Below are 57,671 nucleotides of genomic sequence, written 5' to 3'. Positions count from 1 at the left end.
ACCAGCAATGGTACGTACACGTGCGTCTAAATCAGCACCAGTTAAATCTGGTTCTTTAGTAGTCGCAATTTCTTCTAACTGAGCGCGAGTCAACTTACCAACTTTAGTTTTGTTTGGTACAGCAGAACCCTTTTGGATACCAGCAGCTTTCTTAAGAAGAATCGCAGCAGGTGGAGTTTTCATGATAAATGTGAACGACTTATCGTTGTACACAGTGATCACTACAGGAATTGGAAGACCTTGTTCAACTTTTTGTGTCGCAGCATTGAATTCTTTACAGAATGCCATGATGTTAACACCACGTTGACCTAGTGCAGGACCAATCGGTGGAGATGGATTCGCTTTACCAGCTGGAACTTGCAGCTTGATATAGCCGTCAATCTTCTTAGCCATTTCAAATTACCTCTGGGTACAAACGCCTTTTAGAGCTCCCCAACATTTCAAGTAACGATACCGTTACAACAACAATGCCCGATCCATAACAAATCGGGCGCTTTCAAACAGTGCAAATTAAATTGTTTTTTCGACTTGGCGAAATTCCAATTCAACTTGAGTTGGTCGATTAAATACATTAATCGTCAACGTTAAACGTGATTTTTCGTACTGAACTTCTTCCACCACACCTTTAAAGTCTGTGAATGGACCGTCAGTAACAAGTAATTCTTCACCCGGCTCAAACATCGTCTTAGGACGAGGTGCTTCGCCTTTGTTGTGTACACGTGCAAGAATCGCATCAGCTTCTTTTTGCGTAATTGGTGCTGGCTTTTCAGCTGTACCACCGATGAAACCTAATACTTTTGGACATTCTTTAACAATGTGCCAAGTTTCATCATTCATTTCCATTTCGACTAACACATAGCCAGGAAAGAATTTACGCTCTGATTTACGTTTCTTACCATCCTTCATCTCTACCACTTCTTCGGTAGGAACAAGGACTTCACCAAAACTATCAGCAACAGCGCTACGCTGGATTCGATCATTAAGTGAACGCATCACTTGTTTTTCATAACCTGAATAGGCATGAATAATGTACCAACGTTTCATAGCTCTCTTACCCGATAATAAACTTCATAAACCAACCGATGATATAGTCAAAACACCACAAAATAATTGCGGCAACTACAACAACGAGGAGAACTTGCCATGAAGTGGTTACTGTTTCATGTTTCGTAGGCCATGTAACTCGACGCAATTCGATACGAGAGTCTTTAAGCAAACGAACAAAGCCTTTGCCTTGATGGGTGGCGTATAATAAACCTAAAGCTACGATGATACAAGCTAAAATTACCCCAATACGCACCCAGACACTATTTGCAGGTGCCCAATACGCTGGAAGATATTGATTTGTCATCAACGCACCGCCAAATAAAGCCAATGCAATGATCCACAAAATAAAATCAAATGGAGAACTTGTCTTCACCATTTCAGCAGAATTGTTGCTTTGAGGAATTGCCGCGCCGCCCATTGCGTCACGTGATTTATCATTCGACATTTTTGTACTCGTCGTAGGTTTCGCGACTTATTATATGACCAGTTTAGCCGACATCAAGTTTTTTATTTAAAAAATGGCAGGTCAGGAGGGACTCGAACCCCCAACATTCGGTTTTGGAGACCGACGCTCTACCAATTGAACTACTGACCTATAAACAAACCGAGAGCCTAAACTCTCGGTTAGAATAAACATATTAGCGGTTATGCAGTTACTTTAGCAACTACACCAGCACCAACTGTACGACCACCTTCACGGATCGCAAAACGTAGACCTGGGTCCATTGCGATTGGGTGGATAAGTTCTACTGACATTTCAACGTTGTCACCTGGCATAACCATTTCAACGCCGTCTTGTAATTGGATTGCACCAGTTACATCAGTTGTACGGAAGTAGAACTGTGGACGGTAACCGTTAAGGAACGGAGTATGACGACCACCTTCTTCTTTAGAAAGTACATATACTTCTGCGTCGAATTTAGTGTGCGGCTTGATTGTACCTGGTTTAGCAAGTACTTGACCACGTTGTACGTCTTCACGCTTAGTACCACGTAAAAGAACACCACAGTTCTCGCCCGCACGACCTTCGTCAAGAAGTTTACGGAACATTTCTACGCCAGTTACAGTTGTTTTAACTGTATCTTTAATACCAACGATTTCAACTTCTTCACCGACTTTAACGATACCAGACTCTACACGACCTGTTACCACTGTACCACGACCAGAAATAGAGAATACATCTTCGATTGGCATCAAGAATGCTTTATCGATAGCACGTTCTGGTTCTGGGATATAAGAGTCAAGCGCTTCAACAAGTGAAAGTACAGCTGATTCGCCATATTGACCAGCATCACCATTAAGTGCAGCAAGTGCTGAACCACGGATGATAGGCGTGTCATCACCTGGGAAGTCATAAGTAGATAGAAGTTCACGAACTTCCATTTCTACTAATTCAAGTAATTCTTCATCATCAACAAGGTCACACTTGTTAAGGAATACAAGAATATAAGGTACGCCTACTTGGCGAGAAAGAAGGATGTGTTCACGTGTTTGTGGCATTGGACCATCAGTCGCAGCACATACAAGGATCGCACCATCCATCTGAGCAGCACCAGTGATCATGTTTTTAACATAATCGGCGTGACCTGGGCAGTCTACGTGAGCGTAGTGACGAATTGGAGAATCGTATTCTACATGTGAAGTATTAATTGTAATACCACGTGCTTTTTCTTCTGGTGCAGAATCGATTGCTGCGTAGTCTTTAGCTTCACCGCCGTAAGTTTTTGCACAAATTGTTGCAATTGCAGCAGTTAAAGTTGTTTTACCATGGTCGACGTGACCAATTGTACCCACGTTTACGTGTGGCTTATTACGTTCAAACTTAGCCTTAGCCATTTGCTCTTCCTCGTTTATGTCGAACACGAGTTAAACAACTCAGCATCGACAATCGTCTAAAAAACTAGACACCTAATACTTGAAAAGCAGACTAATAAGCCTGCTTTTGAGAAACTGGTGTAGAATAATCTACCAAATTGTATCTGGAGCTCTTATCGAGATTTGAACTCGAGACCTCTCCCTTACCAAGGGAGTGCTCTACCACTGAGCTATAAGAGCATCATCTTCGATGGAGCGGGAGACGAGGGTCGAACTCGCGACATGTAGCTTGGAAGGCTACCGCTCTACCAACTGAGCTACTCCCGCTTAATGTTGGTAATTAACCACTTATCGAAGTAATGGTGGTGAGAGAAGGATTCGAACCTTCGAAACTTTCGTGGCAGAGTTACAGTCTGCTCCCTTTGACCGCTCGGGAATCTCACCTTTACACTTACTTTCAGTGTCGTTCTTCAACATTATAACACAAAACCTTAAGATGGTGCCGGCACACGGATTCGAACTGTGGACCTACTGATTACAAGTCAGTTGCTCTACCAACTGAGCTATGCCGGCGTTTCTTAGTGTTTCGTACGTTTCGTATCGGAACGGTGTGCAGTTTAGCAAAACTCAGAATCCTTGCAAGTGTTTTTTGCAAAAAAAACCTCAAAAACTCATAAAATCAATCCGTTTGACGATAATTCAACCGCTTTGATCACTGCGCGAGCTTTTATTTGGGTTTCATTCCACTCTGATTCAGGATTTGAATCGACAACCAAGCCTGCGCCAGCCTGTACATAGACCTTATTTTCACGAATAACACAGGTTCTGATCGCAATCGACATGTCCATTTCACCATGCCAACCCAAATAACCCACTGCACCACCAAAAATTCCACGTTTTACTGGCTCAACTTCGTCAATAATTTCCATTGCACGAATTTTTGGCGCACCTGAAAGCGTCCCTGCTGGAAAAGTTGCCTTAAAAACATCCAAAGCATCGACATCATCCAACACTTCACCTTGCACATTGGAAACAATATGCATGACATGTGAATAACGTTCGATCACCATTTGATCAGTCACTTGCACTTTACCGATTTTCGAGACACGCCCCACATCATTACGACCTAAATCAATCAGCATTAAATGTTCCGCAATCTCTTTTTCATCGGAAAGTAAATCTTTTTCAAGTGCCAAATCTTCTTCTTTGGTTTTTCCTCGTGGACGTGTACCTGCAAGCGGACGTACAGTCGCGATCCCATTTTCCAGTCGAGAAAGAATTTCCGGTGAAGATCCGACGATATGGAACGGCTTTTGATCTAAAAGGGTCTGCCCTTGTACCAAAAATAAATACGGTGATGGATTGAGATGTCGTAATGCACGATAAACCTGTAAGGGCTCACCATCAAAATCCGACACCATACGATGCCCAGGGACAACCTGCATTACATCACCAGCACGAATGTATTCTTTAACTTTCTCAATCGATTCAAGGAATTTGTCGTGTCCAGTCAGTGACTCAAAATGCGGAGCGCTATGTTTTTTGGCAACCAAGCTAATTGGCATAGCCAATAATGCCTCAATCTCATCCAGCTGTTGCTGAGCCTTGGCATAAGCCTCTTTATCATTAACATCTGCATGCACAATTAAAAACAAAGTATCTTTTAAGTTATCAAATACAATGACGGTTTTAGATAACATCATCCATAAATCAGGTAGTCCAACTGGATCTGCCTCAGGCACATTCTTTAACCGTGGCTCAATATAGCGTACTGCGTCATAACCAAAATAACCCACCAAGCCGCCGGTAAAATTAGGCAGTGCAGGTAAATCTTGTTGTGTGGGTACTTTAAACTGCGCTTGAAAATCGCGGATATATTGAAATGGATCTGCGCATGGCTGGGTATCTATCGAGCCATCTACCGATTTTATCGTGAGCTGTCCTGCATTACAGGAAAATACGATTGACTCACCCAGTCCAATAATTGAATATCTTGCCCAGTTTTCGCCACCTTCAACAGATTCAAAAAGATAAGCTTGTTGATGCTGTTTTAAACGTGCAAATACAGATAATGGCGTATCCGTATCGGCTAAGCGTTGGCGATATACGGGGATAAGGTTATAACCCGCTGATTTTAATTGTTCAAACTGCGCTAAGGTTGTCATCAGGAATTCTCTCTATTTTCGATAATACTAAGTATGGATGTCTCTGCATTTCACTTAGTGACGCCATCGAAAAGTGCGTTTGCTATTCATTCCTCTTCCCTTTTTTTCGCAACAATTTAAATATACAGGTATTAAGCCAAAAGCTCTGTTAAATCATCCACTACTTGTTGTGGCTGACAGAGTTGAATATCTTCACCGTGATTATAACCATAGCTGACCACAATACAATCAACCTCTGCACGGCGTGCAGCCTCCACATCATTACTTGAATCGCCGATCATCAAGGTTTTGTCAGTTGATGACTGATAAGTTTCAACACAATACAATAATGGTTTTGGATGTGGTTTACGCACTTCAAAACGATCACCACCTATTACATCGACAAAATAGTGATCCATTTGCAAGTCTTCTAGAATTTTTCGTGCGGGTTGTTCTGGTTTATTGGTCACACAAATCAATTTCTTATTGTTTTTAATTCCCCATTCTAAAAATTCTAAAATTCCAGAGAATGGCTTGGTATCGACACAAGGCTCTGCATTGTAAATTTCCAAGAATGTATCCAAAAGCTGTTGATGCAGTACAGGATCCACTTCACCTTTTAAATACTTCAATGTACTTTCACAAAATAATGAAGTGCCTTTACCAATCCAAACCCGAACCTGTTGTTCAGTGACGTGGGGTAAGTTCAAACGCGCTAGACTTAAATTCATGGCACGATATAAATCAAATGCTGAATCAACCAAGGTCCCATCCAAATCAAATAAAATCAGTTCGCGTTGGTCTAGCTTTGCCACATTCATGATTTACACCTAAATCGAGTTTTAAATTTAAAAACGAAAATACAAAAAACAAAGGCATGCGATTGCATGCCTTGAGTGTAGCGCATTTGCAAATTATTTGAACAATAGCCATGCAATAATTGCCAAAATGATCAAAATCACCAGTGTTGCCAAACCTAACTTTGCATTTTTCTGGGTTTCAACATGTTCGTCTGCCACAAATTCAGGTGCTTTAACCTGCTCTACTTTGAGCTGTGTAGCCGCATGAATATCCACACCTTCTGGAATTGGGGCAGGTTTAGGGATTGCTACACCAGAGGGCATACCTTCACGGTTGATTTGAACACTGCTATCTCGTTCTGAAAGCTCAGGCATACCCTGTTCATTCATCTGATCTGCCACTGTACGTTCTACGGGGGTAGCTGGTTTGATTTCAGCAGTCGCCACAGCCTCTGCTGGTTGTTGAACTGGCGTTTCTAGTGAAGCTACAACGGGTTGAACTTCATCCTCAGACGCTGTATGTTCAGTTTGCAGAACAACAGGTTTTACTGGCGCAAGTACATTAAATTTAACACTGGCAAATTGAACAATATCACCGTCCATCAACAATTTATCTTGATCGATACGGATATCATTCACAAATGTACCATTAGATGACTTTAGATCTTGAACCCAAAGCGCATCTTCTTTTAATAAGAATGCAGCATGGCGACGTGAAATTTCCGCAGCTTGTAATAACAGGTCTGCATCTTGATGGCGACCAACCAGCATATCACGATCGATCGTGACTTCCTGCCCTTCTAACTCACCTGTAATTGCTTGTAATTTCCAAGTCATGATTATCTTCCCATTCTAATTCAAGTCTATCTTAGCATGACATTTCTACAGTACTAAATCAGCGCAAAACCAAGCTTTATTTTGTTCATGCCACAACAGAACACACCACAATACTTTAACAAACTATTTTAAATATCAAATAAAGCATGTGATTAGAAGCACTTGTTACGCGAAGCCCACAATGTGCTACTGCTTACGGATATCATTTGGTTCTTCTGCAACGGGTGTAGTCACAGCATTACCTTGTACTGCACTTGTCTTGGCTCCTGTAGGCACCTTTTGATACTGACTTGAAGGTTGTGCTGTCGGTTGCGGTTGTACCAGCTTAGGTTGCGAACTTGGTGTCGAGCTAAACGGCAATCGTTGCTGAAAAACATCATCAACATTGGCAGGGAGCTTAGCAAAATTACCATCTTTATCCATCGCCAATTGCAGGCTATACAGCTGATCATAACGTTGTTGAGATATACGGCGTATATCGGCACCCCCACCCACGATGGTTGGATGGATAAACACAAGTAAATTCCGCTTTATGTTCGACTTTGCATCCGATCTAAATAACCGGCCTAAGCCTGGGATATCACCTAACAATGGCACAGACTGACGACCAAGAACAGTATCATCAGAAATCAAGCCACCTAACACCACGGTTTGCCCATGATCTGCGGTTACAGTAGTTTTGATTGAACGCTTGCTGGTCACTAAATCTTGAGCTTGCCCTTTACTTGACTTAACGCCTGAGACTTCTTGTTCAACTTCTAAACGAATCGAACCGCCCTCTCCAATATGCGGAATTACCTTTAACGTCACCCCCACATCCTTACGCTCAATTGAGGTATATGGATTGACGGTGCCACCTGTCCCAGTACTGACTGAGCCAGTAACAAATGGAACATTTTCACCGACGACAATATATGCTTCTTCATTGTCCATGGTAAGAATAGATGGTGTAGACAAGAGGTTGGATTTTGTACGCTCTTTTAAAGCCTGAATCATCGCACCATATAATCTGCGTGAACCGTCTGCACCTTCTTTATAATCCCCAACAATAAGTGAAGTTCCTGCACCGAGTGCACCTAAACTAGAAGCACCACCTGTTAAATAACCTGCAGCCAATTTTGATAAACTCGTACCCAAATTATCAAAATTAATTAAACCCACACCACTACTTAAATCACCCATTGCCCATTGCACACCAAGCTGATCTGCATCATTGCCTTGTATTTCAATAATCGTCGCTTCAATCAAAACTTGTTGACGACGTACATCAAGCTGTTGGATGGCAGCCTCTATTTCGCGCATCAGTTGTGGCTCAGCTTTAACCACCAGCGCATTTTGAGCGCCATCTGCAATAATGCTCACACCATTGGCATTAAAACTGGTGATGTTATTTTGATTATTGTTATTTGAGTTGCTGTTTAAATTAATTGCTGGTGTTGAAATACTACTTCCAGTGCTTGAGCTGGTATTCGATGATGAATTGTTATTATTGTTAAAACTGTTGCTATTGCTGTTGTTAGAACTACTATTAGAAGAATTATTTGAACTAGAATTGACTGCCTGACCAGTCACCAAACCTTGCAAAATCTCAGATAAATTCTTTGCACTAGCATATTTTAATTTAAAGACTTTAAGCCCACCTAAACGATCAGCAGACGGGACATCCAACATTTCAATCATGTTGCGGATACGTTTACGTGTACCTGTATCCCCTTTAATCAAAATACGGTTGGTTCGCGCATCAGCGATAATACGAACCCGAGCCCCAGCAAAATCTTTGGATGCACCTGTCGAACTCATTGCATCCAATTGCTTAATAATTTCTTCAGCTTGACTCTGTTGTAAAGGAACAGCTTCAATATCATTTTGCCCAGTACCATCCAAGTTCCGAACAATGGTTTCAAGTTGATAAATATTTGCTGCACGATCTGACACAATTAACGCATTGGTGCCCTGTATTGCTGCCAAATGCGCAAATTGTGGCATTAATGGACGTAATGCTGGGATCAAATCATTGGGGTTGGTATTTTCCAACCAAATCACACGTGTCACAACCTGATCTCCACGTGCATTATTCCGTGGATCATAAGGTACACCAGAATTTTTGACATTACTGTCTGGTACCAAACGAATGGTATTCCCCGATGGAATAGCCACTACACCATTGACATTCAGCACCCCTAAAAATAGGTCATAAACTTCATTTTTATTTAGAGGTTTATTTGAAATAACCGTGACATTGCCACGTACACGGGGATCGACCGCAAAATTTTTGCCCGTAATATCTGCAACTTCATTGATAAAAGCAGTGAGATCAGCATCGCGTAAGTTAATTTTCCACGTCTGTGCATGTGTTGCTGTACTAACTGCAACCAGCATTGGTGCCGCTGCAACTAAAGCCCAAAGTGGTCGATTGTGATTCAAAAAAGCCATAACTTATTATCTATCCTAATTTTATTTGTAGTCCTAGCCACTTACAAACTTTGCTGAATGGTCATCACCTGATCACCACGCTTAATTTCAATTTTTACTTTGCCATCCCGCTTTGCTTGTTCTAGCAGCTGAACATCACTCTGTCCTTGACCAACTGATTGTCCATTGAGCGAAAGAATGCGATCTCCAGATCTTAATCCCAGTTTATTTCGGAGCGCTGCGGGGGTTTGATCTGTTACTTCATAGCCTTGACCGCCACTTGCGTTAACCCCCATGTTCTTTAGGTATTCGTCCCGATTTTCATTCATCCTATCAATCGCTTGCCCCAAAGCATTTTGGCTTGAGTTTTGTGGTTGCGATGGTGCAGGAGTACTTGCTGGCGGACTAGTATTTTGATCTGTAGATTGCCCTGGCATAGGCTGATACAAACTATCCAGCCCTGTAAAACGCAACTCTTTACTGTTATTTCCACTTTGACTTAAAACAATATGATCCCAATATACTTCGGATAACTGGTAACTAGTACCCTCGATTGTGTCACCGACCGCATAACGATCTGCTGTTTCTTTAACTTTAATTACTGCGGATGAAAAACGTGCTGGATAACTGACGACTACACCTTGTAAGACCATCGGAATACTGTCATCCGCTGTCGTACTAGATCCAACTTCCTCAAATAATGAAAAGCTTGAAATATTTGGAACTTGAACTTGTTGTGAGCCTAGATTCACTTGCTCGGGTTGCATGACTTGTGGTGGCGCAACCACCCACCAAAAAATCGAGGCCAGTTTCCAACACAATGCTAAAATTAAAAGAAATAAAACAACAGGTGCAAGATGCTCTGTTTTTTTCCAAGAAATATTTTCAAACTGTTCTTTTATATTCATCAGAAACCACCTTGAATGAGCGGTTGTCTTGAACTAATTACAAAACTATCCAAACCTGCCTTTCCATCGTAGGAAGGCACATTGAGCAACATCCGTTGTGTTAACTGCACATCTAACATCATGGTTGGATCTAAACTGATATTGGCCATTTTCTGACTACGTTGATCTTGTATATCAAAAATCAGTTTACCCGCCTCATCTTTAACTTGCGCTTTTAAAGATGGGATATTCAATTGATCTTGACGTTGTCCAAAAGTATACCGAAGCTCACCCCCTCCCCAATGCATTTGTCCGTCAACATCACTAAATCCAGTATCTTTTTTAAAACGCAAGCTTGTATCTGAAATTTGAATTGCATTTGCAGGCCACTGCCAATTTGCAATATTCTTTAAAGTTTCTGGTGCAATCTGACCTTGCATCTGATTAATTATTATTTTTTTACCAATACCATAGCCCACTACCCCATTCAGTTGGGTCTGCCCACTGTGTACTTCAATATTTGCACCCACACGTAATAATATCAGATCCCACGGGCGTGTCCTCCACGAAACGGAGCCCCGTAAATTACCTTTATGCCAATCTGCTTGTCCTTGCCAAATATTTCCACTCACATTTTGTAAGGTTTGATTGTTCTTATAAAATTTAGAAATCAGCCATGTTGCAGGGACTTGTAAAAGTACAAAAATTAAAAAAGCGACCACTCCAGTAATCCACCACGTGATCTGTTTTGATTTTTTATTCATTCATCTTTACCATCATTCATTTATTCTTCCATGCAAGATGATGCCCTCTTGTTTGTACATTATGCATAATTTTTGCATAACGCCAATTCACTCGTATAAAAAAACCAAGCAGATTTGCTTGGTTCTTTAAGTTTAAGGCCTTTGAATGACACTTAGATGAAGATTAGATCAAGAAATCTTCTAATTTTGCACCTTTTTCAATTTCTGCAACCAACCAGCGTGGCTGTTTACCACGTCCAGTCCAAGTTTCAGAAGTGTCTTTTTTATTGCGATAACGCGGCTCAACCGCTTTACGCGTTGTCTTTTTGCGCTTTTGTGCGCCGTATTCAATAAACTGCTCTAAAGTTAAACCAGCAGATTGCGCAATTTCAATAATTTTATTATAAGCGTCTTCAACGGCTTGATCTTTTTTAGTTTCAATTAAAGCTTCTGCTTCAGCTGTTAGCTTTCTTAACTCTTCTACCGATAAATTACTAATATCAGGCATCATTAACTCTCCACGTAAATTTCTTAATACTTATTTAAAATAACTTCATGGCAATAGTATTTTCATTTATTCCAATAAGCAATACATATATTCCTCAATAAACACATAAAACAACAAAAACATTATTATAATTACACCAAAAGGCTTATTTCTAACAGTAAAATAAACCTGATAAGTAAGAATATGTTTTCTTATGTTTTAAATATAATGATGATAATTGAGACATTTTTATGTGTTTGCAAAATCATTATGCACAGTCGCTTCTAAATCAATTATAACTTTTCGCAACTGTTGAGGAATTAGTGCTTTTTTCATTTCTACTTTATCGACAAAAACAATAACTGCCTCTCCGTCAGCAACAATCTGCTGTTGTTGCTCACTGAATAATACATAATGCATGCGTATTGCACTATTTCTCATTTCTTCTACCCGCGCACCAATATGTAGCACATCGGGATAAAATACTGGTTTTAAATATTTACATTGACTTGAAGCAACAACAGTTAAAACATCTTGGTCAAATACATTCAAACGATCGAAATATTCGATACGTGCACTTTCAATATAGCGATAATACAGCACATTATTTACATGACCAAAAGCATCCATATCCCCCCATGCAACCTTTTGTTCATAAACGATAGGGAATTTTATCAGTGGATTCATTGTAGATTCTCAAATTTTAAATTGAATATAATTGCTGTCTTTTTCAAAAATTGAATTCAATTGCTGAATTAATTCATCATTTCCATTTAAAGTAGATTTGATTCGTAAATAATTCATTAGAATTTCATTTGGATATAATAACAAAAGCTGATCAGCTTCGTATTCACGATGCGTCGCAATATATATATGCCATTTAGCAAAGCAAAAAACAGGAATGTTCATATACTTAGATTCAAGATTTATAATCTGTTGCTCTAAATACTCATAATCTGGATTTTGTCTCAACAACTGTTGTTGAAACCATAAATGAAAGACATCTTGGTCAAATTTTTCATTAAGTATTTGAATCACTAACTGCTGTTGTTGCTGAGCAAGTTCAGGTAATCGAGTAATAATTTTCAACCAAAGCACTTTTGTGTCATAAGGCATTTGATCAAGTTGTGACTCTATCTCTAAAAACTTTTGTTGTAATAGTTCAATATCTTCAAAACTTGCTTGGTCATAACAACCTAAAAGCTGTATTAACCATTGCTGTTTAGTTGCAGTTTCTAATTGCCCAAATTGAGTCGAATGTAAATATTGCCAAGGATATTGTATGGCAAACTGTCCCCATAATTTTTGCACACATAATTTATAACTTTCTGAAAGCTGATTTAGCCATGGCGAAAGTTCATGTCGATTTAAAAACTCTAGATGTGTTAAAGCTTGTTGACTGTCTTCTTGCGCTAAATAAATTTCGATACGTAAAATTTCTGCCAACTCAAAAGCGGACGGAGAACTATTTTCTAAAGCTTTCAGGGCTTCACTATAGTGAAGTTGTTTGAATAATAGTCGAGATTGAACAATGGGCTTTAATAAACCAGATTGATCAAAAATAGTTTGTATAACTTGCTCTTGCTCATCCTCACCATCCAACAACCACAATACACCAAACTGTTCAAATGGATGCAATGTAGTAAAATTTAGTACTTGTTCTAATTTTCTCTTTTCTCTACGGATATAACGGTTGAGGAAATACCACACCACATGCATCAAAAAACTGATACCAACACCAACAAATGTCAAGAACCATAAATTGGTTTGTATTTGAATATTGTGCCATAACACATAAACATAACCCGCCCCTGCGGTATAACTCAACACACTTAAAACAGCTAGAATAATGAGACTAATAAAGGCATAGATCAGGAAAATATGTTTCATCCATCTACCCCAAGACAGCCAAGCTATTGAGTTTAGGGATCGGGGGTTGCGAGGTCTGCTTAATTTTTAATATTTTTTGCTTAAGCTTCTGACTAGCAGCGTCAGGTAAAATATCCAATTGTTGAATCATTTGATTCAGCATCTCTTGGTATTCAGCAATTTGCCCTTTCACTAACAACTGCTGAGCAAGCAATAATCTCAATTGAACTTCTTTTAAAATAAATTTACGGTTTGCCAATACTGGAGAATTTGTTTCAACAATATCAATTTGAAACCATTTTTCCCAAAAATATTGCGACTGATCTTGCTCTGGTTTCAATTGATTATTTCTTAGCTCGGATATTAATGCTTGATCAACTTGTTTAAGTAAAGTCTCTAGTTGATCTCGCTGGGCATTTCGTTCAATCACAAAATGTTGAATGCTTTGTATATCTTGCACAATGGTTTGATGTAAGCTTTGTTTTACCGCATCCGCCAACGCATACTGATCTAAGGACTGATTTAATTGAGTAAGATGCTCAAGCGCGTAAACAAACTGTTGTTGTTGCATCGCAAATTGCACCAAGTCTAACTGTTGTTTAACCACCACACTTGGATGAATACCAGAAATTGAAGTTTTTACAGAGGTGGTTTTATTTGCTACCTCTTGAGTGGGTTCATCTGTTTGTCGTTTTACCGCCACCAGTTGATCATTCAAACTGGCATTCTTTTGTTCACTTTTATGTAGCGTTTGTTGAATATCATTGAGCTGTTGTGAAACATGATAGAAGTTATAACTCAATTTAATGAGCCATCCTAAAGCGATCAACAATAAGACATAAATAAACTTCTTCATAACTTCCTTTGCAACTGCACTATGGTTTGTAGAATGGTTTCTGGCTCTAAATTTAAAATTTTAGTGCTGTTCAAACACGTCTGGGTTGCATTTTTATCATGTCTTAATAATTGATACAAACGCTCACCCAGAACCAAATAATGACAAGCACTCACGATCTCTTGATGATCACGGGTTAAAACAAGCCAATTGTTCCAACTGGCTTCACTGCTAATACAACTCCAATAGGGTGGTTCAAACTGGTCAACCCTACCCACAAAATCTAAAAATCGCTGATGTGTTTCTGGAGGACATGCTCGGTCATATAAGACAAAGTTTAAAACATCAATATGACGGTCTTGACATTGTTGCATCATAAACTGCCGACCGCCTTCACCACGCCAAAAAGCTATTTTCTTTAGATCTTTTAAGGTATTGAATAGGGGCAAGCTCAACATTCCTTCAGATGTTTCCACCATAGGGACATGACTTTCTACACCGTAGTCTGAAAGTCGTTGCGCAGTTTTTTTACCCACAGCAATCCACTGAATATGTTTGATCTGTAAAAGAGATAGGCCCGATTGCTGAAGATATTGCATACCCACTTGAACAGCAGTTGGACTGACTACAACAATAATTTGAGTTGATAAAAGTTGTAAATAAAGTTGTTGTAATATGTTGTTATAGGGACGTGGGGTCAATTCCAATAATGGAAGATCAACCACGTCAAAACCTGATTGGCGCAGACATTCAGTTAATGGCTGAGCACGATCAATCGGGCGAGTATTAATAAACAACATTAAAGCCTAGAAACTAAGCTTGATAAAGTGCTTTGAGTATTTCCCCAGCACCTTGTTCAAGTAGGTTTTGTGCAAGTTGCACACCTAACTGCTCTGCTTGATCTGGTGTGCCACTGACTTGACTACATAACAATGTTTTGCCGTCCGCACTACCAACCCGACCTTCTAAGGACAACAATTGATCACTTAACGTAGCAAAGCCTGCGATAGGCACTTGGCAACCGCCTTCGAGATAAGCATTAAAAGCTCGTTCAGCACGTACACATGCATTGGTTTCACCATGCATTAAAGGCATGATTAAATCCAAAATTTCTTGATCATCTGAGCGACACTCTAAGCCCAGTGCACCTTGACCCACAGCAGGTAAACTAATCTCTGGTGCAAGTGTGTGACGAATACGATCTGAGAGCGCTAATCGTTTCAAACCAGCACTGGCAAGGATAATTGCATCATATTGACCCGCATCCAGCTTGGATAAGCGTGTTCCAACATTGCCGCGTAAATCAATCACATTTAAATCAGGACGCTGTTTTAAAAGCTGACATTTACGGCGTAAGCTCGATGTGCCAAGTGTTGCGCCTTGTGGTAAATCTTCAAACTTTTCATAATGATTGGAAACAAAAGCATCAAAAGGATCTTCACGCTCACAAATTACTGCAAGCACTAAACCTTCAGGTAATTGCATGGGTACATCTTTCATTGAATGAACGGCTAAATCTGCACGACCATCCATTAAAGCTGCTTCTAATTCTTTGACAAATAACCCTTTCCCCCCTATTTTGGCTAAAGGTGTATCCAAAATTTTGTCACCTTGGGTTACAAACGTCACCAACTCTACTTTTACATGTGCGTGTAATTGTTCTAAACGATCACGAATATGCTCAGCCTGCCACATTGCAAGTGGGCTCTGGCGCGTTGCTATTTTCAAGGTTTTCATCATTTCAGCTTTGCCAAACTTTTAAACACTCTAAACTTACCCTGCAATCTCAAAAATGCAAGCGAATTATCAAAATGATTTAATGTTCGTATCCAACTATAAATTCTGCATTCGTTCTCGTAGCAAAGGTAAGTGTCGACGGCTGACGGCCAAACGTTCTTCTAATTCACGGCATCGTGCTTGGTACTGGCCAGAGGACACCATCTCCAACCCGTCTAAATAATCTAGTGAAATTAGAGCATTACGATGAATACGAATAAATCGGTCTGCAAACTCTGTTTCTAAATCTTTAAGCGTTTCATCAATAAGTACACTGCCATTTTTGTGACGTACAGTGACATATTTTTGATCTGCTAAAAAATAGTAAATATTTTCAACAGGAATGAGCTCCAAACCCCGATAGGTTTTTGCAGCAATTTGCTGCCTTTGCACTTTTTCGTCCATGAGTTCTTTTTTTTCTAAGTTAGTTAATTGAGCTTGGGTCAGTTTAGTAACACCCTCCAAAACCGTTTCCAATTCGTCCTTGGCAATGGGTTTTAATAAATATCCTTGGGCTTGAGATTGAATGGCTTGCAAAGCATGTTCATCAAATGCCGTACAAAATACAATTGCGGGCATAGGATTAAAGTGTGCTAAATGCTGCGCACAGCTTAAACCATCCATTTCTGGCATCTGAATATCGAGCAACACAACATCTGGCTCAAACTGCTGAACCATTTCTAATGCCTGTTTACCATGTTGCGCTGTTGCAATAACTTGATGCCCAAGTTGCGACACCAATCGTGATAAGCGGTCCACTGCAAGCGGTTCATCATCACAAATCAGGATGTCCATTGCTCCTCCTTACCAAAATACATCATATTTATTTTAATGAATTTCCCAATCATCTATTTTTATACTGATATTGAATTACCATTGTAAATAATCCATTCCCTGCATAATTTCGAAAATAAACAGAATCGCCAAAATGTGCTTTTAAACGCTGTTTTACATTTTCTAAAGCAATTCCATGCCCTTCTCGCACTTTTATTCTATCTTGTAAAAATGGGTTGGTAATGACTATGTTGACTTGATTTTGCAATATTTCAACCAGTATCCCGATCTTGGCATCGATAATCTTTTTCTCTACCCCGTGAAAAATACTATTTTCAATTAAAGGCTGTAAGGTTAATAAGGGAATTTTGACCTGATCTAATAACAAAGGTTGTTGGATATTCCATTCCACATTTAAACGATCACCTAAACGAATCTGCTCTATTGCAATGTATTGTTGAGATAATTGTATTTCTTCTTTTAGGCTGACCAACTTTAACTCTTGAAAACTTGCTCTAAACAATTTAGATAAATCTATCAGCATTTGTTCAGCTTTATCAGGATCAATTGCAATTAAACTCACCACACTATTTAAACTATTGAATAAAAAATGGGGATGAATTCGGGCTTGCATGGCCTGAATACGCGCATTGAGTTCACTATTTTGCTGTAATACAGCTTGTTCGCGTATATACAGGTAACGTAAACAAAATGCGCCCAGCAATACCCCATAACTGACATGCAAAATAAGATTATGTGAAATGTCAGTTATGGAAATATTTTGTAAAGAAAAATGCGTTCCCCAATAATGAATAATATTTAAAACCAGCGTTGTGCACAGCACGATCACCTGTAAAAGTATAAAACTGAATATTGAAATAGATAAATAGGTATACTGCGATAGCCTTTTTTCAAATACATCCTGAAAAGCCGCAAAAGCCAATAATACCCAATTAATATATAAAATATATTCTAAAACATGCCAAAGGTTTAAATTGCCCCATGATTGTGCTTCTGCCAGGGCTAATAAAAAAGCCAACACATTACTAGAGATAAACAATTCGAATAAATACTTACGATGGCCCATTTTGCTAAAAAAATAAGACTGATAAAAACCACGCCCAGATTTTATTGACGAATGATTGCGCTTTACTTCGGCAAGTGAGGCTGAATTTGTTATACTGCGTTTAGTTCTACTGCTTTTTTTCCTACTGAGCCGATATGACCACATCTTCTAATTCCTCTAATCCGTCACAAGCCCAAACTTCAGGCATGTGGGGCGGTCGTTTCTCTGAAGCTACTGATGCTTTTGTTGCTGAATTTACTGCATCGGTTCAATTTGACCAACGTTTTTATAAACAAGATATTGCTGGATCTATCGCACATGCGACTATGTTAGCAAAAGTTGGTGTCCTTACAGAACAAGAACGTGATGACATTATCAATGGTTTAAACACAATTAAAACTGAAATTGAAGCAGGTCAATTTGAATGGCGCATTGATTTAGAAGATGTGCACATGAATATCGAATCTCGTTTAACTCAACGTATCGGGATTGCAGGTAAAAAATTGCATACTGGTCGTAGCCGTAATGACCAAGTTGCCACAGACATCCGTTTATATGTTCGTGACGAAATTGATGCGATTTTAACTTTACTGGAAAAATTACAAAAAGGCATCTTGGGCTTAGCAGCGAAGAATACTGACACCATCATGCCTGGCTTTACCCATTTACAGACTGCACAACCTGTGACTTTTGGTCATCATTTGATGGCGTGGTTTGAAATGTTGGTGCGTGACTCTGAGCGTTTAATTGACTGCCGTAAACGTGTCAACCGTATGCCTTTAGGTTCAGCTGCGCTTGCTGGAACAACGTATCCTATTGATCGTGCTTATACTGCGGAATTGTTAAACTTTGAAGCCGTTGCTGAAAATTCTTTAGATGCGGTATCTGATCGTGACTTTGCGATTGAATTCAATGCTGCTGCATCTTTAATCATGATGCATTTATCACGTATGTCAGAAGAAATGATTCTTTGGACTTCTGCACAATTTAAGTTTGTGAATATTCCTGACCGCTTCTGTACTGGCTCATCTATCATGCCACAAAAGAAAAACCCAGATGTTCCTGAACTGATTCGTGGTAAAACTGGCCGTGTCTATGGCGACTTAATGAGCCTGCTCACCCTCATGAAAGGTCAACCTTTGGCCTATAACAAAGACAACCAAGAAGACAAAGAGCCTTTGTTTGATGCCATTGATACAGTGCGTGGTTCATTGATGGCTTTTGCAGATATGATTCCTGCACTTGTACCGAATATTGAAATCATGCGTGAAGCGGCTTTACGTGGTTTCTCTACTGCAACAGACTTGGCTGATTACCTTGTAAAAAATGGCGTTGCTTTCCGTGATGCACATGAAATCGTAGGTAAAGCCGTGGCGTTAGGTGTGCAAGAATCGAAAGATCTTTCTGAGTTAAGCCTTGAGCAATTACAACAATTCTCAGATTTAATTCAAGCAGATGTGTTTGAAAAAGCATTAACCCTTGAAGCATCTGTCAATGCGCGTAATCATATTGGTGGTACTGCGCCGGCACAGGTTGCTACTGCAATTGAACGCGCTTATATCCGTTTAGAAAAACTTTATGCATAAGGAGTTTTGATATGAGTCGACAAGTATTTTGCCGTAAATATCAAAAAGAGTTAGAAGGTTTAGACTTTGCACCCTTTCCAGGTCCAAAGGGTCAAGTGATATTTGACACAGTTTCTAAACAAGCTTGGCAAGAATGGTTAAAACACCAAACCACGTTAATCAATGAAAAACGTTTAAACGTGTTTGAACCAGATGCAAAAAAGTTTTTAGAAGAACAGCGTGAAAAATTTTTGGATAATGATCAATCACTGGAAATGGCGGAAGGCTTAAAGCCTGAGTAATAACCAAAGCCTCACAAGGCAAAAATCCTAAAGTGATGTGCTTCTTATGCCCATCTAAAAAATCCCCGTCAGGGGATTTTTTTATTGCTTCATCGTACAAGATGACGCGATCACATGAGCTTATAAATTTAATCGTATGTAACGTGGGCTCGACCTTATTACACCTTTAACTTATTGAAAAAAATAATCTTGGCGGAGTCTTGCTGAGCTTTCATCCAATTTCTGGATCAGCCTGCGGCTCGCCCTACTTTTGTTTCGATATGAGGAGTTAAGCTCCGCAAGGGTAACCATCTTGCGCAGCTACATCGCTGCTCACCGCAAAACTCGTCGACCACCAGCAACTCATTCAATGAATCGCAGAAACAACTCTTTATCAATGAAGTCCTGCCTCAGACAGTTGCGAATGACGTTTCCGAGTATCATATTTCATCAAGAGTTTTATATCGAACTCAGGTTATGTATTGTTGGTATATCTCCATGCATAAAAAAAGGAGTCTTGGAGACTCCTATAAACTTTAAATACTTCAGTGGGTACATGCTGTGCAATCAATATACAGAGATGTTATTGCGTAATATTGACCAAAGATACCGAAAATACTGACCAATCACGACAAATTATAATTTTTACAGCACACATCCCGTTCGTTTAACTCAATTTTCAAACTGATCAGAAAACACAATGTCGCTCACCAAACAACATCCAAACTAAGCTACAGAATCGTTCAGCTTATCTGTATTTTCTTCAACCAATAGTGGTTTTTTCTCTACCCATTTGGCTGGAAAATATTTTTCTATGCTGGATGATAACCAGTTTGCGATTGGCTGAGGCAATTTCACACCTAAAGGATTCTGTTCTTGCAAATCCGCAGAAGAAATCACCCGTGTCCCCATCAGGTAATCAAACCAAGGCTTGGTGACACACCAGTTCGCATCTTGATTCGAGTTCATGTGGTGATCATAATGCCAAGGAATTTTCTTCATCGCCCACTCAGGCTCTAAATGTGCACGGCGATGGATATAATAATAATTACATGCACTATAAATAGATGCCGCAACCATTCCTTTCGAAATTGGGTAGAAAATCAAACTTGCCGCACCAGCGACGACCGCCAAAGAAACGATTTCATTCTTGGTTCGCCAATTTGAAATCCCTTCTACATAGCCATCATCATGAAAATCCTGTTTACGAACTTCACGATGGTGTTCCCAATGTGATTTCATACTGCGTGGCACTGGACTAAAACGTGGTTTTCCTGGGCGATGTTGACCATGTAAAATATAGTTATGCGCAACCCATTCAAAACCATTTGCGACGACCAATCCAACTAAAAAACCTTTTAACATATTTAATCCCTCTTGCTTATTGTGAATATAAAACATGCTGGGAAATAGGTATTGACATCAAAAAGTGTTTTCATTGACAAATTACGACAAATTAAAATAGTATCGACAAATCCACTTGAATCCACTCAGCGGCGCTTGTTTGTCTTATTTAAACTCGTTTAAAATAGTAGGATGCTTAAACTACAGCTGACGTAGATCACACAATAACAAGATGTGTAAATGATGCAATTAAAGGACTATGCTGGCTCCGTATATGGGGGGCTTGGACAATTACTCTATACTTTTAGTGAAGCTAAAGGTCTAAAGATTTCATCCAAATTACAACAGGTTCAAAATGTTGAACGCTTTGAATATACCGTTTGGCGTGAGATTTTGGATGACATACAAGCGCAAGTACAAAGCCCAGCTTTGGGTCTAGACATCTCTAAACATGTACAACCTAAACATATTGGCATCATTGCCTATATTGCACAATCTTGTGACACGCTCGGGGAGGCACTTACCCGTTATCATGATTTTCATCGATTGATTTATGATGGAAGCCCACTCAAGGTTGAATATTATGATGAACAGCACATCTCAGTCCGCTGGGAAAATCTACCTACGCATTTAACCACTCAAATTACTGATGAAATTGCGATGGCTGTATTGATTCAGTTTTTAAGACAATTTATATCAGATGACATCAGTCTCTATCAGGTTAATTTTATTCATCATCAACCTAAAAATGGAATGGTGTATCAAGCGTTCTTTAAGTGTCCTGTGCTCTTTCAACAAGAAAAGGTCGAACTGATTTTTCCCATTAGCGCACTCGCGATTTCCTTTAAACGCAGTGATCAAACTCTGCAAAAACTACTGATGCAGCAAGCGCAAGCTTTACTTGCAAGCTTGCCCAATGCCACCCAACTAGATGAGCGCTTACAACAAAGTATTTTATTGGGATTACAAAAAAATAATTATCAGATTGAAACCATTGCTAAACAACTGAATATGTCGATACGTCAGTTACAGCGTCATCTACAAAGTCAAAATACCACCTACCAACAACGTGTTCAGGATGTCCGTCAATTATTAGCCTTTCAGTATTTACAAGATCCACATTTAGGTCTACATGAAATCGCCCTGCTTCTCAGCTACTCAGAACAAAGTGCTTTCCAACGTGCTTTTAAACAATGGACAGGCTTAACACCACAACAATGGCGGATTCAGCACCGAGAATTTAAGTAATTGTGTATTAAATTTATAGCTAAAAACAGCATATTCCTCCATTCTCACGATTAGCCTCTTAAAGTTAAGATTCTGTAAAATATAATTTTTTAAAATAAAAATCAGAACATTCACCGATATTGATATGAATATTTTTTATTTGTGATTTTATTTTCATATTTTTAGACTATTATCTTTATAGAGAAAATAAAAGTTGTACCCACTCCAAGGTTATCAACTATTTAAAAATAGCCACATAACCCATTCCGTTCAAAAAAATAATTTAGGAATCAATATGAATAAATATCTCGCAGAATTTATCGGAACCTTTTGGCTGGTGTTTGGAGGATGTGGTAGCGCAATATTTGCCGCTGCTTTTCCAGAACTGGGCATCGGTTTTGCTGGTGTCGCACTGGCATTCGGTTTAACCGTACTCACAGGCGCTTTTGCTTTAGGGCATATCTCAGGCGGGCATTTTAACCCTGCGGTAAGTGTGGGCTTATGGGTAGGTGGTCGTTTTAATGCCAAAGACTTAGCGCCTTATATTATTGCTCAAGTCATCGGTGGTATTTTGGCCGCATTTGTTTTGTATTTAATCCTACAAGGTCAGGCGGGATTCACGGGAACTGGCGGATTCGCCAGCAATGGTTTTGGTGATTTATCCCCTGGAAAATATTCTTTAGTCTCTGCTTTATTGATTGAAATCGTATTAACCGCCTTTTTCTTAATTGTTATTCTCGGTTCAACAGACAAACGTGCACCTGCTGGCTTTGCTCCGATTGCCATCGGTTTAGCACTTACTTTGATTCACTTAATTAGTATCCCTGTCACCAATACTTCAGTTAATCCAGCCCGTAGTACCGCTGTGGCTTTATTTGCTGAAACAGCAGCACTGAGTCAATTATGGTTATTCTGGGTAGCACCAATTGTCGGTGCAATCATTGGGGCACTGATTTATAAGGTTGTGGGTAATGAGCCTCAATCCTAAATAGATTTTCAATGTAAAAAAATCCTGCTTCGGCAGGTTTTTTACTTATAAGCGAATGACTTAGAAAGCAATTGATTAGAAAATCATTTAAAAATAAGGATAGTCTTTAAAGAAATGGATTTTCTATTTCGCCTTCACTTTGACGCGCGAGCTGTTCTGGTAGATCACTTTGCTTCTCTAAACTTGCCACCACATCATTGAGATAGCTTTGTAAAAGCTTAGCCGCTTTTAAGCCTGCTTGATCTTTGGTGATCTGTAAGTTGCCATAAATACTGACACAGTCAGTTTGATTTTCTAAGGTTAAATCATGAATTGAATGTGATTCGGTGCCATTCTCAAACGGTTTAAACATTTTTAATTTTCTCAATTTTTTTCGATCTTATTCACAGTATAAATAGATTCTCAAAAGATACTGCACCATCTGCGCTGAATTATTTCAAAATTTGTAAAATATATTGCAACAACGCTTCAACCAATTGTTTCACCAAGGCATCTTTGGTTTCAGGATCGACTTTCGGCAATTGCATATCCGATGTAGCTGTTGAACCACTTTTGGGTTGGAAGTGCTTTTGCAGTGCAGTGATTTTATCCTGACTGACCTCTTCTGCACATTGGCTTTCCGCATCCCAATGTGAATATTCAATTTCTTTATTGACCTTGACCTGCTTTGCGTTCAAAGGCAATTTATACGTATTGCGCTTTTGTTCTTCGGTCAGTTGTGGAAATAAATTCATTCCCAACTGCTCTTCTAAATAGCATACGCTGACCACTTTAACCTGAAGTGAATCATTATTTGGCGCATAGTACGCACCAATGATCCCATGTTTAGGCAAGTAAATCGCTTTGTAGATTGCGGTTGGAACAATCACCCCCTTTCCAATGGTTTTTAGTTTTTTTCCTGAAAAGACTGGGCCAGTAACCACATACACATCTTTCTTTTGCTTGGTCACAATTGCACGAGTTGCTTCTTCTAACTCACGCCAAACTTGTTGGTTATTTTTAGCAGCTTGCGGGACCATATTGGCTAAAGAAAAGCTGTCGAACTGTGATTCTTTATTGGGCATATCGGCATTGGGTGACATATGACCACGGTCATAGCCTGAACCACGATAATCCGATAATAATGCACGATGTGTAACGTTTACACGTGGCTCTTCGTGGAAATTATCTTCACGTTTAATCTTTTGGCTTAAGCGCTGTGGAGATAAATATTCTGCTGTCCATAACGGCGTTTTTGAAATCCCCGAATACATCACATTAAACCCATTAAAACATAAGGGATAACTGTTTTTCTTTAAACTTTCTTTGATTAGAACAGGTGGTTGCTCTCGATAGAACTGATTTAAACACACAGAGTTATTGGTACTACTTTGGGTAAACGGCAGTAACTGAAAAATTTTCTCTTGGCCAAACGCAATCGCAAAACTTCCAGTAGCAACAACACCCAAAACCATTTTAACTACTGAATTTTTCAACAAAGGCTTCCTAAACAAGGTTAAATAAACAATCCACTCAAAACCCTTACAGATTAAGTTTTTGAATTTAAATAGCTTAACAAGTCAATAAACTGAAAGATATTGTGTCGACCTTCAACCGAGTAAAGCTTCTACGATTTATGCTTAACTAAACAACATTCCATGTAACAATTTATTGTTTATTTCATAAAAAATGCTAGAAAATCAAATATCTTACAGATGCTTTATCGCACTTGTGATCATGATTATGTCATGTTGCGCAGTGTTGTTCGACAGCCTTGCGACACAATTTGTCGTATAGGATCGTTTTATGCGGATGTCTCATGATTTGCTGGGGAGAATTGAATGATAAAAGCATTCAAACTGAGCATTCTAAAGGATTTGATACTGTGTCAGTGTAATATCAGCCCATAAAACCCATGGGCAAAAAAAAGCCAGAATGACTTCTGGCTTTTGATTGATATGAATTTAGATTTCGATCTGGCTGCCCATTTCCACCACACGGTTTGGCGGGATTTGATAGAAATCACTCACCGGACTGGTATTACGTTGCATTGAAATAAAAAGTTTTTCACGCCATGGCGCCATTCCATCACCCACGGTATGAATCAAACGATCACGTGAGATGAAGAAGCTGATATGCATCATGTCAAATTCAACTTCAAGCTGCTTATAAGCCAACTCTAGCGCGTTTGGAATATCAGGTTGATCCTTAAAGCCATAGTAAACAAAAACCCGTTGGAAGCGCTTATCTAAGACTTCAACACGGATTCTTTCTTGGTCTGGCACATACGGAACATCACGGGTAATCACTGTCACCATGATATTGCGTTCATGCAGGACTTTATTGTGCTTGATATTGTGCAACATCGCATGTGGGACAATATTTGGGTTACCAGTTAAGAATACCGCTTGACCGGGTACAAACTGAGTTTCATCACTCAAGCTGACACTTTTAATAAAGAGATCCAACGGCAAGGCATCTTTTTCCAAACGGTTAAAGACAATTTCTCGCCCTGTTTTCCACGTCATCAGAATAGTAAATACGATTGCACCGATCAGGATCGGAACCCATCCACCTGAAATGATTTTTAATGAAGTTGACCCAATAAAAATACTATCAATCACTAAAAATGGGATCGCGAATAATGCCACTTTCCACTTTGGCCAACGCCAAAAACCATAGGCCAAGATTGAAATCAAAATCGTATCGCATAGCATGGTCATGGTAACCGCTACACCATAAGCATTGGCAAGATTGGCACTGTTTTGGAAAATCACAATCAACAAAAGAATCGAGACATAGAGTATCCAGTTGATAAAGGGCAAATAAATCTGACCTTGTTCCACATCAGAAGTGTGATGCACAGTTAATCTTGGCAAATAGCGTAGCTGAATGGCTTGGTTTGCCATTGAAAACACACCAGTAATCACCGCTTGTGAGGCAATCACCGCTGCCGCTGTAGCTAAGGCAATCATGGGGTATAAGCCCCACTCAGGTACAAGCAAATAGAATGGGTTTTCAATCGCACTTGGATTACGCAGTAATAACGCACCTTGCCCTGCATAATTTAATAGCAGACAAGGCAGCACAATGATAAACCAGCCTAAACGAATCGGCAGTCGTCCAAAATGCCCCATATCTGCATAGAGTGCTTCACCACCCGTCACCGTCAAAATCACCGCACCCATGGTTAAAAAAGCCACAAAGGGTTGGTGAAAAATAAAGTTCAGTGCCCAATGTGGACTGAGCATGCTTAAAACATAAGGAGTTTGGCTAATACTATGAATACCGATTAGACCGATAGAGGCAAACCAAGTTAGAGTGATTGGACCAAAAAACTTACCCATGGTTCCCGTACCATGTCTTTGCACCAGAAACAGTGCGGTAAGAATGCCGATTGCTAAAGGCATCAGCCATTTATTAAACATAGGTGTTGCAATACTCAGCCCTTCAATGGCTGAAAGTACTGAAATTGCCGGGGTAATAATGCCATCACCGAAAAACAGCGATGCGCCAATAAATCCCAAGGCAATTAAGTAGATTTTGCGATTATCTGCGATACGATTAGATCGTAAGTTCAGCGCCAGCAAGGACATGATACCACCTTCACCATTGTTATCTGCTCGCATGATAATGGTGACATATTTAAAGCTGATGGTGAGCATCATGCACCAGAAAATCAGTGACAAGATCCCAAGCACGGTCGCTTCGGTGATGGCAATGTGTGCAGTCAGAAAACATTGGCGTAGGGCGTACAAGGGACTGGTTCCGATGTCTCCAAATACCACCCCTAATGCTGCGAGTGTGATCGCAGGTAACGCGGCTTTTTTTGCAGTACTTTGCATAGATTCGTCTTCAAAAATTTAGACACTATTTTTGCGCAATCATATCACTGTGAAATTTTTTTTGCTCTAAATCAATTGTTGCTTGGCAGAAATCTTTTTTTTGGTTATTATCCCACGCCTTGGTGAAGTGTCCGAGTGGCTTAAGGAGCACGCCTGGAAAGTGTGTATACGTTTATAGCGTATCGAGGGTTCGAATCCCTCTTTCACCGCCAAATTCAATTCTTATGGAATCTCGTAAGGTCTAAAAAAGCTTAAATCTAAAGGATTCAGGCTTTTTTTACATCTCATACAATCTACTTGATCTATTGAAAGCTTGATATAGTTGGGGGTATAACTGGGGGGTATAATCTTTCACCCTTAAAATTATACCCCCAATTCTGCGGAATCATTACCATGCTTACAGATGCTCAAGTCAGAAAAATAAAGCCCTCAGAAAAGAAAACCAAATACGCTGATGAAAAAGGCATGATGATGCTTTGCCCTTTTTCATTCTGTGCCATGTAACTGACATCGGAGGATTCAATCCGCCAATCCATGCCTGCTTGTTGTGCCCAGACGTCAATCGGTTGGTTTTGTGTCAGTTGATTGCCGAGTCCATGCCAAGGGGTTTCACCGACATACGCCATTTGTTCAAGTTGATGTGCCATGGTTTTATTCCTTTTAATTTGAAAATGAAATTTGAATCTGTATTGATACCGATCAATCTTTAATGCAGTAGATGACTTGGAAACTTCTGGTAGCAGTTGAGGCAGAAGCACAAATTTTGTTGTGGTGATGTGCTTTGTTCAGTAAATGAATTCAACACACTGCCCAACATACCTCCCAAAAACGTTCCTGCGATTCCACCAATAATCGGCGGTAGATTGAATGTCTTTGCGACTGTAGTTCCTAATGCAGCTAATGTGGTCGGTGTGACCAAATTGGATAGGGCTGTACTTGTTTGTTGCGTACTTACTTCAACCAACATCACATTCGTTGAATGACAAAAGGGACAGCTTAAGCTCATGGCTCGACTCCTTAAATTTGGGGCATAAAAAAGCCTGCACGATGGCAGGCTTGTGTCATATTTTTCATGTGATCTCAAAAGAGCTTCATGATTCTCATTAGGATGTTATGTATTTGAAATTATTTGGAATAGGATTAAGTAGAGTGTCATTATTCTATTGATTCATTTAATGAAATTTGTACGATAAGAAAAAATACAACAGTGACTTTAAAATTATGGCTCAAATTCAAATCAAGGACTTTCGTGAAAAATATGGATTCACCGAATATCAAATCAGACATGCAACTCGCTCAGGTAAATTAGAAAGAGTTTCTAAGGGGATCTTGGACGAACAACTTGCACTTCAAATAATGTTGTCTTACACAAAGCCCTTAAAAACTCTCAAGCAACAGAAAAATCCAACAACTGCACAATCAACTCAAATTCAAGATAAGCCAGAATTTTTATCTCAGGCATGGGTGAAATCTATGGTTGCACCTGCGAGTAACAGTGGAAAAGTTTACCCTCCTGATGAGTAATCTTACAAAAATTGATTGAATGAGAAGGAGTTGGGATTTTCTCCTCCTCATACATATTGTACGTACGCATTGTATTTAAAGCTGATAGAGATCAAGGAGTGTTGTATCAACATCGTTTGTAAAAATAATAATTTCAAAATTGACACGACTTGTCAGACAAATTTATTTAAATACAACCAATCCCACTATTTCATACACATTATGGCACGAGTAATTTCTCAAAAATTGAAAAGGTGCAAGAACTGTGGTCACAGTACATTACACCAGAAAAACACTAAACAAATGAGCTGGGTGATGCATATATTTTTATTTTGTATCACTTTAACATTTTGGTTTTGGGTTTGGCTTTTACTCTTTATTTGGCATTTATTCTCCAAACCAACTACAGCTTTATTCAACAATTGGCATTGCTCTCAATGTGGAAAGTAATTTTATTTTTGTAAGGAACCGATATGAAACAATTTCTTATTTTACCATTACTCATGGTTTCTTTTGCGACACATGCTTTATGTGAAAATGAAAGAAATCATGGCAATACCATTTCAATCAATAATTGCTATGACAAAGAAGTTAAAAAGTCTGACCCAAAAATCATGCAAGTTTATAGCAGTTATAAAAATACGTTAAACGTAAATGAGCAAAAACAATTGCTTGATCTTCAACGTACTTGGATTAGCTATAAAACAAAACAATGTAAATTTGAAGTTTCAAGCAGTGGAACAATTGCATGTCAATTGTCTTCGCAATGCATGATTAATTTAAATAACCGCAGAATCATGGAGCTTAAATACATGCAAGATTGTGGTTTAGAAAGCTCTTCTAGTTTTTGTGCAAATTACCGACCTGTTTAAACGGACAAAGTTATGAATCGTATACTTTCAATCACATTATTATTGTTTGCATCAAATACATTTGCAGAATCAACATCGCAAGACCTAGCAAAAATCAATTTCATCAAAAAAATATATGCTATGAAAATTAGCGAACAATATTTAAACATTGATATTGTTAAACAAAATTCTGCAAATGAACTAAAACAACTGATTTCACGAAGAGATGCTTTGGAACTGAAGTATTCTGGGGAAATGTGTGATTGGGTACGTAATCTACTCATTCCTGGCAATGACTCTGATGTAAAGTTAAACAAAATGAAATTTACAGTATTAGACAATGGGTTAGTCCGAGCTCAGGGCGTTAATTTTGGTGAAAAATTCCATATTGATTACCAAGTTCAATGTCATGGTCAAGCTTGTAAAATCGAGGATATTTATGATCCATATAGCTATAAAAAAGAACTCATCTCTGTCGTAACAAAAAATAAGTGTTATTAGGCAAATAAAGTAATAAGACAGTAAAAGCGATGTTTAACACCTTTACTGTCCTATCATAAAATCAAATAAATACTAAAAAACTCAAGCGACGAGTCCAGAGATATTTAAGTCACCAATTTCTAATTTGTCCGACAGCAAATCAAAAGGGACAATCCAAATTTTAGGCTGTAGCTCATCCCCTAAAGAGGTATGAATATTAAATAAAAATGGTTGCAGTGCCTGATCAAAATGAGCATGTTTAGGATAAATTAAAACGATATCTGACTGATGCCCTTGATACATATGGTTATAAGCAAACATTTGATATAAGTCACTTTGTTTTAACCCAAAGTTTTCATCGGCAACGGTATTAATTAACTTCCATTTCGTATCTAAGATGAGGTACTTTTTTCGACTTTCCTGCTGGCAAAGATATTCAATCATTAAGTCAGGTTTCAGATTAAATATTTTCTTCGTCGTTTGTCCAACGTCGTATTTCGCTAAATAATGACTTGACTTTTGTGATTCCAATTTTGCACCTTTTTCAAGCTGATTGAGTAAGCGGAATTCCACATATTTTTCAAATAACTTTTCCATCGGAAACAAAATACTTTTACCACGTTTGTTTCCTTTCACAGAAAAAGGTATTTGTTGACCTAAGATAATCTCACACCAATACTTAATTTCAGTATAGTGCGACATTAAGCGATCATTTTTCCATTGCTTAAAATCTTGCCGTACATCCTGAGCAGGCGAAACTTCGGCAAATAACAAATGGAATTTATGTGCTTTACGCCAAATGTCTGAATTTTGAGTTCGCTTACAAATACAATCAATACAAGAACGAATTAGTCTATTTTCAGCTCGATTTGCCGTAAAAATATCATGCCGAATACTAAATTCGTTCTGTTTCGTAACTGGCTTTTGTATTTGCCTGACCGTATCTAACTGCCCTCTCAGAAACAAAGTCTCTTCCTCAGTTTTTTGATAATCAAATCGAATACCAATTTGATACAGTTTTTGCAATGCCTGTAAAAACTGTAAATAAAACCATTCTGTAACTGGAACTTTAAATTGGTCAATAGAAGCCAAACCAGAATCTTTTTGAGGTAGGTTTAGGACTTGGCTCAACATTTTAATCAAAAGACGACGCGACTGTGCTCTATTGGTTAAAACGCTATCATTTTTAGGCAGTATTTCAATTTCTGTCCCGCAGGGTGTTTCAATCACTCCAACAAAATTTTGGATTTTAAGCTCAGATGTATTTTTACCCAAACTTAAAAATTGCTGACCTTGTTCTGCGAGCTCTTGATTCAATTCATATAAATATTCAAATGCGCTTGGTGTAATTTCAGCAAAATCCATTGACAGATTTTGCTGTTCTGGTTGATCTGTTTTTTTGAGCCGAGCATATTCACGTACAGTGATGTTATACATTGTATTTACTCTACTTCTAGATCAATACCTGCATAAATCGCTTTATACGCATTCAGATTATCGAATGCTTGAGTATTCACTTCCCAAATATCACGATTTGATTTCTGATTTTTAAATAACTTACTCACTTTTGAAGCATCGTATTTTTTCTTAAGCATTCCATTTTCATTTAAAACCGCATGAATGTGCTCCCAGTCATCAAAGAAATACTCTTGCAGTAATGGAATAATTTTCTGTAAGAATATTTCTCTTAAAACACTTAATTCTGGCTTATCTTTCAATGGCATGAAATAGGCATGACCTATACAGTGGTCGCGATCAAGTAAAATTTCTATACGCCGATTTAAGATATCTAGTAGGTGACCAATTTGAATACCTTTTTCTTCAGTATCAATCTGTACTTCGACACCTGATAACAGTGAAGGATTAGGTGACATTTCAATAAAAGTAAAACGACGACGTAAAGCAAGATCTAAACTTGTTAATGATCGGTCTGAACTATTCATTGTTCCAATAATATAAAGATTATTTGGTACGCTAAACTGTTCTTTTGAATACGGTAAAATTGTACTCAGCTCCTCAGTATTCCCTTGACGCTTAGAGTCCTCAATAAGAGTGATAAGCTCACCAAAAATACGTGAGATATTACCGCGGTTAATTTCGTCGATAATAAGAACAACTGGTTCAGAATTTTGACTTGGTAGTTGAATCAAAAAATCGACTAATGATGCTAATAAGCTATTATACCCATTAACAATAAATGGTTCTAAAATTGCATGTTCGCCCAAAATATTTATGACATTTTTAGAGCTTATATCTTCAATTGTAATTTTTTGATCTTTAACATTACTGAGTAAAAATTCAACTAATTTAGCTGATAATGTCACGATGTTTCCATTTGGTTTTTTTACATCAATGCAACTTCCATTTGCGCACAATATATAATGATCTTTCTTAAACTCAGCTCCGACAATATTTGCGGATTTGGCTAATGCTTTAAAAACACCAGATTGGATTTTATAAGTTAAGCTTCCATCTACTGTTTCAGCACGAATACCTTCAACAAAATCTTCATAACTGAAACTTTGATGAAAAGTCACAAATTGGATTTGACCATTATCTACATATTTTTGGAATTCTTGTTTCAGAATGTCTCGTTGCTCTGGTGCTTTGTGCGTTTCATAAAAATTAGGATCAATGATCTGTAATGCGTGATTAACAGTATGATACGTTTTACCTGTACCAGCAGGGCCAAATAAAATTTGGTTTAAAGGGCGATTATTTTGACTATGTTGCATATGTTTTTCTTCATTTTTAGCTAAATTTGAATGAGTTGATATATTTTCAGACTCATACCAGTCACAAAACTTTTCAAATTCTTCAAGTGTATCTATCTGAATATGATAAGTTTTAAAACCAACTTTCAAATATTCACTCAACGAGTTTAAACTGGAATGTCTTGAATCATTTTCGCTATATTTAGCAACTGAACCATCCTGTTTTCTAGAAAACTCAAATTGAAATACACCATTATTTTCAGGATCGACTTGGATAAAAAAACTTGCTTTTTTTCCATCAAGTACCAATCCAATTTCTCGATCATTATCATTTGTCACCAGAGTCATTTTTTGGCGACTCTTATATTTGTCAGGATATTTTACACTCAGAATTCCATCAACTTCACTTGGTGTGAGATGGCTTTGTTTGGGATGGGCCTCTACATATTTCTCTACCAAATCAAAGCTATATTCTAATAGTGATTGGGTTCCTATTTGTTGAATTAGCTGATTATATATTTCAGAATATCTAAGCTTATAATTTCCTGTCAGAAAATCGAGCATAGCTCTAGAAAAAATTGAAATTATGTTTGGTTGTTCTTGGTTTTGATATAAAAATGCAATTTTCCATTTTACAACAGGAGAAAAATCAATCTCATCTATCGCTGTTAAATTCCCAGACTGAACATACTCAATTGTCTGAATAATTCGCTTTTTAACTTCATTAAAAACACTTTCTTTACTATCACCATATTTTTCTAACCATGCATAATCATCTTGATAAATTTTACCTTTATTATTTTCAATATCGTCCGTTGCACTCCTATGATAAATACCAAATTTAAATGCCGAACCACCAAGAATATTCGCAATTGGTTTAGTTTTTCTCTCAATCCAATATGTAAAATTGTTCTGATCACCAGACTTTGAGTATTCTTCTAATGTCATTGAGCGAACTTTTTCAAGAGGCCAATTTACTAAAAATTCATCCCACAAGTTTTGTACATCGTTGAAAGCCATATTTCAATTCACTATCACTATTATTTCATTACTGACAAAATTATAAAAAACTCAGCAGACAGGTTTTGTCAAAATTACCTTTAAAACATATATTTTCAATAAAAATGTGTCATCTCTACAGTTTCAAATATCGTTTTAAGTCTTGCTCAATCTCATGTTGTAACTCAATCGGATCTTGTACCTTTACATGTGGTAGCCAAAAACGAATTGAAGATTTAATTTGATCATTGTGTGCTATTATACTTGAGACTAGTAAGTCGCCATTTTCAAATATTTGCTCAATTTTCTGTTCAGGAAATATTTGCCTTTGATTAAAATGCTCTGCAATTTCAGCATTTACTTTGAGTAATATCTGATTTTTATCATTTCCAAACCAAATACTCTCTTCATTTTCAAGCTGTTTTATAATGATCGGATCAAGAATAAATTCATCCAAGTCTAAGACTTTCTTGTAGTCATTAATTCGACTCAGTTTAAATGCACGTAATTGATATTCCTGCACTGCGGCCAAATACCAACTTCCATGATGATGTACCAATTTATAGGGCGCCACTCGTCGTTGTTTATCGTTATAGATAAACTGAAATATGCGCCTTTTTTTGATTGCGTCGCTGATTATCTTAAATAAATCTTCATATTGAGAGGCTTCTTCAAAAGAGTACCCCTTTGCGGTATAGACTTCTGATGCATGCTTATCCAACAATTCCCGAATAAATGAAATATCCAAGTTTGGATATAAACTTGCGATCCCTGAAAGTTGTGCAAAATTTTTAACATCATTTGGCGTTATTTTTCCAACATAGTGGGTCTGCAAAAAAAACTTATGTGTTTTTTCATCTTTTAAGATAGGTAAATTTGCTGCTGATAAACGATCTATGTCACGTCGAATCGTACGCTCATCAACATCAAACTCATCTTTCAGCATTTTATAGTCCAGATACTGCCCTTGATTTAACTTAGTTAGAATACTCGCTAAACGGTCAGCTAACCGAACATGATTTTTTTGCTTTTCAGACATAATAATTTGTTTCAGAAGTTCATACTGTAATTTTATCTTGAATCATTCAACATTTGGAATACATGATAAATATAACAAATTATTATTTATATCTTTTTTGAATTTAGTTTCTAATTTCGATTATGGAATATTCACTACAGCTTGATTGACTAAACCCACCCTAAAACTTATCATTCAACTGCTGGCCTACATTGCCAGTCGGTTTTAGCAGACCGTAGATCCAGCACGATATATGGAATGATTCTTGTATGTCGTGAACCCTCGTGTTCCCCCTTTGCGGTAGAACGGGAGGGGGACGCCTTGTGCGTGCTGGTTCCTTGGATCCCGGTCTGCTAACCCCCTTTCGTTCTGCCTCCATTATTTAGCAGTAATTTGGTAGAACTTCTTATAATTCCAAGGAGTCAGCCATGACTAAGCATTTTTTACTTTTATTCTTTTCTCTAAAGCCATATTGGGAACCTCCCTGTTTTTGGCAAAAATCATAGATTTCATTTCAGCTTAAATTGATCTAAAGACTTATAGGTACTTTGGACTGCCTACACGTGTCTTTAATTTGATCACTTTGCTGAATTCAGCTATTTCAAAATAATCAAAACAATAAATGGGAGAGAATCATGAAAACTCTAACTTCAATTTTAATCATCAGTTGCTCACTACTGACACTGAGTTGCGCCAGCAAGTCAGAGCGAGAATTTATCAGCGGTTGCCAATCCACAGGTATGGAACGTAGTGCATGCAAATGTGCCTACAAAAAACTCGAAAGCAAATATGGAGAAGAAGGTTTAAAGAACAACCTATACACACTAAGCCAGACTGAATCATTTCAATACGACTTGATGCAAAGTGGCCTGCAATGCATGAGGGAGTAAGCCATGAGAGCTATTGCAGGAATAATTTGTGTGATTGTGATCATCTGTTTTCTCGGCCTACCGTTTATTGGCTTGATGATCTTTTTTGGACTGTTCTACCTACTTCTTAAATTTGCGCTTGGGGGAAAATAAATGAATACATCAATTAAGTCTTGGCTAATCAGAGCTTACTTTATTATCGGGTTGCTGTTTGCCATCTATCAAAACTTTTGGGGCCAACAAAGCTATAAATCATTTGCCTATCACTTAGGGCAAGGTGTTATTTGGCCAGCGGTCATGTTCCCATCCGTGGGTAAATTCATTGGTGGAGTACTTATTCTTTTAATCATCGGTGGCTTAGTCCTTCGGTCTAAATAAATTCCAATCTAAAAATATTTATAGGATTTTCTCATGAAAAAATTCACATTAATGGCATTCATACTATGCATGTATTCCACATCTCAAGCGGCGCCCAATATCTGGCAAGATAATTTTGCACAAGGCTTTAGTTTGTATTCCCTCCAAAATAGTCAAAATCAAAAATTGACCATTTCATGCAACAGTGGCGGTGTTTTAAACGTTGATCACTCAGTGGAACTCTCAACTGGAAGTAAAGCGTATGCAAGCTTTAACAAGCAATCATCTTTCAGCTTTATCATTGATGGAAAAGCACTTGAAGTACCCAATGAAACACGATCCAGACTGAATGGAAATGATTGGGATAAACTTATCGCTCATCTAGGAAAAGCCAAAAAAATTGATGTTTTTATTAACAATAAAAAAATGGCTTCGTTCATATCTACAAAAGCCAATAAAGCTTTTGCTAAAGAACTAGTTGAGACTTGTGCTTCGCTATAATTCTCAAATTTTTAATCGTTGCGCTCATTCTATTATTGCTTATATCCATGATCAAAAAAGAAATAGGCATACCTAGGCTTAAAAACCTAGGTAGCTCCACCTTAGAACGATACTGAGTCATCCATGGCAAAAACCTCAACATTATGAGTCATTACAACTGCTTATTTATTTCTGTATATGAATGGGTTGCTTATTTTCTTCATGATGTGTGAAACATTTTGTTCGTTCTAAATGAGTTTCAACGTGATCTAACTTTATAGAATATCAAAAGAATAATTACATGAAAAATCATCTGCAACTTATCTTCAATGTGATCATTATTATTGCCCTCAGTTTGTCGCCTAGTAATTTAACGCAGTGCATCTTAGTTCCCACTAAACTTCCTAAGTAGTAGCCTGATCATTTTTCTATATCATCCGGCCTAAATGCTTTACTTTATCGAGTAGCACATTACGTTTCATCGAACTTATTTCAGTATCTTTCCATGATTTTCCATTCTTCCTTTGTGGAATAATCGAAACAATATTAACAGCAATATAATGTATTTCAAAATCAATCTAAAATAGGAATAAATAATAAAATCTACCTAAGAATTTCAATAATTTAAAAATCTAATATCCAATTAATTTCTAATTTAAACCTACAACAATTCACTCCTATGTTTTTCTGACAAACAACTCTCTTGATAATCCATTATTTTAGAATTTCCTTCTAAAAAAAATTTTATTATTTTATAATCTAAATTCTTATTAATGTTTAATGAATAATAACTACCACCAACAAACCCAACCCAGTTTATACTGTACCCCTCGATTTCTTTTAAAATTTTCTGCACAATTATAGGATCATAATTAAAGAAGACGATTCTTATAGTAGAGTTCTCTGATGTCTCTAATAAATCCTCAAAATATAGTTGTTCATCATCTAACTTTTCTACTAAAAGAATATCACCTAAAGCCAAATTAGGTGCATACAAAGGAATATTTTCAATAACATATTTATCCAAACCAATCTTACGACCAAATACAATCTCTTTAGATAAAATATTATCCACATTATAATAAGGAACTATAATTTTTTCTACATCCATCTAATCAGACTCAATTAATTTAAAAATCCATTAAAAATAAAACCGATAAAATAAACATTTTATTCTAGAATATTTATTCTATTAAAATTGAACACCATTTCAAATAATAATTATCAGCAACTTCATTCAGGAACCGACTTGTAAATTATACAAATCGGTTTCTATTTATCTAACACCTCAACTATAAGTTTTGAACAGTACTATGTTGAAAACATAGAACTTGTCATACCGATTGGCGCTACGGATATGCTGGTCGGTTTCTATTTGTATAGCGCCCAACTACTCATCGCAAACAGCTTTTGATAAAAACACTTCACTAAACCTCAGCACAGTAAAACTAATAATAGATCTATATAAAAACTCTTTGTTTCAACCTATAACATTGTTTAATGCTTTTCAGCTTATCTAAACTTGATCGCTTACTTGTACGCTAGCTTGAGCGGTAACTTGATCGCTTAGAATTGCATCGAGTCATATGTCCATAGCACAACCAAACCCGCTATTTAACCCTAACACTATCGGCGAAATAAAAAACAATCCTTTATCTCATTTCAGTTGGCATCACTACATCCGCAGACTGACACACCTCTTGCCACTTGAGTTTAAAATCATCAATCGCTTTTTGTCGGGTTAAAGGTATCTGATAAATCGGTACACCCTTTGCATCGTCAATTATACCTTTTAACAATACCTGTTCTTTTGCAGACAATGCTTCAGGATTAAAATCAACATCATCCAACGATAAACCGTTTTGACGTAACTGCATTAACATTTCGGAGGTCTGTTCAAGTAACTGACATTCTTTAGGAGCTTCAGCATGTGCGACAGAAAAAAATAATAATAAAATACTGAATCGTTTCATTCTCAATTGTTCTAGTTTTTACTTAGCTTAGTTATACGATATTTGAGCTATTTTTTGAAGCAAATAGATACATATCCACTCAACTAAAAAGACAATTGACTATTTCAATTCCAACTTTCTTGAATTAGTATCAAGTGAAAAGAACTTCTAGCACGATTCAAAGGAGGTGAAATACAAAATAAAAATCATATAGATGTAACGTTCTCTTAAGATAATCATGATGCGGTACTTATTAGCGATTCAAACAAGTTAAAAGCATAAAACTGCTATTCGGGAGTGACAATGAATAACAGCGCCAATTATGTAAGACAAGTCAAAAATGCTAAACGTGGTGGATACACCCCAACTATTGCCAAAGATGTAAATAAGCATAAAATTCAGAAAGCTATCCAATTGATTGAGCAATGGAGAAAACTCGCAAACGAATTGAAACCCCAAATGCAAATAGATATGGCAATCACCCTAGAAGAATGCGCACAAGATCTGGATCATATTTTAAGGAGAAAATAAGTCTATATTTCAAAACTGATAAAGATTTATTGATTTAACCCCAAATACTCAAGGCTTACTCCTCCGTAAGCCTTTTTAGTTGGAAGCTTAAAGCGATTACTAACCGTTGCTCTAGCTATCTTTGCTTTTTTGTCTACCTGCAAGTTAAAAGCGATAAAATCCTTTGCTCTCTAAAAATCTAAGCATTCATAGCACACGACATTATCAACTTCAAACCAATACTCGATCGCTAAGACTATAAATATTAAAGATTATTCAATTGTTTATTTTTTGGCTTGCAATCTTATAAATATTCTGTAGAATTCTCGCCACGTTGCCGGCATAGCTCAGTTGGTAGAGCAACTGACTTGTAATCAGTAGGTCCACAGTTCGAATCCGTGTGCCGGCACCATTTTTACTTAGCCTCGCTTTTTTAGTGAGGCTTTGTTGTTTTTGGCTTAGGCATTTTCTTATAATTTTTGATCTGCTTGATCTCATCACAAATAATAAAAATTATGTTTTGACCGCGCTGAGCTGTATATATCGAACGATTCCCTCTTCAAATAACCTTTGACAAAGTTTTGCGGTCATTTGTATTTTGATTTGATCTAGCCCTCCACGCTCCGTTTTTGCTCTTGTCGCAATATATTGACTAAAGCCAGCCAATACGGCTGTGGATAGATCTTCAATCACGATTTGCTCAAGACCATGCTGTTGCAGCGTATGATTGATTTGGGCCGTAGTCATCAGTGCTTTTAAATCGACATCAGCGGCTTTAAGTAGCCATTTGTATTTCATTTTTTGTTTTGAATTTAAAACTGTGTCTGAAAGCATCAACGTATGAAAACCCAAACGACCTTTTGAATTTAAAATTGGAACAACTGAATTTAAAAATAAGTTTAAATCGCTGTGGTAAGCCGCATCAATACACAACACCACATCAAAAGGTGGCGTCAATAAAAGCGCATTTAAATTTAAAAAAGATTGGCAGTGAATCGCCCTAATCTGCGGGAGTTGTTTTTGAATTTTATCGACACACTGTTGTTGTAACTCAACCGCTTCTAAATCTTGAATTTGGTAGTGTTCTAACCAGTATTTTAAACTGGCACCTTGACCACAACCTAGGTCTAGTACCCGATCATGTTGTTTAAGCTGTACCGCTTGTGCAAGACGTTCAGCAAGTTGCTGACAGGCTTGAGGGTAAGAGGATGTAGCCTCATCCCAATACCCTAAGTTGGTCCAAGCACATTCAGCGTCATCTCCTAGCATTTTTGCATCGATTGCATATTTATGTTTTGGAAGTTTTTGCTGAATCGCTTGAAGCCATTTCATTTTAAATCATTCACTTATTCAGTTATGAATTCATTAAACTTTATATGAATTCACTGGGTTTTAATAGCCAAGTTGGGGAGCCACCTCAACTTTAGGTTTTAATCCTACAAATGGCAATGGTGCACCAAAAATTTCTGCGATATGCATTGCAGAAGTTACCGCAGATTCAAGAATTGGCAAACCATCACATGACCATGAACCACAATAGAATACTTTGCGGTTGGCGACTTTATGACGCGCTTGCAACTCGATGTTTAAAGCCACTGTTTCAGAATCCACCACAGCACGGGTTAAAGTCACTGTAGAAATAACTTTCTTCGGATCGATGCTGGTCACAGGACGCCAGGTTTGGAACACTGGAGATTTACCCACCAAACTTGGTTCAATCGAGTTCAGCCAAACTGTGAATTGTTGTTTGGTAAATTTGCGATCCATCATATAGCTCAATACAGCCCAATCTTTACGATTTGGTGGCATCACGGATGCATCGGTATGCATAACCAACTCGCCTTGTTCAAACTTAAATTTTTGCAATAAAGCGATATCATCAGCAAATTGTTGTTTATTTAAAAAGTTTTCTAATTTATTGGTCGGTGTTGCTACTACCACACGGTCAAATTGAAATTGCTCACCTTGTGCATTTTCAACCAGAACAACGTTACCCTGTTCCTCAACTTTGGTAATTTCAGAACCACTGTGAATATCGATATCTTCAATCAATTTATCGACAAAAGCAGGCGTTCCACCGTGTAAACGCAATAAAGCATCACCATCAGTTAATTGCTTTAAAAAGATTAAGAGTGGTTTTGCAGGCCATTCACCGATGGTTTTAGGATCACAAGTACAAATGGTATAAAGCACTGGCATCACCGCACCATGCCAAAATACTTCTTCAATGTCATGGTGATTGATAAAATCAGCAAGGGTAATGTCTTGGTTTTTAGATTTAAAAAACTGAGAGATTGCTGTTTTAAGCTGCAACATCCCTTTCACTAAACGCCAACCATACTGTTTAAGCCCTTTACGGTTATTGATAATGGGAAAATTACCAATACGGGTACGTGATGTGGTTAACCAAGTTTCAGTTTTATCTTCAAATAACCAGCTACACGCCATAAAGGTACGCACTGGAAAGGTTTTTATGCCGAGGTGTGTTGCAAGGCTCAGGGTGTTTTTCCATAAATGCTGATTCATCACGCGCAAAGGTGCATCAATTAAACCACCTTCAAACTCAATGCTATGACTATCCATACCACGACCAGGTAATGCTTCGAAGATGGTAATGTTATGACCTGCATCTTTAAGAATTCTTGCGGTGGCCAGGCCAGCCATACCACTACCAATCACTGCAATATCCAAAGTTATTATCCGTGCGTAACCATTTTTTTTATTATGAGCTATAGCCGATTAAATCGCGGTATTAAAAAGTTCCAGTTTTAACTTTTTTTGTTGGAAATTTTTTAGGAAAAATCTCCGCCCACCGTGTTTATTCAATTTTAGTCGTTTTACGCCAGAACTTTCTGCCATACACTGCTTATACTTGATTGATATTTATATATATAAAAAAATACTGTTAAAAACATATAGATAATTTAACTTTTTATTAAAAAAACATTTACAAATACCAATTTATTAATTATTATTTACACCATAAAAATGATAAACAATTCACATTTACAATAAAAACAAATAATTATGACAACAGACAATAAAAGAAACTACAGCATAAAAGGATCTCTATAGTGTGGAATAGAGATCCTTTTTTTTACTTTGAATTTGCTTTTTAAGTAAATCACTTGCACGACGTGTAAAATAGCTGCATTCAAAAAAGCCAAGGTACAGTGGATACAAATTAACCAAATGAAATATATTGTGCTTTACTTCACATTTTTAATTAATTATGATGCACAAATAACAAAATAATTAATCAAAACAAGACATACTCATCTAAAGAAAAAACTACAGCGTAAGAGAGCTTCTGTTCAATAAGAGCAAAGCTCTTTTCTTTTTTTAAATTTCTGACCTTTTGGTTCTAAAAATTTTAAATATAAAAAAAGCGGATTTTAAAATCCGCTTTTTGACTTCTATCGATATTTCATACATGGCTGAGCTTATAGACTTGAAACGTGAAAGGTATCCGTTATACAAATACCGTTCATCAGTACCAACTAAGCTTCCGCTACAATTTCACCAAATTTGCCATTATTGAAATCGTTAAACGCTTGCACGATTTCTTCTTTGCTATTCATTACAAATGGACCATAGCCTTGGATTGGCTCATTCAATGGTTTACCTGTAAGCACCAAAAACTTAGCATCTTGCACCGCTTCAAGTTGAATTGCTGCATCACCATCTTTTTCAAACATGACAATCGAGCTATCGAGCACCTTTTGTGTACCATTGAGCAGCATTTCACCTTCTAGTACAACCACCAAAGTATTGTGGTCAACTGGCACATGAATAATTTGCTCATGACCCGCTTTAAGCTGACCATCCCAAACATTGACAGGGCTAAAGGTTGAAGCAGCACCTTGTTGTTCAGCATATTTCCCAGCAACCACACGTAAGTGGCCTGCATCATCATCAAAATGAATCACAGGAATATCTTGCGCAGAAATTGCTTGATACTTAGGTTGGGTCATTTTATCTGCCGCAGGTAAATTCACCCAAAGCTGAACCATTTCAAAGATTCCACCTTTTTCAGTGAATTCATGTGAATGGAATTCTTCATGAACCAATCCTGCGCCTGCAGTCATCCATTGCACATCACCTGTTTTAATGGTTCCACCACCACCATGTGAGTCTTTATGGGTAACTTCACCTTGGTAGGCAATGGTCACCGTTTCAAAGCCACGATGTGGATGTGAACCTACACCGTGCTGTTCATGGCTAGGTGCAAATGTATAAGGTGCTGCATAATCCAATAATAAAAAAGGACTAATCGCTTGACCTAAACGATCATAAGAAAACAAGTTTTTTACAGGAAAGCCATCACCGACCCAATGCATATTTTGATTGCGGTATACACCAATAATTCTTTTCATCTCAATACTCCTATCTCTAGGCTTTAATATGAATCCATTTTAAGTTTTTTAAAGTGATCAATACAGCAATCTACCAATACGCTGAATCCCAAATATAGGATATTCAACAGCCAAGGCTCAGCGTAGTTTTTAATCAATAATCTTATTTATGAGATTATTAATCTCAGTTTATAGGCTTAATTATCATGATTAAGCCACGTAACATGAAATCCATGCAAAATAATTTGTTTTGTATTTAAGCACAATTTAAATTTTAGTGACTTCAAGGATATAAAAAATGGGAAAACCTTACGTTCGTTTAAACAAAGATGATGCTGCTGTATTGTTAGTCGATCATCAAACTGGATTACTTTCTTTAGTCCGTGACATTGACCCAGATAAGTTTAAAAATAATGTTCTGGCACTGGCTGCTGCAGCTCAATATTTTAACCTTCCAACCATTTTGACCACCAGTTTTGAAGATGGTCCCAATGGTCCACTGGTACCCGAGTTAAAAGCACTTTTTCCAGATGCACCATATATCGCTCGCCCTGGTCAAATCAATGCTTGGGACAATGAAGACTTTGTCAAAGCAGTAAAAGCAACAGGCAAAAAACAACTGATTATCGCAGGTGTTGTCACCGAGGTTTGTGTTGCATTTCCGGCACTTTCTGCCCTAGAAGAAGATTTTGAGGTCTTTGTCATCACCGATGCTTCTGGAACATTTAACCCGCTGACACGTGACTCAGCTTGGGATCGTATGAGCAATGCAGGCGCGCAATTAATGACTTGGTTTGGTGCCTCTTGTGAGCTGCATCGTGATTGGCGTAATGATATTGAAGGTTTAGGTACGCTATTTGGTAACCATATCCCTGACTATCGTAACCTGATCAATAGCTACACTCAAAATACTTCTCAGAAATAAGACAATGATTTAAGCGAGAAATGTAATCTTTTGCATTTCTTGCTTTTATTTGTACAAATTTTAAAATATTTTCCTATTAATGATACTATTTAATCATCAACACACTTGAGATGAAGCTGTGCACTCTTTTGATGACTACTATTATTTCTATCTGGTGGTAAAGCATGGTGGATTTAGTGCTGCCAGTGAAGCCAGTAATATCACCAAGTCTAAACTGAGCCGACGTATTCTGGATTTAGAAGCTAAATTTAATGTGACCTTGATTCAACGCTCAACCCGACATTTTAAAGTCACACCACTCGGACAAGAGTTTTTTGAGGAATGTGCAAAGATTATTGAACAAGCCGATAATGCTCAGAATGTCTTATTAAAACAAGAAATTGAATTACAGGGACTGATTAAAATTAGTTGCCCACCGGTGATGATGGAACATCAAATTCGACCAATTCTAAATCAGTTTTTAAAAAAATATCCCAAAGTTCGGGTTGAATTGGCACTCACCAGTCGACGTATCGATGTGCTGCATGATGATATTGATTTGGCCATTCGTACTAACTTTTCAAGCAATGAAGACTCCAGCATTATCGTTAGAGATGTGATTAAAACCACGCACTGTTTAGTGATTAGTCCTGAACTTTTAGGCGATCGTGAAATCCAACATGTTACAGAACTTTGTGAATTTCCAACCATTGTATTAGGTACAGATAAACAGCACTATCATTGGCATTTACATCATATTCAGCAACGAGAAGAAATCGATATTCCATTACAGCCTCGAGTCAAAAGTAATGACTTAATGGGTGCGTATTATGCAGTACTCGATGGCTTAGGTATTGCCGATCTTCCCTATTTAACAGTAGAACGAGACATTGCTTCAGGGCGTTTAATCCATCTGTTACCAGAGTGGTGTTCCAATATTGGTGTTGTACAGTTGGTTTATGCATCTCGCAAAGGTCAACGCTTAGTCATGGAAAAATTGATTGAAGATTTAGTCGATGGTATTCGTGCCTACGCACCTAAACACGATGGTTATATTTTATAAAGCCAATCGAACCATAAAAAAACCAGAAGTTTAACTTCTGGTTTTTCAATTTTAATTCTATGCAATGATTAGATTTTACCGATCAGATCAATTGAAGGTGCAAGTGTTGCATCGCCTTCTTTCCATTTTGCTGGACATACTTCGCCTGGGTGGGCATGCACATATTGTGCCGCTTTCAATTTACGCAGTAATTCTTGTGCATCACGTCCAATGCCACCGGCATTGATTTCAATAATTTGAATTTTACCTTCAGGATCAATTACGAAAGTGCCACGATCTGCAAGGCCTTCAGCTTCAATCAACACTTCAAAGTTTTTTGCCAAAGCCCAAGTTGGATCACCCACCATTGGATATTGGATCTTTTTGATTTCATCTGAGTTGTCATGCCATGCTTTATGGGTAAAGTGTGTATCGGTAGACACTGAATAAATTTCTACACCCATTTTTTGGAATTCAGCATAGTTATCTGCTAGATCGCCTAACTCTGTTGGGCAGACAAAAGTAAAGTCAGCAGGATAGAAAAATACCACAGACCATTTACCCAAGAAGTCTTTTTCAGACACTTCGATAAATTCACCATTTTTATATGCAGTTGCGTTAAATGCTTTAACTTCAGTATTGATCAAACTCATGTGGTCTTTCTCCAATAGATTTCAGGGATTGCTTATCTGTGGAATCACTATACGAAAAATTATTAAATCGGTAAAACTGGTGTTTTTAATAAAAACAATCGGTTTTATAGATTTATTTTTCCAATCTGTTGCCTTGGTTTGATCGAAAATATTATTTCAAACTTTGCTTGACCTTTCGCCTTTTAATCTATAGATTTTCTTTTTGAGTGGACTTTAAAAAATGACGTTCTCAATTCTTTTGGAGCAATTCCAAAACCTTCCTTTTGGTACAGATGCTTTTAAACAACTGAAAATAAACTGCGAATCTCAAATTGCTCATTCTGAGGCTGATTTTGAGAAAACGGCGATTTTTATGATTTATGGTTTTGCCAAAAACTATGTCTTACTTTATGAAGATCAAGCCATTACTGCTGAATTTGCAGCAAAAGCAAAAAACCAATTGCTAGGCTATATGCAGCAACTCGACACAGCAATCCAGACTCAAAATAGTGCAACAATTCTTAATCACTTAGATCAAGTCACAGCGCACTATATGCAAAGCTCACGAATTTTTTAATCACAGTATCCGTAATTCAACAAGCTTGGTTATTCAGCCTTGTTGTTGCTGATATACGCTTTCTAAACTGCACCAAGCCGCATGTGCCAATGCTGCTTGGTAAACTTTTGGCGTGGCTTTCACTTTACCTGACAACCATGCCCGACAATAACTTTCTGTCGATCCAACCATAAATGACAATAATAATTCATGGGGAATGTTCTTGATCACCCCATAATCGGGTTGTTGCTTCATCCAAGCCAATAAGTGTTGATTACGTAAATGATTCTGCTGTTTTAGCTGATCCCGCTGAATACTTTTAGAAATACTAAAATTGGCAGCATATAAAAATCTGGCAAAATCTGGATAATCCATAACCCAATCTATATAGCTTGCTGTCATCACTTGAATACCCTGCTGTAGACTTTGTGCAGACAATAATGCTTGATCACGGCGTTCCGCTTGGTCTTCTATGGCTAAAATATACAGGGCTGCCACTAAACCTTCTTTATTTTTAAAATGGTGGTAAATCGCCCCCACACTGGTTTGTGCACGTTCACGGATCATTTCTATTGTTGTTGTTTCAATCCCATGTTCTAAAAAACAAGCTAATGCTTCCGTTAAAATCACCCGTTTTAATTCTGCACGGCGCCCACTATAACGACGTTCCAACAAACTTTGATTATTCATCTACAGCCTTTGATTTTATTTAAGCATTTTCTATATGACATTTTACGCGATTCAAATCGTCTGTCGAGCCAACAACAGAATTTAATTCTGTATTAGAATAATATTCTGCAAACTAAATAATATTCTGTAAACTAAATAAGGAATACAACAATGAGCCAAACCCTAAAACTGTGGAATAGATTTAAAAATAAGCCTGCTGGCAAATGGACATTTTCAAAATTATTGTGCTTAAAAGCACCTTATTTCAGCAGTATCTCACCTGTTTTTGAACGACTTGAAGCGAACTATGCTGAAATTAAAATCAAAAAACACCGTGCTGTTCTCAATCATATTGGTACAGTCCATGCAATTGCCATGTGTAATATGGCTGAACTTGCTGGCGGAACCATGACTGATGTAACCGTGCCTTCCTCGCATCGTTGGATTCCCAAAGGGATGACGGTTGAATATTTAAAGAAGGCTGAAACTGATTTAATTGCGATTGCCACGCCTGTTGAAAGCAATTTTCAGTGGAATCAAGGTAGTGATTATTTGGTCAATGTGGAGGTTAAAGACATGCACAATGATCTGGTATTTAAAGCTGTGATTACCATGTGGGTTTCAGCAAAAAAGTGATTGTCTAAAACCAAATCATGAGGTTCATAAAAAAAACCCTTTGTTTTCACAAAGGGTTTTTGATCAAGCTTGACCGTTTTATCAATTAAAACGGATATATACACCAGTAATAAATAAAATATTAAATTACAATACATTAATAAAAAATGTTAATAATTTTGTTAAATTTAATTTTTAAAACTTAACAAAATTATCTCTTGCCAATCAATGCAACTAATATTTCAGAAAGACATCTCAATATAAAAAAGCAAACTTTGATAGATCTTTATTGAAAGAGCAACAAGACCCAATCATGAACGCAAATTATCGATACCTGAAAAAGATCTTAGAAAGGCACAAGCTATTTTACGAGTTTCTCAAACTAGCAAAGCAGAAGCCACAAAATATTTTAGTATGAACAGGTTTAGATTAAATAATGCACTGACTAAAGTAATAGATTTACCCTATCAGGTAAATCTATTAAGCCAAGACTATTTGAGATTTTTATTGACCTCTTTAAAGATAGTTTCAAATCTTGATAAAGTAGCTTCTGAAAGGTTGTTAACAAAATCCTTGTTACTAGCGAACTCTTTTGCTGGCAAATAGTGATTAAATCTAGATTTTTTAATAACTTTATTGATTCTTGATAATATATCTTCAATTTCTGTACTTAATTCTTCCACCTTAATTTCAGTATAGGTAGATGAGAGAGAAATATTAAATAGTTGAAGATATTCATCAACGGTAAAAACATCCTCAATATCAGCTTTTTTTCTATTATCAAGATAATCATGAAAGAATTTTATATTTTTATCAGATATAATTTTTTGTATAGTTAGACTATCAAATCTTGCTTGCGACTTTTGATCAGTAAATGAATCTAAAAGACAGAAAATTGATAGTTTTGAACCTCGAAGTAATGAGATAAAACTAGCAACTTTATCTAAGCCACCTGTAGGTACAATTGTAATATCCTCATTTAAACCAGTTCTGTTATTCGCATTCAAATATTCTGAAATTGTGGTTAAATATAGTAAATCCGAGACCCCTTCAACTAGTAGATTCTTTTTAGAAATGAATAAATTCTGTGCAACATCATATCCTAAAGCAGCTTGTAAAGGGAAAAGAGTATTAGGATCTTTTTGTTGAATACTATCACTAACGATAGAGCTATCGGAGTCACTAAACACCGTTCTGACACGATTTAATTTCGTTGTTTCTACCATAAATGGTGAGTGAGTTGTATAAATAACTTGATATTTATCAACTAAACTCTCTAAAAAACGTAGTAAATCTGCTTGGGCAGTTGCATGTAAGTTAAGACCCGGCTCATCTAGGAGTAGGATATATTTTGAATTTGAATCAGCTTGAATTTTATTAAACCAAACTAAGAATGAAAAAAACCAATTAAACCCTTTGCTTCTATTCTGGAGAGGTAAAGAAACTCTAGTTTTTGAGTTTTTTACACGAATGTCTAAAACATGTTCAACAATATTTGTATCGACTGTTGTTGCATTACCATAATTTGTATTTACGTGTCTTTGAGCAGTAGCTGTTTTTTTATCAATTTTAAACTCGATATTTAAGTCCTGATTTGCAGACCAATATTGGAATAATGTGTCAGAAATCAAAGCTTCAGTTGCTTCTAATTCTGCAATAAAATCCTCAAAATCATCTGTATTAATAATATCATTGATATTTATATCTGCTAAATCTAAAAGTGCTTTTGCTGTTTTTAGATCATCCGATAGTTCCACACCCTCATCTAAAAAATTTTCTAGTACAATTCTGGATGGAAGTTGGTAATATTCATCATAATAAATGAACTTTGGTAGATGCTTTTTTATTAAACTAGTATAAACATATCTTTCAATAAAGCTGTTCCATGTAGAACTTTTAAAAAAATATTTTTTCAAGGGTTCTAACTTGTCTGAATCTTCGGGAAATCTTGTTAGTAATTCATCAAATTCTGATATAGTTAAGGTTGATTTAAGCTCTTTTTTTAGACTGTCATTAATACTAGAGAGATTATAGTGTTTTAAAAAAGCTTCAAAATTTATCGAAACACCACTGATTAGAGTAGCACCATCTTTGTAAGAGCTTGTCACCGTAATCTCATCTTTTCCCTGCCAAGTACCTTTTCCTAATAAGTGTTCAATAAAATCAATAAGTTTTTTTGAAAGTTTATACCTACAAATAATAGCATTAGGATTTTCATCTGACTTATTAATGCTTTTTAATTCTTTACGTGGATAATCTAGTGTTTGATTAAACTTGAATTTCTCATCAGTTTCAAAATAATTAGTTTTTGCTAAACATTCTAAAATAGAGGTTTTTCCTGATTCATTCATTCCAACCAGTACAGTTATATCATCTTCAATATGTACGGATTGAGGTGTCGTGAATGATTTATATTTTAGAATTTCAATATTTGTAAGTTTAATCATTAGTTATCCCCTGAATTTAAATATCCAACTTAGGCAAAGCTTTGACAATCTTCATTGTTTCCAAACTTACCTTTATCACACGTAAAAACAAATTCAATGGATATTTAGCATCACCCATAGTTTCAATTGCCCAATTGTTTGCATCGTTTACAATACCACTGTCTTTGTGCGTAGAAACACCTTGGCGCTCCATTACCCATTCAAGTGCTGACTTACCATTCACAACGTAGTCATAAGCCTCTATAGGGATTTCACGAATGGTAATGGCATTGTTATAGACCACCGTATCCTTTTGATCCTTTTTTGGGAATTTCATTTTGGTCACATAGAAGTCTTTATCTGCTAGCTGCTTTAATGATTTACCACCCAAGTCCAATTTAGCTTTATACGGCTCTACAGTTTCATAGTTTAAATGCCAATGTGCCAAATCACGCCCTGCTTTAGAGAATGCCCAGAAATCTTCAGTTTTTTTCACGCATGGGATGCGTGGTAACTCTTTGGTAAGGTTGTCAGCATAACGACTACGATAATCTTCACTATGTAATAAGCCATACACATAGTAGAAAATATCTTCCTTGCTAATCGTTTCAGTCGGGTAGGCATCTTGGAAATGCTTTAGCCCTTCATCACTAATGGCATCTTTACGAATATATTTTCCATCTGCTGTTTTGGTTTGAGCATGGTTAAATAGGTCAGCACCATTGCCTTTTACTGTAGTTTCTTCGTAAAGGTAAAGTGGGAAACCTTGTCCTCCTGAATGTTGCATATTTAAATCAGGAATAATATTAGTGATAATTACAGAAAAATCTTTACCGCTACTACTGCTACCGCTTATATATAAAATTAAATTTTCCGTATCTGATGTTGGAAAGATTTGAGGCATCTGACCGACACGATGTATTAATCCACCACCAAAATATAAATTTTGTTTTTGGTATGGTCTATAAATTGAAAAGCGAATAAGACTTTCATCAAATGTTATGTTATTCTTTTTTTCAAAACTAGATAATAAGCTACTTGTCCAACTGATCTTGGTTGTATCCATTATTGGATTATTGCCATTTGTTAGATTATTATTATAAAAGTTGATCATACTTTCTATATTATGTTTTAACTTCTCATTACTACTTTGATATACCCAAGCATCGCGACCTGATTCTGCACCTCTTGAGTAATTCAAGAATAAACTTATTTTAGATTTATCTTTCTTATTTCCAATCTCAATAAAGCCGCTAAAACTATCATCACGCTGATTTAACCAATCGTTATGTTCATCAGGTGTAATTTTCGTCCAACCATCAATTGCAGTAATGCCATTAATACTGACTAGATCAGAAATTTTCTCTAATTTGTCTTCACGGCTTAGATAATCACCGATGTCATGAAAATAGATTTGACCATATTGTTTTACTTTTGGGTTTTTAACCAATACTGCAATCACAATCGGTGCACGACTACCACCACCAAAGATTTTGCCACCTTCTTGCCGTGAACGCTCGCCCGAAGTGCGTTGATTGCCTCTTAAATGGAAGAAGTACAATGAGCTAAATTCATCAGCCAAACATTTGCGTAAACCATCGGCAGAATTCGTATCAATGTAACCACCATTGGTTACAAAACCAATCACACCACAGTCTTTGATACGATCACTCGCCCAACGAATTGCACGAATATATGAATCATAAAGTGAGTTTTTATTGGTGGAAGTTGTATATTCTGCGTAGGTTGTTCTAATGCGTTCATCTAAATGGGGATAGGCAACATTCGCATTATTATCATTTGCAGATTCTTGACCTGATGAATAAGGTGGATTACCAATAATCACACGAATATCAAGATCCTTTTGGCGTTTACGTCGTGCACTGTTATCAATTAAAATTTTGCTAACTAAATCCTCTTTTTCGTACATTTCAAAGGTGTCGGTTAAACAAATCCCTTCAAATGGTGTATATTCTAGCTCAGGATTAATCACTTTCATCTGATCGTGATACACGGTTTCAATATTAATTGATGCGATGTAATACGCTAATAAAACGATCTCATTGGCGTGGATTTCATTTTTGTATTTGTAGATCAAACGATCCGCAGGGATTAAACCTGATTGTAATAAGCGATTGATAAATGTACCTGTACCTGTAAATGGATCAAGTACATGCACGTTATCATCAGCAAAGGTTTTACCAAATTCGCTTTTCAGTACATCATTGACACTATGAATAATGAAATCCACCACCTCTACAGGGGTATAAACAATCCCTAGCTTTTCAGTCATGCGTGGAAAGGCATTCTTAAAGAATGAATCGTACAGCGTTAAAATAATACTTTGCTTACCTTCGGCTGTATTAATTCCTTCTGCTCGCATACGCACTGATTCATAGAATGAATTAAGCGTGTCTACTTCTTTATCCAAATGATGCTCATTGAGGGCATCAAGTACCTTTTGCATTGCTAAACTCATTGGGTTGTGTTCAGCAAAGCTATGATCTTTGAATAGGGCGTCAAAAACTGGTTTGGTGATTAAATGTTGTGCCAACATTTCAATGATTTCAGCATCAGATACGCTGTTATTCAAATCATCACGTAATTCATGAGCAAATTCATTGAAAGCGGTAATTTCATTCGTATTTTCCGAGTTTTCAAGAATAGCTTGAATGCGGTCAATATGAGTTTTAGCAATTTTCGCTACATCACTTGCCCAATCTTCCCAATGATGACGATTACCACATTTTTTTACGATCTTGGCATATAAAGCACGTTCAATCTCACCAACTTCAAATACCATTTCCTCTTGAACTGGTAGCGGGGTTTCTGCTGTACCAATAGATGAACCACCTTTGGCTTGTGCTTTGGCCCTTTGTTTCTTTCCATCACTTAAACCTGTAGTCGTTGTTTCATCGTCACCTTGTTTTGGTTTGGCTTTTTTAGTCTTTTTAACAACCTTATCAGCAACCGCAATAACCTCCATGCGAGATACGTCTTTGCCATTAAACTCTAACTTGTTGATCATCGCATCAAAGCGGTCATCATGCGCACGTAGAGCGTTAAGTACTTGCCATACCACACGATAGGCTTCATTAGAATTTAACGCCTGTTCAGGCTCAACACCCGCAGGAATCACTACAGGTAATATGACATAACCAAGTTGCTTACCATCAGCTTTACGCATGACACGTCCAACAGATTGCACAACATCAACCTGTGAGTTGCGAGGTGTTAGGAAAAGAACTGCATCAAGTGACGGAACGTCTACACCCTCTGATAAACAGCGCACATTAGACAGGATACGACAAGTATTTTCAGGGGCTGTTTCTTTCAACCAAGTGATTTTATCTTTCTTCTCGGTTGCATTCATCCCTCCGTCAACATGTTTAACTTCGCAATTAAGTTTTAATGATGGATCAATATATGGATCTTCTTCTGTTCTGTATAAATGATCCATTTCCGCTTGTTGATATGCTTCAACAACAGCACTAAACATTTCCGTGATTTGCTTAGAACTAACTTTATGTTTTTTGCCTTTATATTCTTTTTCAATCACTTGACAGAAGGCAACCGCACGTTCCATTGGCTTTGCAACTGTGCCATCTGGATTATATAAACCTTGTTTAGCGAGAGCTTTCCAACAGCCAACAATTTTTGCAGCATCATCAACTTTTAGAGAGTTATTTTCGTCTTTTAATAAGCCTTGTAATTGACGATTAATATGACTTTCTTCAACAGCAAGTACAATTACCTTATAGTCACATAAAATGCCCATTTTTACTGCTTGCGAGAATGTTATGACATATAGATCTTCACCATACAGCGATTTATCATCCATTGAGCAAAGTGTCACACCTTCTGTTTCTTTAGCTGTATCACCATAAATACGAGGAGTAGCTGTCATATATAGACGTTTCTTACCTTGTACATAATCATTATTATGAATACGCACAAACTTGGATTCATCATCTCCCTCAAAAGTTGCACCTGTGGTACGGTGTGCTTCATCACAAATAATTAAATCAAATTCAGGGAATCCTGCTTTTTGAGCTTCTGCAATGACATCAATTGAATGATAGGTTGAGAAAACCACATTCATGTCCTCATTCGCTTCATTCGGTTTAAATAAATCTCTTGCCTTAAATGCCTTAACTAAACTTTGGGGATTGGTTGTAGCAGGGAATTTTAAGTCACTAATCCCGACTACAATATTGTCATCATCTTTTTTCTTACCAACATCACTATCAGAACAAACTGCAAAACTGCGGATACCTAATGATGTTTGTTGAGTCCACTCATCAAGCGTTTGACTAAGTAATGCAAGACTAGGGACTAGAAACAATACATTTTTACCACGACCTACCAGTTCCTCAGCAATACGCAAAGAGGTAAAGGTCTTACCCGTACCACAGGCCATAATAAGCTTGCCACGATCTGCCTCAGCTAATCCATATTTGACTGCCGACAATGCGGGACGTTGATCATCTCTTAAACTATTTTTTTTACGAAATATAGGCTTCACATTTGAATCAAAATTAAACTGTGACCAGTCAATTAAACTGCCTTCTAAATCTAATAATGAAATAGTTGCAACAGGTGGATTTGCATCCACTAAAGATGATTTAGCATTATCAGTCCAATCATCCGTTGAGGCTACGATATAGCGATACGCAAAATAAGATTTACCAGAGCCACCTAAAAAGCTATCAATATCTTTCTTCTGAATTTTTGTAGTGTTGTAATTTTTACACTGGATTGGATGAAATTCACCATCAATAGTTACCGCAATAAGATCAATACCATAGTCACGTTTATCAGTAACTTTTAACTTTTCACCGTACTTTTCAACCCAATCAGAATATGACAAAACTTCTGTATAAATTTCGGCATATTTAGGTTCATTTAAGAAATATTGAATCATCAAATTCTCAAATGAAGTACCTTTATCTCTATTTGTAAGGCTAATTTTTTCAATCGATTGAAGTAAATTTGTTAAAGCTGACATTCAGACCAAGCTCCAAATTATAAAGTGCTTTTATCACTTAAATTTAAAAAATATATTGATGTAAAATTTAACATATTTTTAAAAAAAGCATTTGAAAATATGAGGTTTTACAGTTTTTTTAGTAGTCGAAACAAGAACGTTATATGAAAAAAGTGAATAGTTAGTTGAGCATATTTCTAGCCTTATTGCCTACTTTATCTACCTGAAAGATACTTTCCAAATGAATAAAAAAGTCAGTACGATCACCATCATTTCTAATTTGTTGAATACTCCCTGAAGTCTCCTCGTTCTCATAACTTCCTCCAATTCCTAGCACATAGAAATAGGAGGATAGACATCAATATATCTATTCAAATTTAGGAGTATTATTTCTGCTTCGAATACAACTTACTCTTGCTATCATACTGATAAATTATAATTTTATTTATTGTAACCTTCCGATCATTGTCGTTCAAATCCGTCCCTTTATAATGAATCTGGAATGGATAAAATGGTTGTCCATTTTGGTTAACTTTGATTGCTGAAGAATAGCCGTACTCTGGTTGTTCTGAAACTTTTCCCTCGTCAAACATTTGTTCAACAATATAGCTTTCTTCATTTAACAGAAGCAGTGACCATACGCTTTCCCCATAACCATTACCGTCATAACCATCAATGGTGTAGCTTCCTAGTGTATTGTTTCCAAAAGCTTGTAAATTCCTCTTAAACTCTTGGGCGTTCCATGAGGTTCGACCATATCCCTCGATACTTTCAATTCCCCCTTGGGCTGTTTTTGAAACCATTTGGAATTGTCCATTGCCCAACTTTTTAAAGAGATATAATTCCAAAGTACCTCGTGTAGTATGTGAGGTTTCTATCCTGCCTTCGATTGCTAAAGTCACTTCTACAGGGACTAAATAACGGGTTTCGCCCTGCATATTTTGGTATGTAAAAATAGGGGCGATACTGATCACAGCGTCAGTGAGATCGTCCAAGTCACTAGGCTTATTAACATAGTAATATTTGCCACTTCCCCAATAATCATCTTTTTTTCTTTCTCTGGATGATGTCACTTTATAAAAACTTCGGGCAATGGTATCCGTATTTAGGTTAGGAAGTACCACTTGCTTAAAGTTTTTAGGCTCAAGCGTGGATGTATTATAGTATTTAATAGCCGTTGTGGCTGTTTGTACTGATGACGTTTGAGTGGTATTGAGCTGTTGTGCTTTAGCCTGCAATGTATTGTATAACTTGACTGCTTCAGGTTGTCCCTGCCGTGCAGCACTTTGCAATAAGGCTATACCTTTTTCTGCATCCTGTGGCACACCATCTCCATTTAAATACATGGCCGATAATGCGTACTGGGATGGGGCATAACCATTAGCGGCTGACTTGGAAAACCATTCAGCAGCTTTTTTATGATCTATGGGTACGCCATTTTTACCTAGGTAGTAAAGCATCCCCATATTATGGTTACTTTGGTTGTTATCTCCCTTTGTTGCTACTTGAGACAGAACATAGTTTAACCCTGCTGACAGGTTCACTTTTTTGGTTTCAGCACATACTGTTGAACTAGTTACGACCATACCAGTAGTCATAACAATACTGAGCATTAATTTTTTCATCTGATTCTTATCCTATATATTGTTGTTATTGATAATGATCAGCCGATAGTAACTGACGGATTTCACTTGCCATTTTTGGACTACGCCAAGGGAACAGCACCTTAAGGCTATAGTTAGGTTTAAATTGATCTCGTGTTCCAATATTGACTTGGAACTCACGCTTCATTGGTGTTCGATGTTCACGCTGATTAACATGTGTACCCATCATCGGGTTACTGATCACGGTAGTCGTGGTTCTGAAGCGATCTTCGACCAAGTTGTAATGACCTACAGAGGTAATGTAATCAAAAGGATATTTAACTAAACGTTGATCAGGCTGATCAAAAAGAATGATGGTCTTGTCTTGGCTATTAATCCAGACTCCACGATTTTGATAATTAAAGGTTTCACCCTGACGTTTGAGCTGCTCGGTCATCCCATCAAAGTAGGTATTTCCGTATTGATATAGGTAGTAAATGATCACAAACCAGAATAGGTCAAAGCCAAAGAAGACATAGGCGAAAGCGCCAAAAGAAAAAATCTTGGCAACAATTAAAAAGATCACAATCGGTAAGACTACACACTTTAAAAATAGCTTGGATTTCTTTGGGTAGTTTTCGATTGGAATGATTTTTGGTTTCGTTAATTCAGTCATAGTTATTCCCACACATGTTTAATGCAATAACTCACAATCACAAGGGGGACATAAAAATAGGTATTTTTTATAGGCGTGACTTAGCCATCCACCTTATGAATTGTTCTATTTAAAAATGTTGTTTTTAATACACCTAATTAAGAATTAGCTCTGTATTCCCCATTGTCTGAAATAATGAGGCTGAACATGTGGCGAGGCACAAATGAGAAAAAATGAATGAGACATGATAAATTCCTATATGCGAATAAAGGTTCTACCAAATCACTGTCAAATGATGGTGGTAGAACAAAGAGGGGGTTGACAGACTGGGCATATAGAACCAGCACGCACGAAGCGTCCCCCTCCCGTTCTACCGCAAAGGGGGAACACGAGGGTTTCGCACATAAACCCACACTTGAAAAAGTATGAATCAGGTACGCTATACGCCACGGCCTGTCAAAACCGACTGACAATTTAGGTCAGCAAAGGAATGATAGTTTTAAGCAGCCGCTCAGTCAAATATTTTAAAATCTAAAATTCGATCACTTTTTCTTATTTAGAATCTATTATTTCTAACGAAATCGTGAACTTACTCTAAAAAAATCTTAAGAACATTAGAATTTATTAATATTATCTAACTGCAAATTTGTTAAACAAAAAATTTAAAATTCATATACCTAAATAATTAATTTCTGTATTTCTGTATTTCTGTATTTCTGTATTTCTGTATTTCTGTATTTCTGTATTTCTGTATTTCTGTATTTCTGTATTTCTGTATTTCTGTATTTCTGTA

At 37.2% G+C, this 57,671-nt stretch carries 52 protein-coding genes, 7 tRNA genes and 2 pseudogenes (1 of these 61 running past the window's edge); 17 read left to right on the top strand and 44 right to left on the bottom strand.

Going from position 1 to position 57,671, the window contains the following annotated elements; all coding sequences use genetic code 11:
- From rplK to ACG916_RS01700, 23 genes are all read right to left on the bottom strand, one after another.
- Positions 1–393 carry the 5' portion of a 50S ribosomal protein L11 gene (gene rplK / locus ACG916_RS01810; protein WP_004718484.1) on the bottom strand. 36 nt of this gene lie to the left of the window's left edge, so 393 of the gene's 429 nt are visible here — the first part of the coding sequence; it begins with the start codon at positions 391–393; its stop codon lies off the left edge, out of view.
- A 117-nt stretch (positions 394–510) separates the two neighbouring features.
- Positions 511–1,044 (bottom strand): transcription termination/antitermination protein NusG, encoded by a 534-nt coding sequence (gene nusG / locus ACG916_RS01805; RefSeq protein ID WP_004718486.1) that lies wholly within the window; start codon positions 1,042–1,044, stop codon positions 511–513.
- A gap of 7 nt (positions 1,045–1,051) precedes the next feature.
- Positions 1,052–1,492 carry a preprotein translocase subunit SecE gene (gene secE, locus ACG916_RS01800; protein ID WP_004718489.1) on the bottom strand — a complete coding sequence of 147 codons (441 nt, stop codon included), beginning with the start codon at positions 1,490–1,492 and terminating at the stop codon, positions 1,052–1,054.
- A gap of 74 nt (positions 1,493–1,566) precedes the next feature.
- Positions 1,567–1,642 (bottom strand) — tRNA-Trp (locus ACG916_RS01795).
- Positions 1,643–1,692: 50 nt separating this feature from the next.
- Positions 1,693–2,883 (bottom strand): elongation factor Tu, encoded by a 1,191-nt coding sequence (gene tuf, locus ACG916_RS01790; RefSeq protein WP_004723653.1) that lies wholly within the window; start codon positions 2,881–2,883, stop codon positions 1,693–1,695.
- Between the two features lie 144 nt (positions 2,884–3,027).
- Positions 3,028–3,102 (bottom strand) — tRNA-Thr (locus ACG916_RS01785).
- An 11-nt stretch (positions 3,103–3,113) separates the two neighbouring features.
- Positions 3,114–3,189, bottom strand: a tRNA-Gly gene (locus ACG916_RS01780).
- Positions 3,190–3,222: 33 nt separating this feature from the next.
- Positions 3,223–3,306: transfer RNA gene (locus tag ACG916_RS01775), tRNA-Tyr, on the bottom strand.
- A 53-nt stretch (positions 3,307–3,359) separates the two neighbouring features.
- Positions 3,360–3,435 (bottom strand) — tRNA-Thr (locus ACG916_RS01770).
- Positions 3,436–3,533: 98 nt separating this feature from the next.
- The gene (gene trpE / locus ACG916_RS01765) at positions 3,534–5,027 is read right to left on the bottom strand and encodes an anthranilate synthase component I (protein WP_419326984.1); all 1,494 of its coding nucleotides are present in this window, start codon (positions 5,025–5,027) and stop codon (positions 3,534–3,536) included.
- A gap of 131 nt (positions 5,028–5,158) precedes the next feature.
- A complete protein-coding gene (locus ACG916_RS01760; protein ID WP_336952381.1) occupies positions 5,159–5,827 on the bottom strand; it encodes an HAD-IA family hydrolase in 669 nt (222 codons plus the stop codon).
- A 93-nt stretch (positions 5,828–5,920) separates the two neighbouring features.
- Entirely contained in the window at positions 5,921–6,643 is a 723-nt protein-coding gene (locus tag ACG916_RS01755; RefSeq protein WP_419326983.1) for an FHA domain-containing protein, read from the bottom strand.
- A gap of 186 nt (positions 6,644–6,829) precedes the next feature.
- Positions 6,830–9,076 (bottom strand): type II secretion system secretin GspD, encoded by a 2,247-nt coding sequence (gene gspD, locus ACG916_RS01750; RefSeq protein WP_419326982.1) that lies wholly within the window; start codon positions 9,074–9,076, stop codon positions 6,830–6,832.
- 41 nt (positions 9,077–9,117) lie between these two features.
- Entirely contained in the window at positions 9,118–9,963 is an 846-nt protein-coding gene (locus tag ACG916_RS01745) for a type II secretion system protein N (RefSeq protein WP_336952384.1), read from the bottom strand.
- The gene (gene gspN, locus ACG916_RS01740; RefSeq protein WP_419330190.1) at positions 9,963–10,706 is read right to left on the bottom strand and encodes a type II secretion system protein N; all 744 of its coding nucleotides are present in this window, start codon (positions 10,704–10,706) and stop codon (positions 9,963–9,965) included. Before gspN ends, ACG916_RS01745 begins: the two co-directional genes overlap by 1 nt.
- 163 nt (positions 10,707–10,869) lie before the next feature.
- Positions 10,870–11,196, bottom strand: a complete 327-nt coding sequence (locus ACG916_RS01735; RefSeq protein WP_336952386.1) for an H-NS histone family protein — start codon at positions 11,194–11,196, stop codon at positions 10,870–10,872.
- Positions 11,197–11,421: 225 nt separating this feature from the next.
- Entirely contained in the window at positions 11,422–11,859 is a 438-nt protein-coding gene (locus tag ACG916_RS01730; protein ID WP_419326981.1) for an acyl-CoA thioesterase, read from the bottom strand.
- A 9-nt stretch (positions 11,860–11,868) separates the two neighbouring features.
- Positions 11,869–13,062 (bottom strand): YfgM family protein, encoded by a 1,194-nt coding sequence (locus ACG916_RS01725; protein ID WP_419326980.1) that lies wholly within the window; start codon positions 13,060–13,062, stop codon positions 11,869–11,871.
- A gap of 4 nt (positions 13,063–13,066) precedes the next feature.
- Entirely contained in the window at positions 13,067–13,897 is an 831-nt protein-coding gene (locus ACG916_RS01720; RefSeq protein ID WP_336952389.1) for a hypothetical protein, read from the bottom strand.
- A complete protein-coding gene (locus tag ACG916_RS01715) occupies positions 13,894–14,676 on the bottom strand; it encodes a uroporphyrinogen-III synthase (protein WP_419326979.1) in 783 nt (260 codons plus the stop codon). Before ACG916_RS01715 ends, ACG916_RS01720 begins: the two co-directional genes overlap by 4 nt.
- 13 nt (positions 14,677–14,689) lie before the next feature.
- Positions 14,690–15,613 carry a hydroxymethylbilane synthase gene (gene hemC / locus ACG916_RS01710; RefSeq protein ID WP_336952588.1) on the bottom strand — a complete coding sequence of 308 codons (924 nt, stop codon included), beginning with the start codon at positions 15,611–15,613 and terminating at the stop codon, positions 14,690–14,692.
- 96 nt (positions 15,614–15,709) lie between these two features.
- Positions 15,710–16,447, bottom strand: coding sequence for a LytR/AlgR family response regulator transcription factor (locus ACG916_RS01705; RefSeq protein ID WP_336952391.1), 738 nt, complete (start codon positions 16,445–16,447; stop codon positions 15,710–15,712).
- Between the two features lie 49 nt (positions 16,448–16,496).
- Positions 16,497–17,657, bottom strand: coding sequence for a sensor histidine kinase (locus ACG916_RS01700; protein WP_419326978.1), 1,161 nt, complete (start codon positions 17,655–17,657; stop codon positions 16,497–16,499).
- Here ACG916_RS01700 and argH point away from each other — a divergent pair.
- Both argH and ACG916_RS01690 read left to right on the top strand, forming a co-directional pair.
- Positions 17,648–19,078, top strand: coding sequence for an argininosuccinate lyase (argH, locus tag ACG916_RS01695; RefSeq protein WP_419326977.1), 1,431 nt, complete (start codon positions 17,648–17,650; stop codon positions 19,076–19,078). The two genes, ACG916_RS01700 and argH, sit on opposite strands and share 10 nt — an antisense overlap.
- 11 nt (positions 19,079–19,089) lie before the next feature.
- Positions 19,090–19,359: an oxidative damage protection protein gene (locus ACG916_RS01690; RefSeq protein ID WP_419326976.1), complete on the top strand. Its 270-nt coding sequence runs from the start codon at positions 19,090–19,092 to the stop codon at positions 19,357–19,359.
- A gap of 705 nt (positions 19,360–20,064) precedes the next feature.
- On the opposite strand, the gene ACG916_RS01685 is transcribed toward ACG916_RS01690, so the two are convergent.
- Positions 20,065–20,703 (bottom strand): sterol desaturase family protein, encoded by a 639-nt coding sequence (locus ACG916_RS01685; RefSeq protein WP_336952394.1) that lies wholly within the window; start codon positions 20,701–20,703, stop codon positions 20,065–20,067.
- A gap of 219 nt (positions 20,704–20,922) precedes the next feature.
- On the opposite strand from ACG916_RS01685, the gene ACG916_RS01680 reads away from it, so the two are divergent.
- The gene (locus tag ACG916_RS01680) at positions 20,923–21,930 is read left to right on the top strand and encodes an AraC family transcriptional regulator (RefSeq protein WP_419326975.1); all 1,008 of its coding nucleotides are present in this window, start codon (positions 20,923–20,925) and stop codon (positions 21,928–21,930) included.
- Positions 21,931–22,204: 274 nt separating this feature from the next.
- The gene (aqpZ, locus tag ACG916_RS01675) at positions 22,205–22,897 is read left to right on the top strand and encodes an aquaporin Z (RefSeq protein ID WP_419326974.1); all 693 of its coding nucleotides are present in this window, start codon (positions 22,205–22,207) and stop codon (positions 22,895–22,897) included.
- 106 nt (positions 22,898–23,003) lie between these two features.
- Here the strand turns inward: aqpZ and ACG916_RS01670 are convergent, their stop codons facing one another.
- The 3 genes from ACG916_RS01670 to ACG916_RS01660 form a co-directional block, all read right to left on the bottom strand.
- Positions 23,004–23,249 (bottom strand): hypothetical protein, encoded by a 246-nt coding sequence (locus ACG916_RS01670; protein WP_151802451.1) that lies wholly within the window; start codon positions 23,247–23,249, stop codon positions 23,004–23,006.
- A 79-nt stretch (positions 23,250–23,328) separates the two neighbouring features.
- A complete protein-coding gene (locus tag ACG916_RS01665; protein ID WP_336952592.1) occupies positions 23,329–24,351 on the bottom strand; it encodes a DNA/RNA non-specific endonuclease in 1,023 nt (340 codons plus the stop codon).
- A 489-nt stretch (positions 24,352–24,840) separates the two neighbouring features.
- Positions 24,841–26,721, bottom strand: a complete 1,881-nt coding sequence (locus ACG916_RS01660) for a potassium transporter Kup (protein ID WP_004718533.1) — start codon at positions 26,719–26,721, stop codon at positions 24,841–24,843.
- A gap of 121 nt (positions 26,722–26,842) precedes the next feature.
- Between ACG916_RS01660 and ACG916_RS01655 the strand changes: the two genes are divergently transcribed.
- Positions 26,843–26,933 (top strand) — tRNA-Ser (locus ACG916_RS01655).
- A gap of 216 nt (positions 26,934–27,149) precedes the next feature.
- On the opposite strand, the pseudogene ACG916_RS01650 reads toward ACG916_RS01655, so the two are convergent.
- Positions 27,150–27,368 (bottom strand): annotated as a pseudogene (locus ACG916_RS01650) (DUF932 domain-containing protein); the annotation flags it as partial.
- Positions 27,369–27,427: 59 nt separating this feature from the next.
- Positions 27,428–27,727 carry a hypothetical protein gene (locus ACG916_RS01645; protein ID WP_419326973.1) on the bottom strand — a complete coding sequence of 100 codons (300 nt, stop codon included), beginning with the start codon at positions 27,725–27,727 and terminating at the stop codon, positions 27,428–27,430.
- A gap of 215 nt (positions 27,728–27,942) precedes the next feature.
- Between ACG916_RS01645 and ACG916_RS01640 the strand changes: the two genes are divergently transcribed.
- The 3 genes from ACG916_RS01640 to ACG916_RS01630 all read left to right on the top strand — a co-directional run bounded on the left by ACG916_RS01640 (position 27,943) and on the right by ACG916_RS01630 (position 29,576).
- Positions 27,943–28,245: a hypothetical protein gene (locus tag ACG916_RS01640; protein WP_419326972.1), complete on the top strand. Its 303-nt coding sequence runs from the start codon at positions 27,943–27,945 to the stop codon at positions 28,243–28,245.
- A gap of 452 nt (positions 28,246–28,697) precedes the next feature.
- Positions 28,698–29,096, top strand: coding sequence for a lysozyme inhibitor LprI family protein (locus ACG916_RS01635; RefSeq protein ID WP_419326971.1), 399 nt, complete (start codon positions 28,698–28,700; stop codon positions 29,094–29,096).
- A 12-nt stretch (positions 29,097–29,108) separates the two neighbouring features.
- Complete coding sequence (locus ACG916_RS01630) at positions 29,109–29,576, top strand: hypothetical protein (RefSeq protein WP_419326970.1); 468 nt, start codon at positions 29,109–29,111, stop codon at positions 29,574–29,576.
- Positions 29,577–29,657: 81 nt separating this feature from the next.
- On the opposite strand, the gene ACG916_RS01625 is transcribed toward ACG916_RS01630, so the two are convergent.
- The 3 genes from ACG916_RS01625 to ACG916_RS01615 form a co-directional block, all read right to left on the bottom strand.
- Complete coding sequence (locus tag ACG916_RS01625) at positions 29,658–30,992, bottom strand: McrC family protein (RefSeq protein ID WP_419326969.1); 1,335 nt, start codon at positions 30,990–30,992, stop codon at positions 29,658–29,660.
- A 5-nt stretch (positions 30,993–30,997) separates the two neighbouring features.
- Positions 30,998–33,289, bottom strand: coding sequence for an McrB family protein (locus ACG916_RS01620; protein ID WP_419326968.1), 2,292 nt, complete (start codon positions 33,287–33,289; stop codon positions 30,998–31,000).
- Positions 33,290–33,404: 115 nt separating this feature from the next.
- Complete coding sequence (locus tag ACG916_RS01615) at positions 33,405–34,307, bottom strand: helix-turn-helix transcriptional regulator (protein WP_419326967.1); 903 nt, start codon at positions 34,305–34,307, stop codon at positions 33,405–33,407.
- 614 nt (positions 34,308–34,921) lie between these two features.
- On the opposite strand from ACG916_RS01615, the gene ACG916_RS01610 reads away from it, so the two are divergent.
- From ACG916_RS01610 to ACG916_RS01600, 3 genes are all read left to right on the top strand, one after another.
- The gene (locus ACG916_RS01610) at positions 34,922–35,176 is read left to right on the top strand and encodes a hypothetical protein (RefSeq protein ID WP_419326966.1); all 255 of its coding nucleotides are present in this window, start codon (positions 34,922–34,924) and stop codon (positions 35,174–35,176) included.
- Positions 35,177–35,308: 132 nt separating this feature from the next.
- A complete protein-coding gene (locus tag ACG916_RS01605; protein ID WP_419326965.1) occupies positions 35,309–35,533 on the top strand; it encodes a hypothetical protein in 225 nt (74 codons plus the stop codon).
- 33 nt (positions 35,534–35,566) lie between these two features.
- Entirely contained in the window at positions 35,567–36,013 is a 447-nt protein-coding gene (locus ACG916_RS01600; protein ID WP_419326964.1) for a YfjT/YkfB family phage-associated protein, read from the top strand.
- A gap of 324 nt (positions 36,014–36,337) precedes the next feature.
- On the opposite strand, the pseudogene ACG916_RS01595 reads toward ACG916_RS01600, so the two are convergent.
- The 3 genes and pseudogenes from ACG916_RS01595 to ACG916_RS01585 all read right to left on the bottom strand — a co-directional run.
- A pseudogene (locus ACG916_RS01595) lies at positions 36,338–36,531 on the bottom strand (IS5/IS1182 family transposase); the annotation flags it as partial.
- A gap of 122 nt (positions 36,532–36,653) precedes the next feature.
- Positions 36,654–37,103, bottom strand: a complete 450-nt coding sequence (locus ACG916_RS01590; protein ID WP_419326963.1) for a DUF4265 domain-containing protein — start codon at positions 37,101–37,103, stop codon at positions 36,654–36,656.
- Positions 37,104–37,644: 541 nt separating this feature from the next.
- Positions 37,645–37,965 carry a hypothetical protein gene (locus ACG916_RS01585; RefSeq protein WP_419326962.1) on the bottom strand — a complete coding sequence of 107 codons (321 nt, stop codon included), beginning with the start codon at positions 37,963–37,965 and terminating at the stop codon, positions 37,645–37,647.
- Positions 37,966–38,247: 282 nt separating this feature from the next.
- On the opposite strand from ACG916_RS01585, the gene ACG916_RS01580 reads away from it, so the two are divergent.
- Both ACG916_RS01580 and ACG916_RS01575 read left to right on the top strand, forming a co-directional pair.
- Positions 38,248–38,475: a hypothetical protein gene (locus ACG916_RS01580; protein ID WP_004718547.1), complete on the top strand. Its 228-nt coding sequence runs from the start codon at positions 38,248–38,250 to the stop codon at positions 38,473–38,475.
- A gap of 315 nt (positions 38,476–38,790) precedes the next feature.
- Positions 38,791–38,866 (top strand) — tRNA-Thr (locus tag ACG916_RS01575).
- Between the two features lie 101 nt (positions 38,867–38,967).
- Here the strand turns inward: ACG916_RS01575 and ACG916_RS01570 are convergent.
- From ACG916_RS01570 to ACG916_RS01560, 3 genes are all read right to left on the bottom strand, one after another.
- Positions 38,968–39,786, bottom strand: a complete 819-nt coding sequence (locus tag ACG916_RS01570; RefSeq protein ID WP_419326961.1) for an SAM-dependent methyltransferase — start codon at positions 39,784–39,786, stop codon at positions 38,968–38,970.
- A 60-nt stretch (positions 39,787–39,846) separates the two neighbouring features.
- Positions 39,847–41,145, bottom strand: a complete 1,299-nt coding sequence (locus ACG916_RS01565) for an FAD-dependent oxidoreductase (RefSeq protein WP_336952407.1) — start codon at positions 41,143–41,145, stop codon at positions 39,847–39,849.
- An 809-nt stretch (positions 41,146–41,954) separates the two neighbouring features.
- Positions 41,955–42,830, bottom strand: coding sequence for a pirin family protein (locus ACG916_RS01560; RefSeq protein WP_105713878.1), 876 nt, complete (start codon positions 42,828–42,830; stop codon positions 41,955–41,957).
- A gap of 277 nt (positions 42,831–43,107) precedes the next feature.
- Here ACG916_RS01560 and ycaC point away from each other — a divergent pair, with 277 nt between their 5' ends.
- Both ycaC and ACG916_RS01550 read left to right on the top strand, forming a co-directional pair.
- The gene (gene ycaC, locus ACG916_RS01555; RefSeq protein ID WP_004818434.1) at positions 43,108–43,734 is read left to right on the top strand and encodes an isochorismate family cysteine hydrolase YcaC; all 627 of its coding nucleotides are present in this window, start codon (positions 43,108–43,110) and stop codon (positions 43,732–43,734) included.
- 118 nt (positions 43,735–43,852) lie between these two features.
- A complete protein-coding gene (locus ACG916_RS01550) occupies positions 43,853–44,776 on the top strand; it encodes a LysR substrate-binding domain-containing protein (protein WP_004718559.1) in 924 nt (307 codons plus the stop codon).
- A 68-nt stretch (positions 44,777–44,844) separates the two neighbouring features.
- Here the strand turns inward: ACG916_RS01550 and ahpC are convergent, their stop codons facing one another.
- Entirely contained in the window at positions 44,845–45,408 is a 564-nt protein-coding gene (gene ahpC / locus ACG916_RS01545; RefSeq protein WP_419326960.1) for an alkyl hydroperoxide reductase subunit C, read from the bottom strand.
- Positions 45,409–45,628: 220 nt separating this feature from the next.
- Here ahpC and ACG916_RS01540 point away from each other — a divergent pair, with 220 nt between their 5' ends.
- Entirely contained in the window at positions 45,629–45,964 is a 336-nt protein-coding gene (locus ACG916_RS01540; protein WP_336952409.1) for a hypothetical protein, read from the top strand.
- A gap of 33 nt (positions 45,965–45,997) precedes the next feature.
- Here ACG916_RS01540 and ACG916_RS01535 read toward each other — a convergent pair whose 3' ends face one another.
- The gene (locus ACG916_RS01535; protein WP_419326959.1) at positions 45,998–46,633 is read right to left on the bottom strand and encodes a TetR/AcrR family transcriptional regulator; all 636 of its coding nucleotides are present in this window, start codon (positions 46,631–46,633) and stop codon (positions 45,998–46,000) included.
- 150 nt (positions 46,634–46,783) lie between these two features.
- On the opposite strand from ACG916_RS01535, the gene ACG916_RS01530 reads away from it, so the two are divergent.
- Positions 46,784–47,248 (top strand): hotdog fold domain-containing protein, encoded by a 465-nt coding sequence (locus ACG916_RS01530; RefSeq protein ID WP_419326958.1) that lies wholly within the window; start codon positions 46,784–46,786, stop codon positions 47,246–47,248.
- Between the two features lie 470 nt (positions 47,249–47,718).
- Here the strand turns inward: ACG916_RS01530 and ACG916_RS01525 are convergent, their stop codons facing one another.
- The 4 genes from ACG916_RS01525 to ACG916_RS01510 all read right to left on the bottom strand — a co-directional run bounded on the left by ACG916_RS01525 (position 47,719) and on the right by ACG916_RS01510 (position 56,899).
- Positions 47,719–49,674 (bottom strand): AAA family ATPase, encoded by a 1,956-nt coding sequence (locus tag ACG916_RS01525; protein WP_016651367.1) that lies wholly within the window; start codon positions 49,672–49,674, stop codon positions 47,719–47,721.
- A gap of 16 nt (positions 49,675–49,690) precedes the next feature.
- Positions 49,691–54,661: a DEAD/DEAH box helicase gene (locus tag ACG916_RS01520; RefSeq protein WP_419330188.1), complete on the bottom strand. Its 4,971-nt coding sequence runs from the start codon at positions 54,659–54,661 to the stop codon at positions 49,691–49,693.
- Positions 54,662–55,026: 365 nt separating this feature from the next.
- A complete protein-coding gene (locus tag ACG916_RS01515; RefSeq protein ID WP_241304608.1) occupies positions 55,027–56,265 on the bottom strand; it encodes a tetratricopeptide repeat protein in 1,239 nt (412 codons plus the stop codon).
- A 25-nt stretch (positions 56,266–56,290) separates the two neighbouring features.
- Entirely contained in the window at positions 56,291–56,899 is a 609-nt protein-coding gene (locus tag ACG916_RS01510) for a sortase family protein (protein ID WP_130066764.1), read from the bottom strand.
- Positions 56,900–57,671 lie beyond the last annotated feature (772 nt).

This window comes from Acinetobacter legionensis, assembly GCF_048552295.1.
Lineage (GTDB): Bacteria > Pseudomonadota > Gammaproteobacteria > Pseudomonadales > Moraxellaceae > Acinetobacter.
The sequence above is the reverse complement of the archived record's forward strand: the minus strand, read 5'-3'. Positions and strand labels throughout refer to the sequence as shown.

Excerpts from the sequence above, each read along its gene's own strand:
- ahpC (WP_419326960.1), bottom strand. The coding sequence starts at position 45,408 with ATGAGTTTGATCAATACTGAAGTTAAAGCATTTAACGCAACTGCATAT.
- ACG916_RS01600 (WP_419326964.1), top strand. The coding sequence starts at position 35,567 with ATGAAAAAATTCACATTAATGGCATTCATACTATGCATGTATTCCACA.
- trpE (WP_419326984.1), bottom strand. The coding sequence starts at position 5,027 with ATGACAACCTTAGCGCAGTTTGAACAATTAAAATCAGCGGGTTATAAC.
- ACG916_RS01745 (WP_336952384.1), bottom strand. The coding sequence starts at position 9,963 with ATGAATATAAAAGAACAGTTTGAAAATATTTCTTGGAAAAAAACAGAG.
- ACG916_RS01605 (WP_419326965.1), top strand. The coding sequence starts at position 35,309 with ATGAATACATCAATTAAGTCTTGGCTAATCAGAGCTTACTTTATTATC.
- gspN (WP_419330190.1), bottom strand. The coding sequence starts at position 10,706 with ATGAATAAAAAATCAAAACAGATCACGTGGTGGATTACTGGAGTGGTC.
- secE (WP_004718489.1), bottom strand. The coding sequence starts at position 1,492 with ATGTCGAATGATAAATCACGTGACGCAATGGGCGGCGCGGCAATTCCT.
- ACG916_RS01665 (WP_336952592.1), bottom strand. The coding sequence starts at position 24,351 with ATGGTTTTGGGTGTTGTTGCTACTGGAAGTTTTGCGATTGCGTTTGGC.
- ACG916_RS01540 (WP_336952409.1), top strand. The coding sequence starts at position 45,629 with ATGACGTTCTCAATTCTTTTGGAGCAATTCCAAAACCTTCCTTTTGGT.
- ACG916_RS01630 (WP_419326970.1), top strand. The coding sequence starts at position 29,109 with ATGAATCGTATACTTTCAATCACATTATTATTGTTTGCATCAAATACA.
- ACG916_RS01635 (WP_419326971.1), top strand. The coding sequence starts at position 28,698 with ATGAAACAATTTCTTATTTTACCATTACTCATGGTTTCTTTTGCGACA.
- ACG916_RS01680 (WP_419326975.1), top strand. The coding sequence starts at position 20,923 with ATGATGCAATTAAAGGACTATGCTGGCTCCGTATATGGGGGGCTTGGA.
- ACG916_RS01625 (WP_419326969.1), bottom strand. The coding sequence starts at position 30,992 with ATGTATAACATCACTGTACGTGAATATGCTCGGCTCAAAAAAACAGAT.
- ACG916_RS01580 (WP_004718547.1), top strand. The coding sequence starts at position 38,248 with ATGAATAACAGCGCCAATTATGTAAGACAAGTCAAAAATGCTAAACGT.
- nusG (WP_004718486.1), bottom strand. The coding sequence starts at position 1,044 with ATGAAACGTTGGTACATTATTCATGCCTATTCAGGTTATGAAAAACAA.
- ACG916_RS01585 (WP_419326962.1), bottom strand. The coding sequence starts at position 37,965 with ATGAAACGATTCAGTATTTTATTATTATTTTTTTCTGTCGCACATGCT.
- ACG916_RS01510 (WP_130066764.1), bottom strand. The coding sequence starts at position 56,899 with ATGACTGAATTAACGAAACCAAAAATCATTCCAATCGAAAACTACCCA.
- ACG916_RS01570 (WP_419326961.1), bottom strand. The coding sequence starts at position 39,786 with ATGAAATGGCTTCAAGCGATTCAGCAAAAACTTCCAAAACATAAATAT.
- ACG916_RS01530 (WP_419326958.1), top strand. The coding sequence starts at position 46,784 with ATGAGCCAAACCCTAAAACTGTGGAATAGATTTAAAAATAAGCCTGCT.
- ACG916_RS01615 (WP_419326967.1), bottom strand. The coding sequence starts at position 34,307 with ATGTCTGAAAAGCAAAAAAATCATGTTCGGTTAGCTGACCGTTTAGCG.
- gspD (WP_419326982.1), bottom strand. The coding sequence starts at position 9,076 with ATGGCTTTTTTGAATCACAATCGACCACTTTGGGCTTTAGTTGCAGCG.
- ACG916_RS01610 (WP_419326966.1), top strand. The coding sequence starts at position 34,922 with ATGAAAACTCTAACTTCAATTTTAATCATCAGTTGCTCACTACTGACA.
- ACG916_RS01660 (WP_004718533.1), bottom strand. The coding sequence starts at position 26,721 with ATGCAAAGTACTGCAAAAAAAGCCGCGTTACCTGCGATCACACTCGCA.
- hemC (WP_336952588.1), bottom strand. The coding sequence starts at position 15,613 with ATGAAAACCTTGAAAATAGCAACGCGCCAGAGCCCACTTGCAATGTGG.
- ACG916_RS01520 (WP_419330188.1), bottom strand. The coding sequence starts at position 54,661 with ATGTCAGCTTTAACAAATTTACTTCAATCGATTGAAAAAATTAGCCTT.
- ACG916_RS01640 (WP_419326972.1), top strand. The coding sequence starts at position 27,943 with ATGGCTCAAATTCAAATCAAGGACTTTCGTGAAAAATATGGATTCACC.
- argH (WP_419326977.1), top strand. The coding sequence starts at position 17,648 with ATGACCACATCTTCTAATTCCTCTAATCCGTCACAAGCCCAAACTTCA.
- ACG916_RS01755 (WP_419326983.1), bottom strand. The coding sequence starts at position 6,643 with ATGACTTGGAAATTACAAGCAATTACAGGTGAGTTAGAAGGGCAGGAA.
- ACG916_RS01730 (WP_419326981.1), bottom strand. The coding sequence starts at position 11,859 with ATGAATCCACTGATAAAATTCCCTATCGTTTATGAACAAAAGGTTGCA.
- ACG916_RS01760 (WP_336952381.1), bottom strand. The coding sequence starts at position 5,827 with ATGAATGTGGCAAAGCTAGACCAACGCGAACTGATTTTATTTGATTTG.
- ACG916_RS01645 (WP_419326973.1), bottom strand. The coding sequence starts at position 27,727 with ATGAGCTTAAGCTGTCCCTTTTGTCATTCAACGAATGTGATGTTGGTT.
- ACG916_RS01685 (WP_336952394.1), bottom strand. The coding sequence starts at position 20,703 with ATGTTAAAAGGTTTTTTAGTTGGATTGGTCGTCGCAAATGGTTTTGAA.
- aqpZ (WP_419326974.1), top strand. The coding sequence starts at position 22,205 with ATGAATAAATATCTCGCAGAATTTATCGGAACCTTTTGGCTGGTGTTT.
- ACG916_RS01715 (WP_419326979.1), bottom strand. The coding sequence starts at position 14,676 with ATGTTGTTTATTAATACTCGCCCGATTGATCGTGCTCAGCCATTAACT.
- ACG916_RS01690 (WP_419326976.1), top strand. The coding sequence starts at position 19,090 with ATGAGTCGACAAGTATTTTGCCGTAAATATCAAAAAGAGTTAGAAGGT.
- ACG916_RS01620 (WP_419326968.1), bottom strand. The coding sequence starts at position 33,289 with ATGGCTTTCAACGATGTACAAAACTTGTGGGATGAATTTTTAGTAAAT.
- ACG916_RS01560 (WP_105713878.1), bottom strand. The coding sequence starts at position 42,830 with ATGAAAAGAATTATTGGTGTATACCGCAATCAAAATATGCATTGGGTC.
- ACG916_RS01535 (WP_419326959.1), bottom strand. The coding sequence starts at position 46,633 with ATGAATAATCAAAGTTTGTTGGAACGTCGTTATAGTGGGCGCCGTGCA.
- ycaC (WP_004818434.1), top strand. The coding sequence starts at position 43,108 with ATGGGAAAACCTTACGTTCGTTTAAACAAAGATGATGCTGCTGTATTG.
- ACG916_RS01725 (WP_419326980.1), bottom strand. The coding sequence starts at position 13,062 with ATGAAACATATTTTCCTGATCTATGCCTTTATTAGTCTCATTATTCTA.
- ACG916_RS01590 (WP_419326963.1), bottom strand. The coding sequence starts at position 37,103 with ATGGATGTAGAAAAAATTATAGTTCCTTATTATAATGTGGATAATATT.
- ACG916_RS01735 (WP_336952386.1), bottom strand. The coding sequence starts at position 11,196 with ATGATGCCTGATATTAGTAATTTATCGGTAGAAGAGTTAAGAAAGCTA.
- ACG916_RS01515 (WP_241304608.1), bottom strand. The coding sequence starts at position 56,265 with ATGAAAAAATTAATGCTCAGTATTGTTATGACTACTGGTATGGTCGTA.
- ACG916_RS01525 (WP_016651367.1), bottom strand. The coding sequence starts at position 49,674 with ATGATTAAACTTACAAATATTGAAATTCTAAAATATAAATCATTCACG.
- tuf (WP_004723653.1), bottom strand. The coding sequence starts at position 2,883 with ATGGCTAAGGCTAAGTTTGAACGTAATAAGCCACACGTAAACGTGGGT.
- ACG916_RS01705 (WP_336952391.1), bottom strand. The coding sequence starts at position 16,447 with ATGGACATCCTGATTTGTGATGATGAACCGCTTGCAGTGGACCGCTTA.
- ACG916_RS01670 (WP_151802451.1), bottom strand. The coding sequence starts at position 23,249 with ATGTTTAAACCGTTTGAGAATGGCACCGAATCACATTCAATTCATGAT.
- ACG916_RS01700 (WP_419326978.1), bottom strand. The coding sequence starts at position 17,657 with ATGTGGTCATATCGGCTCAGTAGGAAAAAAAGCAGTAGAACTAAACGC.
- ACG916_RS01720 (WP_336952389.1), bottom strand. The coding sequence starts at position 13,897 with ATGAAGAAGTTTATTTATGTCTTATTGTTGATCGCTTTAGGATGGCTC.